Origin of the sequence: Kribbella catacumbae DSM 19601, assembly GCF_000372465.1 — a bacterium.
GTDB lineage: Bacteria > Actinomycetota > Actinomycetes > Propionibacteriales > Kribbellaceae > Kribbella > Kribbella catacumbae.
Map to the genome: position 1 here is coordinate 54,867 of NZ_AQUZ01000024.1, position 56,034 is coordinate 110,900.

At 68.4% G+C, this 56,034-nt stretch carries 55 protein-coding genes (2 of these 55 running past the window's edge); 40 read left to right on the plus strand and 15 right to left on the minus strand.

The features are described 5' to 3' along the window. Positions 1 to 11 carry the 3' portion of a 50S ribosomal protein L28 gene (gene rpmB / locus A3ES_RS0123885; protein ID WP_026163145.1) on the plus strand. The gene continues 211 nt to the left of window position 1, outside the view, so the window shows 11 of its 222 coding nt (coding positions 212-222); its start codon lies beyond the left edge, outside the window; its stop codon occupies positions 9 to 11. 68 nt (positions 12 to 79) lie between these two features. On the opposite strand, the gene A3ES_RS0123890 is transcribed toward rpmB, so the two are convergent. Both A3ES_RS0123890 and A3ES_RS0123895 read right to left on the minus strand, forming a co-directional pair. Beyond that, the gene (locus A3ES_RS0123890; RefSeq protein WP_020389368.1) at positions 80 to 562 is read right to left on the minus strand and encodes a P-loop nucleotide/nucleoside kinase family protein; all 483 of its coding nucleotides are present in this window, start codon (positions 560 to 562) and stop codon (positions 80 to 82) included. Positions 563 to 577: 15 nt separating this feature from the next. Further along, complete coding sequence (locus A3ES_RS0123895) at positions 578 to 1,681, minus strand: nitroreductase/quinone reductase family protein (protein ID WP_020389369.1); 1,104 nt, start codon at positions 1,679 to 1,681, stop codon at positions 578 to 580. A gap of 69 nt (positions 1,682 to 1,750) precedes the next feature. Here A3ES_RS0123895 and A3ES_RS0123900 point away from each other — a divergent pair, with 69 nt between their 5' ends. Next, positions 1,751 to 2,206, plus strand: coding sequence for a MarR family winged helix-turn-helix transcriptional regulator (locus tag A3ES_RS0123900; protein WP_202806572.1), 456 nt, complete (start codon positions 1,751 to 1,753; stop codon positions 2,204 to 2,206). An 87-nt stretch (positions 2,207 to 2,293) separates the two neighbouring features. Here the strand turns inward: A3ES_RS0123900 and A3ES_RS0123905 are convergent, their stop codons facing one another. Next, a complete protein-coding gene (locus A3ES_RS0123905) occupies positions 2,294 to 3,277 on the minus strand; it encodes an SAM-dependent methyltransferase (RefSeq protein WP_237745037.1) in 984 nt (327 codons plus the stop codon). A gap of 61 nt (positions 3,278 to 3,338) precedes the next feature. Beyond that, positions 3,339 to 3,725, minus strand: a complete 387-nt coding sequence (locus tag A3ES_RS0123910) for a VOC family protein (protein ID WP_020389372.1) — start codon at positions 3,723 to 3,725, stop codon at positions 3,339 to 3,341. A 92-nt stretch (positions 3,726 to 3,817) separates the two neighbouring features. Between A3ES_RS0123910 and A3ES_RS0123915 the strand changes: the two genes are divergently transcribed. From A3ES_RS0123915 to mutM, 8 genes are all read left to right on the plus strand, one after another. Next, on the plus strand, positions 3,818 to 5,467 hold the full coding sequence (locus tag A3ES_RS0123915; protein ID WP_237745038.1) for a DAK2 domain-containing protein: 1,650 nt from the start codon (positions 3,818 to 3,820) through the stop codon (positions 5,465 to 5,467). Next, complete coding sequence (recG, locus tag A3ES_RS0123920) at positions 5,464 to 7,707, plus strand: ATP-dependent DNA helicase RecG (protein WP_020389374.1); 2,244 nt, start codon at positions 5,464 to 5,466, stop codon at positions 7,705 to 7,707. Before A3ES_RS0123915 ends, recG begins: the two co-directional genes overlap by 4 nt. Beyond that, positions 7,704 to 8,267: a 16S rRNA (guanine(966)-N(2))-methyltransferase RsmD gene (gene rsmD / locus A3ES_RS0123925; protein WP_020389375.1), complete on the plus strand. Its 564-nt coding sequence runs from the start codon at positions 7,704 to 7,706 to the stop codon at positions 8,265 to 8,267. The genes recG and rsmD overlap by 4 nt, the downstream gene beginning before the upstream one ends. Then, complete coding sequence (gene coaD / locus A3ES_RS0123930) at positions 8,260 to 8,730, plus strand: pantetheine-phosphate adenylyltransferase (protein ID WP_026163147.1); 471 nt, start codon at positions 8,260 to 8,262, stop codon at positions 8,728 to 8,730. Before rsmD ends, coaD begins: the two co-directional genes overlap by 8 nt. A gap of 129 nt (positions 8,731 to 8,859) precedes the next feature. After that, positions 8,860 to 9,372, plus strand: a complete 513-nt coding sequence (locus A3ES_RS0123935) for a YceD family protein (RefSeq protein WP_020389377.1) — start codon at positions 8,860 to 8,862, stop codon at positions 9,370 to 9,372. Between the two features lie 76 nt (positions 9,373 to 9,448). Further along, positions 9,449 to 9,640 (plus strand): 50S ribosomal protein L32, encoded by a 192-nt coding sequence (rpmF, locus tag A3ES_RS0123940; RefSeq protein WP_020389378.1) that lies wholly within the window; start codon positions 9,449 to 9,451, stop codon positions 9,638 to 9,640. A gap of 14 nt (positions 9,641 to 9,654) precedes the next feature. After that, positions 9,655 to 10,386, plus strand: coding sequence for a ribonuclease III (gene rnc / locus A3ES_RS48190; protein WP_020389379.1), 732 nt, complete (start codon positions 9,655 to 9,657; stop codon positions 10,384 to 10,386). 1 nt (position 10,387) lies between these two features. Continuing rightward, on the plus strand, positions 10,388 to 11,242 hold the full coding sequence (gene mutM, locus A3ES_RS0123950; RefSeq protein ID WP_020389380.1) for a bifunctional DNA-formamidopyrimidine glycosylase/DNA-(apurinic or apyrimidinic site) lyase: 855 nt from the start codon (positions 10,388 to 10,390) through the stop codon (positions 11,240 to 11,242). 149 nt (positions 11,243 to 11,391) lie between these two features. On the opposite strand, the gene A3ES_RS55555 is transcribed toward mutM, so the two are convergent. Then, complete coding sequence (locus A3ES_RS55555; protein WP_202806573.1) at positions 11,392 to 11,601, minus strand: hypothetical protein; 210 nt, start codon at positions 11,599 to 11,601, stop codon at positions 11,392 to 11,394. Positions 11,602 to 11,819: 218 nt separating this feature from the next. Here A3ES_RS55555 and smc point away from each other — a divergent pair, with 218 nt between their 5' ends. Continuing rightward, complete coding sequence (smc, locus tag A3ES_RS0123960) at positions 11,820 to 15,368, plus strand: chromosome segregation protein SMC (RefSeq protein ID WP_157630713.1); 3,549 nt, start codon at positions 11,820 to 11,822, stop codon at positions 15,366 to 15,368. Positions 15,369 to 15,634: 266 nt separating this feature from the next. Here the strand turns inward: smc and A3ES_RS54225 are convergent, their stop codons facing one another. Then, on the minus strand, positions 15,635 to 15,868 hold the full coding sequence (locus A3ES_RS54225) for a hypothetical protein (protein ID WP_157630714.1): 234 nt from the start codon (positions 15,866 to 15,868) through the stop codon (positions 15,635 to 15,637). A gap of 647 nt (positions 15,869 to 16,515) precedes the next feature. Between A3ES_RS54225 and A3ES_RS0123965 the strand changes: the two genes are divergently transcribed. The 6 genes from A3ES_RS0123965 (at position 16,516) to A3ES_RS0123990 (ending at position 20,887) form a co-directional block, all read left to right on the plus strand. Beyond that, entirely contained in the window at positions 16,516 to 16,701 is a 186-nt protein-coding gene (locus tag A3ES_RS0123965) for a hypothetical protein (protein WP_020389383.1), read from the plus strand. A gap of 345 nt (positions 16,702 to 17,046) precedes the next feature. Continuing rightward, positions 17,047 to 17,550 (plus strand): hypothetical protein, encoded by a 504-nt coding sequence (locus A3ES_RS48195; RefSeq protein WP_020389384.1) that lies wholly within the window; start codon positions 17,047 to 17,049, stop codon positions 17,548 to 17,550. A gap of 114 nt (positions 17,551 to 17,664) precedes the next feature. Next, the gene (locus tag A3ES_RS0123975; protein ID WP_020389385.1) at positions 17,665 to 18,198 is read left to right on the plus strand and encodes a sigma-70 family RNA polymerase sigma factor; all 534 of its coding nucleotides are present in this window, start codon (positions 17,665 to 17,667) and stop codon (positions 18,196 to 18,198) included. Beyond that, on the plus strand, positions 18,195 to 18,875 hold the full coding sequence (locus tag A3ES_RS0123980) for a zf-HC2 domain-containing protein (protein ID WP_020389386.1): 681 nt from the start codon (positions 18,195 to 18,197) through the stop codon (positions 18,873 to 18,875). Before A3ES_RS0123975 ends, A3ES_RS0123980 begins: the two co-directional genes overlap by 4 nt. 198 nt (positions 18,876 to 19,073) lie before the next feature. Further along, positions 19,074 to 20,177 carry a threonine aldolase family protein gene (locus tag A3ES_RS0123985; RefSeq protein ID WP_020389387.1) on the plus strand — a complete coding sequence of 368 codons (1,104 nt, stop codon included), beginning with the start codon at positions 19,074 to 19,076 and terminating at the stop codon, positions 20,175 to 20,177. Between the two features lie 167 nt (positions 20,178 to 20,344). Beyond that, positions 20,345 to 20,887 carry a dihydrofolate reductase family protein gene (locus tag A3ES_RS0123990; protein ID WP_020389388.1) on the plus strand — a complete coding sequence of 181 codons (543 nt, stop codon included), beginning with the start codon at positions 20,345 to 20,347 and terminating at the stop codon, positions 20,885 to 20,887. Here A3ES_RS0123990 and A3ES_RS0123995 read toward each other — a convergent pair. Both A3ES_RS0123995 and A3ES_RS0124000 read right to left on the minus strand, forming a co-directional pair. After that, on the minus strand, positions 20,880 to 21,785 hold the full coding sequence (locus A3ES_RS0123995; protein ID WP_020389389.1) for a M56 family metallopeptidase: 906 nt from the start codon (positions 21,783 to 21,785) through the stop codon (positions 20,880 to 20,882). The genes A3ES_RS0123990 and A3ES_RS0123995 overlap by 8 nt on opposite strands. Beyond that, the gene (locus tag A3ES_RS0124000) at positions 21,782 to 22,168 is read right to left on the minus strand and encodes a BlaI/MecI/CopY family transcriptional regulator (protein ID WP_020389390.1); all 387 of its coding nucleotides are present in this window, start codon (positions 22,166 to 22,168) and stop codon (positions 21,782 to 21,784) included. Before A3ES_RS0124000 ends, A3ES_RS0123995 begins: the two co-directional genes overlap by 4 nt. Positions 22,169 to 22,248: 80 nt before the next feature. Between A3ES_RS0124000 and A3ES_RS0124005 the strand changes: the two genes are divergently transcribed. The 5 genes from A3ES_RS0124005 to ftsY all read left to right on the plus strand — a co-directional run bounded on the left by A3ES_RS0124005 (position 22,249) and on the right by ftsY (position 29,218). Further along, positions 22,249 to 23,664 carry a cytochrome ubiquinol oxidase subunit I gene (locus A3ES_RS0124005; RefSeq protein ID WP_020389391.1) on the plus strand — a complete coding sequence of 472 codons (1,416 nt, stop codon included), beginning with the start codon at positions 22,249 to 22,251 and terminating at the stop codon, positions 23,662 to 23,664. Positions 23,665 to 23,675: 11 nt separating this feature from the next. Further along, positions 23,676 to 24,722, plus strand: coding sequence for a cytochrome d ubiquinol oxidase subunit II (gene cydB, locus A3ES_RS0124010; protein WP_020389392.1), 1,047 nt, complete (start codon positions 23,676 to 23,678; stop codon positions 24,720 to 24,722). After that, positions 24,719 to 26,371: a thiol reductant ABC exporter subunit CydD gene (cydD, locus tag A3ES_RS0124015; protein ID WP_020389393.1), complete on the plus strand. Its 1,653-nt coding sequence runs from the start codon at positions 24,719 to 24,721 to the stop codon at positions 26,369 to 26,371. Before cydB ends, cydD begins: the two co-directional genes overlap by 4 nt. Positions 26,372 to 26,391: 20 nt before the next feature. Beyond that, entirely contained in the window at positions 26,392 to 27,987 is a 1,596-nt protein-coding gene (gene cydC / locus A3ES_RS0124020; protein WP_063745995.1) for a thiol reductant ABC exporter subunit CydC, read from the plus strand. Between the two features lie 67 nt (positions 27,988 to 28,054). Beyond that, complete coding sequence (ftsY, locus tag A3ES_RS0124025; protein WP_026163150.1) at positions 28,055 to 29,218, plus strand: signal recognition particle-docking protein FtsY; 1,164 nt, start codon at positions 28,055 to 28,057, stop codon at positions 29,216 to 29,218. Between the two features lie 4 nt (positions 29,219 to 29,222). Here ftsY and A3ES_RS0124030 read toward each other — a convergent pair whose 3' ends face one another. Continuing rightward, positions 29,223 to 29,972 carry a class I SAM-dependent methyltransferase gene (locus A3ES_RS0124030; protein WP_020389396.1) on the minus strand — a complete coding sequence of 250 codons (750 nt, stop codon included), beginning with the start codon at positions 29,970 to 29,972 and terminating at the stop codon, positions 29,223 to 29,225. Between the two features lie 50 nt (positions 29,973 to 30,022). On the opposite strand from A3ES_RS0124030, the gene A3ES_RS0124035 reads away from it, so the two are divergent. Beyond that, on the plus strand, positions 30,023 to 31,243 hold the full coding sequence (locus tag A3ES_RS0124035) for an RNA polymerase sigma factor (RefSeq protein ID WP_020389397.1): 1,221 nt from the start codon (positions 30,023 to 30,025) through the stop codon (positions 31,241 to 31,243). Here A3ES_RS0124035 and A3ES_RS0124040 read toward each other — a convergent pair. Together A3ES_RS0124040 and A3ES_RS0124045 are read right to left on the minus strand one after the other, a co-directional pair. Continuing rightward, a complete protein-coding gene (locus A3ES_RS0124040; protein WP_020389398.1) occupies positions 31,215 to 32,183 on the minus strand; it encodes an asparaginase in 969 nt (322 codons plus the stop codon). The genes A3ES_RS0124035 and A3ES_RS0124040 overlap by 29 nt on opposite strands. A gap of 42 nt (positions 32,184 to 32,225) precedes the next feature. After that, complete coding sequence (locus A3ES_RS0124045) at positions 32,226 to 32,804, minus strand: helix-turn-helix domain-containing protein (protein ID WP_020389399.1); 579 nt, start codon at positions 32,802 to 32,804, stop codon at positions 32,226 to 32,228. A gap of 105 nt (positions 32,805 to 32,909) precedes the next feature. On the opposite strand from A3ES_RS0124045, the gene A3ES_RS48200 reads away from it, so the two are divergent. After that, on the plus strand, positions 32,910 to 33,887 hold the full coding sequence (locus tag A3ES_RS48200; protein WP_237745039.1) for an NAD(P)/FAD-dependent oxidoreductase: 978 nt from the start codon (positions 32,910 to 32,912) through the stop codon (positions 33,885 to 33,887). Here A3ES_RS48200 and A3ES_RS0124055 read toward each other — a convergent pair. Continuing rightward, positions 33,865 to 34,455 carry a CGNR zinc finger domain-containing protein gene (locus A3ES_RS0124055; RefSeq protein WP_020389401.1) on the minus strand — a complete coding sequence of 197 codons (591 nt, stop codon included), beginning with the start codon at positions 34,453 to 34,455 and terminating at the stop codon, positions 33,865 to 33,867. The two genes, A3ES_RS48200 and A3ES_RS0124055, sit on opposite strands and share 23 nt — an antisense overlap. Before the next feature lie 25 nt (positions 34,456 to 34,480). Here A3ES_RS0124055 and A3ES_RS48205 point away from each other — a divergent pair, with 25 nt between their 5' ends. The 3 genes from A3ES_RS48205 to A3ES_RS0124070 are packed head-to-tail and all read left to right on the plus strand — an operon-like array spanning position 34,481 to position 37,419. Beyond that, positions 34,481 to 35,662, plus strand: coding sequence for an MFS transporter (locus A3ES_RS48205; protein WP_157630716.1), 1,182 nt, complete (start codon positions 34,481 to 34,483; stop codon positions 35,660 to 35,662). 51 nt (positions 35,663 to 35,713) lie between these two features. Further along, positions 35,714 to 36,172 carry a sigma factor-like helix-turn-helix DNA-binding protein gene (locus tag A3ES_RS0124065; protein WP_020389403.1) on the plus strand — a complete coding sequence of 153 codons (459 nt, stop codon included), beginning with the start codon at positions 35,714 to 35,716 and terminating at the stop codon, positions 36,170 to 36,172. Then, the gene (locus A3ES_RS0124070; protein ID WP_020389404.1) at positions 36,169 to 37,419 is read left to right on the plus strand and encodes a hypothetical protein; all 1,251 of its coding nucleotides are present in this window, start codon (positions 36,169 to 36,171) and stop codon (positions 37,417 to 37,419) included. The genes A3ES_RS0124065 and A3ES_RS0124070 overlap by 4 nt, the downstream gene beginning before the upstream one ends. Here A3ES_RS0124070 and A3ES_RS0124075 read toward each other — a convergent pair whose 3' ends face one another. Further along, a complete protein-coding gene (locus tag A3ES_RS0124075; RefSeq protein ID WP_020389405.1) occupies positions 37,420 to 38,016 on the minus strand; it encodes a TetR/AcrR family transcriptional regulator in 597 nt (198 codons plus the stop codon). Between the two features lie 252 nt (positions 38,017 to 38,268). Here A3ES_RS0124075 and A3ES_RS48210 point away from each other — a divergent pair, with 252 nt between their 5' ends. From A3ES_RS48210 to A3ES_RS0124100, 5 genes are all read left to right on the plus strand, one after another. Beyond that, positions 38,269 to 39,612: an ammonium transporter gene (locus tag A3ES_RS48210; RefSeq protein ID WP_020389406.1), complete on the plus strand. Its 1,344-nt coding sequence runs from the start codon at positions 38,269 to 38,271 to the stop codon at positions 39,610 to 39,612. Beyond that, complete coding sequence (locus A3ES_RS0124085) at positions 39,609 to 39,947, plus strand: P-II family nitrogen regulator (RefSeq protein WP_020389407.1); 339 nt, start codon at positions 39,609 to 39,611, stop codon at positions 39,945 to 39,947. Before A3ES_RS48210 ends, A3ES_RS0124085 begins: the two co-directional genes overlap by 4 nt. Beyond that, positions 39,948 to 42,215 (plus strand): [protein-PII] uridylyltransferase, encoded by a 2,268-nt coding sequence (locus tag A3ES_RS0124090; protein ID WP_020389408.1) that lies wholly within the window; start codon positions 39,948 to 39,950, stop codon positions 42,213 to 42,215. A 10-nt stretch (positions 42,216 to 42,225) separates the two neighbouring features. Next, positions 42,226 to 43,266 (plus strand): DUF2332 domain-containing protein, encoded by a 1,041-nt coding sequence (locus tag A3ES_RS0124095; protein ID WP_026163151.1) that lies wholly within the window; start codon positions 42,226 to 42,228, stop codon positions 43,264 to 43,266. A gap of 94 nt (positions 43,267 to 43,360) precedes the next feature. Next, a complete protein-coding gene (locus tag A3ES_RS0124100) occupies positions 43,361 to 43,873 on the plus strand; it encodes a hypothetical protein (protein WP_020389410.1) in 513 nt (170 codons plus the stop codon). Between the two features lie 4 nt (positions 43,874 to 43,877). Here the strand turns inward: A3ES_RS0124100 and A3ES_RS0124105 are convergent, their stop codons facing one another. Next, complete coding sequence (locus A3ES_RS0124105; RefSeq protein WP_020389411.1) at positions 43,878 to 44,600, minus strand: arginase family protein; 723 nt, start codon at positions 44,598 to 44,600, stop codon at positions 43,878 to 43,880. A 579-nt stretch (positions 44,601 to 45,179) separates the two neighbouring features. On the opposite strand from A3ES_RS0124105, the gene ffh reads away from it, so the two are divergent. From ffh to A3ES_RS0124125, 4 genes are all read left to right on the plus strand, one after another. After that, the gene (gene ffh / locus A3ES_RS0124110) at positions 45,180 to 46,739 is read left to right on the plus strand and encodes a signal recognition particle protein (RefSeq protein ID WP_020389412.1); all 1,560 of its coding nucleotides are present in this window, start codon (positions 45,180 to 45,182) and stop codon (positions 46,737 to 46,739) included. A gap of 198 nt (positions 46,740 to 46,937) precedes the next feature. Further along, positions 46,938 to 48,290 carry a lytic transglycosylase domain-containing protein gene (locus A3ES_RS54230; protein WP_020389413.1) on the plus strand — a complete coding sequence of 451 codons (1,353 nt, stop codon included), beginning with the start codon at positions 46,938 to 46,940 and terminating at the stop codon, positions 48,288 to 48,290. A gap of 268 nt (positions 48,291 to 48,558) precedes the next feature. Next, a complete protein-coding gene (locus tag A3ES_RS0124120; RefSeq protein WP_020389414.1) occupies positions 48,559 to 49,698 on the plus strand; it encodes a lytic transglycosylase domain-containing protein in 1,140 nt (379 codons plus the stop codon). 25 nt (positions 49,699 to 49,723) lie between these two features. Beyond that, on the plus strand, positions 49,724 to 50,815 hold the full coding sequence (locus A3ES_RS0124125; RefSeq protein ID WP_020389415.1) for an amidohydrolase family protein: 1,092 nt from the start codon (positions 49,724 to 49,726) through the stop codon (positions 50,813 to 50,815). Positions 50,816 to 50,886: 71 nt separating this feature from the next. On the opposite strand, the gene A3ES_RS0124130 is transcribed toward A3ES_RS0124125, so the two are convergent. Next, on the minus strand, positions 50,887 to 51,840 hold the full coding sequence (locus tag A3ES_RS0124130) for a hypothetical protein (protein ID WP_157630717.1): 954 nt from the start codon (positions 51,838 to 51,840) through the stop codon (positions 50,887 to 50,889). 284 nt (positions 51,841 to 52,124) lie between these two features. Here A3ES_RS0124130 and A3ES_RS0124135 point away from each other — a divergent pair, with 284 nt between their 5' ends. The 4 genes from A3ES_RS0124135 to A3ES_RS0124150 form a co-directional block, all read left to right on the plus strand. Continuing rightward, complete coding sequence (locus tag A3ES_RS0124135; protein WP_026163154.1) at positions 52,125 to 53,507, plus strand: N-acetylmuramoyl-L-alanine amidase; 1,383 nt, start codon at positions 52,125 to 52,127, stop codon at positions 53,505 to 53,507. Between the two features lie 177 nt (positions 53,508 to 53,684). Further along, positions 53,685 to 54,917, plus strand: a complete 1,233-nt coding sequence (locus tag A3ES_RS0124140; protein WP_020389417.1) for a sensor histidine kinase — start codon at positions 53,685 to 53,687, stop codon at positions 54,915 to 54,917. Then, on the plus strand, positions 54,908 to 55,546 hold the full coding sequence (locus A3ES_RS0124145; RefSeq protein WP_026163155.1) for a response regulator: 639 nt from the start codon (positions 54,908 to 54,910) through the stop codon (positions 55,544 to 55,546). The genes A3ES_RS0124140 and A3ES_RS0124145 overlap by 10 nt, the downstream gene beginning before the upstream one ends. Before the next feature lie 146 nt (positions 55,547 to 55,692). Then, positions 55,693 to 56,034, plus strand: partial view of a S1 family peptidase gene (locus tag A3ES_RS0124150; RefSeq protein WP_020389419.1) — the 5' end (the start) only. The gene runs 822 nt beyond the window's last position; the window shows 342 of its 1,164 coding nt (coding positions 1-342); its start codon is at positions 55,693 to 55,695; its stop codon lies beyond the right edge, outside the window.

Here is a 56,034-nt window from a genome sequence, read left to right on the forward strand (position 1 = left end):
TCGTCGGCTAGAACTTCCGGCCTCCAGTAGGCCGGCCTCCGTGTAGGGCCCCAGAGGCGCCCGGGTTCACCCCGGGCGCCTACTGCTGTCTGCACAACATGCTGTGCTGGTCGTACTGCTCCAGCTCATCCCCGGTGGGACGCTGGAAGAGGGTGTCGTACGACGTGAGTTCGGTGTGGGTGATCTGGAAGGTGTCGGGCGGGGCGGCTTGGTTGCGGGCGTCGAGTCGGGCCCAGAGCACGTCGATTGGTGGGTCGAGCACGATCAGCTCAGTCTGGGCGCCCAGGGCCTGGGCGCTTTTGCGGAACAACTCCCGCTCCTCGGGGCTCCAGCAGCCGTAGTCGAGGATCACGTTCACGCCTAGCGTCAGGGCGCGAGCGGCTACTGACCAGAGAAGTTTGGACTCGAGTACCCACCGCTTGCCCTCGTGTTCGCCGGCGCCGAAGAGTGGCGCCATCCACTCGTCCGGGGTCAACCGGAGTGCTGCTCGCTCCACCTCCAACTGTCTGGCCAAGGTGGTCTTTCCTGAGCCGGGCAAACCGATGAGCAGGGTCATGGTCATGCCAGAACCCTAGGCTCAGGGCAGAGGTGAGAGGACGGCCACCGGGATGAGGCGGCCGGACTTTTCCTCGTACTTGGTGAAGAACGGGGCGCGGGCGAGTACTACGTCTTGCCACAGCCGGTCGCGGTTGGCGGCGTCGGATACGCGGGGTTCGGCCTCGTGCTGGGTGTTGCCGATTTGGATTTGTACCCGGGTGGCAGCGCGGAGGTTGCGGAACCACTGGGGGTCGCTCTTGGTTCCGCCGGCGGAACCCGTGACGAGGTAGCCGTCGCCGGTTTCGAAGTAGGCGACTGGGATGGTGTGCGGCTTGCCGGTCTTGCGGCCGGGCGTGGTGATCAGCAGCACGGGGAGGCCCTTGGCTGTTCCGCCGATCCGACCTCCTGAGCGGCGATACAGCCAGACTGCGAGCCGGTTGGCGTTGCGGAGCAGTCTCCGCAGTACCGGACCGCGAACTGCTGTGCCGCGGACGCGGGCGATGTAGCGGCGGTAGCGGCGGCGGCCGAGCAGTCGCCACATCAGCTTGATCGGGAGCGGCAGCTCGCCGGTGAACCACGCCGCCTCTTCCGGGGTCGCGACGTCCTCGAGGCTGCCGGTGGCGATCAGCTTCTCTTCGTCCGTGAACTTCTCGAACGTCACTTCGCCGAACCGCCGCCACTCGTCGACTTCGATGTGGGCGCGGAGCAGCGGGACGACGTTGGCCTCCTCGTCGTCGAGGTGCTCGACCAGCGCCTGGGTGAACTCGTCCAGAGCCGTCGCCAGCTCCTCGCCGTTCACGGGTGCCACGCGCCAGGCCGCGAGGGTGGTGCGCACCTTCGACGACCTCTCGGCCACCGCCTCGTGCTGCTTCTCCATCCGGTCGATCAGCTCGGCCTGCGGCGCGGCGCGTTCGAGCAGCCGGGGCCAGATGTTCTCGTCCTCACCGGTGTGGTGGTTGTGCAACCCGTTCAGGAGGAAGTCGAGATGCGCGGCGATCACCTCGGCACGCGCGGTGGCGGCCGGCGGAGTACGCCGTACCAGGCCGGCGATCTGCGGGAAGCCTTGCCGGAAGATCCGGTGGATGACCGCCATCTCCTCGGTGCGGGGTGCGGTCCTCGGGTTTCCAGCGGTGGTGCTCTTCATGGCGCGCCTCCTGTCGATGGGCGCTCGGTTTTTATCAGGTAACCCTGATAATCAGGTATACTTGATGAAGTGGTGAACCCGCAAGAGCTTCCTGAGCAAGCGCAGAACACCGTCTCGATGCTCGGCCAGGCCTACAGCCTGCTCGGGTTCCAGATCGTCGACGGGGTGGTCGGTGCGGGCTATCCGCAGAAGCCGTCCCACTCCGCCGTGTTCGCGCAGATCAGCCCGCGCGGGAGTCGCCTCAGCACGCTGGCTCGCGGGGCGAACATGTCACCGCAGGCGATGGGGGAGCTGGTCGACGAGCTGGAAGAGCTGGGCTACATCGAGAGGCAGCCGGATCCGACCGACCGGCGCGCGAAGCTGATCATGCTGACCCCTCGCGGTCACGAGTGCATCGCCGCCGGCATCGCGACCATCCAGGGGATCGAGACCAGGATCGACCAGATCCTCGGCCTCGACGGTCATGCCGAACTCCGCCGGCTGCTGACCGAGTTGCTGGGGAGTGTGCCGACCGACAGGACATAGTCGCCCGATCGGCCCGTCACCGACCCCACTCAGGCGGGGGGAGACCGCCGGGCGAGGACTATGTCCTGTCGGTCGGGACGGCGGGGGCTATCTGGCGCGGGCGATGACGGTTAGTTCGTTGCGGTTGTGGTGGAGTTGGCGGGCCGCCAGTACGTCGTACTCCTTGCGGAGGACGTCCATGCCGCGGCGGGCCGTGTCGAGAGGGTTGCGGCCGCCGCCCTTGAGAGTGACGACTGCGAGGGCGCCGCGTTTGAGGTGCGGGATGGCGTCGAGCATCACGCGGGCGCTCAGGATCTGGTCCATCCGCATGTCGTTCACCACCACGTCGAAGCGGATGTGGTTGCGCCGGAAGAACTCGCCGGCCGTCGTACCGACATGGTGAACGCCGCGATCGCCGGCCACCCGCTGATCCAGCTCGCCGGGATCCACCGACCAGACCTCCTGGCCGTGCTGGCGCAGGATGCGGGTCCAGCCACCAGGGCTGGCGCCGAGATCCAGCGCCTTGCCGCCATCCGGCAGTCGCAGGTCGAAGGTCTGGATCGCCTCCTCCAGCTTGAACTCTGACCGCGACACCCGCTCGTCCGACCGCGCCAGCCGCATCCGCCCGCCCGGCCAGTCCGACAGGCTGTGCTCGAGCCGGTTGAGACCGATCACCACGCTCTTCTTCGAGGCGAAGCAGGAGACCACGAGTTCCTGCCCGGCCCGGCTGACCTCGATCCCGCGAGCACCCAGCGACTCTTCCAGCAGGTGGTAGTACGACCCGCCGCTGCTGGCTCCGTCCGTCCAGGTCTGTACTGCGAGCGCCTGCGGATGGCGGGGCAGTTCGGCCAGGATCATCTCCGTCAGCTCATGCCCCGGCGGCACCTCGGCGACGGGGAAGCTCGCGAGCTCGGCGGTCAGATGCCGGATGAAGACGATTCGCCCGTCGCCGCACGCCGCGGCCAGCTCCTCCATCGACGGATCGTTCTCGACGATCCGCCCGAGGTCCCCGCTGACCCGCTCGACCTTCACCCGCGGCCCGAACTCGTCCCGGAGCTCACGCACCGCCAGGTCATAACTGTCGGTAGCCACCGAGAAGAGCAAAGCAAGCACAAGTCATAGTAAGTGCCCGCGCCTCCCCACCGACGCGTCGTCAGCTCGGGTCAGGGGTTCGGAGGATGTGGGTGACGTTCGCCGGACTGCTGATCCAGTGGGCCCGCATTCCTGCCGGGAACGGCTCGAGCTCGTCCTGAGGATGGATGCCGTGCTCGGCCAGGTGAGCGGTGGCCGCTTCGACATCGTCGGTGAAGAGCTCCAGCCACAGGTCGGATCGGGCCAGGTTGTCCACCCGGTCGAACCAGATCTTGACCGGACCGAACTGCATCGAGGCGACCTCCGACACGTAGCCGTCGACGGTACCGCCGGACTCCTCGGTGATCTCGAAGCCGAGCACGTCGCGATAGAAGGCGACAGTGGCGTCGTACTGGGCCTTGGGCAGCTTCATGGCGATGTTCCGGCCGGCGCGGATGGTGGGGTTCATAGTTCTCCTTCGTGGTGTTTATAGCAACCAATTGGTTGCTATAAACTAGCGCATCATCTCGGATCGGTCCAGAAGCGGTTAGCCTTCCGGGCGTGGATGTGCGTGGAGAGGTGCTGACGACGGCGGTACTGCGAGCTTGGGCCCGTACTGCGCTGTCCGAGCTCGGGCGTGCCCGGGCGGAGATCGATGAGCTCAACGTGTACCCGGTCCCCGACGGCGACACTGGCACCAACCTCTACCTGACTTGGGAGGCGGCCTGCGACGCGCTGCCGGAGGGGGAGCTCACCTTCGCCGAGGCGGTCCAGGCGTTCGGCCGGGGAGCCCTCCTGGGCGCTCGCGGCAACTCCGGCGTCATCACCTCCCAGCTGGTCCGCGCCTGCGGCCTCCGCCTCGCCGAGAACCTCCCGCCTCACCAGGAGCCGTCGGACGGAGTACTGGCTGATGCGCGGATGAGTGAGGCCGTCGCCTTTGCCGACGCGTTGGTCTTTGCGGCTGATGCTGCCTACAGCGCTGTGGCGCAGCCGGTTGAGGGGACCATGCTCACCGTCGCCCGGCAGGCCGGCAATGCGGCTCTAGAGGCGGCTAACCAGGGCAAAAGCCTGGCTGAGGTGTGTCTGGCGGCCGTGGCGGCTGCACGGGTCGCCCTGACCAAGACAACCGAGCAACTGGAGGTACTGCGCCGCGCCGGCGTCGTGGACGCGGGCGGTGCCGGGCTGGTCGTCATCCTGGGTGCCATGGAGTCGGTCCTGTCCGGGCGAGGGCCGGCCAGTACTACGGGCGTACCGGCGCGGGTGCCGCCGCAGGGAGTCCCGAGCCAGGCAGGGACCGATCTCGACCCAGACGGACCGGCGTACGAGGTGATGTATCTGCTGGAGGCGCCCGATGAGCAGATCGGCGACTTCCGGAAGGCGCTCGCGGGGCTTGGCGACTCGGTCGTGGTGGTCGGCGGTGACGAGCTGTGGAACGTCCACGTGCACACCGACGACGTCGGCGCGACGATCGAGCTGGGCATCGGGATCGGGAAGCCGTACCGGATCCGGGTCACCCACTTCGCCGACATGGCTCACCGCGAGCCGGTACCGAACCGTGCCGTGATCGCTGTCGCAGCCGGCGACGGGCTGGCCGCGCTGTTCGCTGAGGCGGGCGCAGTGGTCGTCCAGGGCGGGCCGGGACGCCGGTGCTCGACCGGGGAGCTGCTGAGGGCGATGGAGCGGTCCGGTGCGCCGGAGATCGTGCTACTGCCGAACGACCGCGACTCCATCGGGGTTGCGGAGGCAGCGGCCGCGGCGGCGCGACAGGACGGCGTACGGGTGGCTGTGATCCCGACCCGGGCGCAGGTGCAGGGGCTCGCGGCGATCGCCGTACATGACCCTGAGCGGAGCTTCGACGATGCCGTGGTGCAGCTGTCGGCCGCGGCCGGGCAGACTCGGCACGGTGCGGTGACGATCGCCGTGAAGGACGCCTGGACGATGGCCGGGACCTGCCGGATCGGCGACGCGCTGGGCGTGGTGGACGGCGACTTCACCCTCATCACCGACGACCTGGAGACCGCCGCGACGGGTGTCGTGGACCGCCTGCTGGGCGGTGGTGGCGAGCTGATGACGGTGGTCACCGGGCGCGAGGCCGACCCCGCGCTGGTCGACGCGCTGGTGCGGTATGTGCGCCGGATTCGCCGGGATGTCGATGTCGTGGTGTACGACGGTGGACAGGAAAGGTACCCGTTGCTGATCGGGGTGGAATGAAGACCGACATCGACCGTAAGCTCCGCGACTTCATCGGGGCGAAGACGGCCAAGAGCTTCTCCGAGGTGCTCGGGATCGAGACCGTCGGCGAACTGCTGCGGCACTACCCGCGGCGGTACCTGAAGAAGGGCGAGCTGACGCCGTTCGACGAGCTGGAGATCGGCGACCAGGCCACGGTCAGCGGGCGGGTCAAGAAGGTCACCGTGCGCTCGCTGGACTCCAAGCAGGAGATCCGGCCGGACGACGTACAGAAGTTCCGCCGGCACAAGACGATCACCAAGGTGGTCGTCACCGACGGCCGCAACGACCTCGAGCTCGCCTTCTTCAACCAGCCCTGGCTGGTGAACAAGCTGACCCCAGGGACGGCCGCGCTGTTCTGGGGCGAGGTGACGAGGTTCCGCGACATCATGCAGCTCAAGGGCCCGGGCACCGAGATCCTCGACGAGGAGGACCTCAGCGAGGAGGAGATCGAGCGCCGCGCCAAGCCGTTCCGGCCGCTCTACCCGGCCAGCGCGAAGCTGCCGACGGCGACGATCGAGCGCAGTATCAAGATCGTCCTGGACAACCTCGAGGATGTCGACGACCCGATCCCCGAGCTGATCCTGCGCAAGGAGCGGCTGATCGGGCTGCGCGAGGCGTTGCAGAAGGTGCATCTGCCGGAGACCGAGAAGGACTGGGAGGTCGCGCAGAAGCGGTTCCGGTTCGAGGAAGCGCTGGTGATGCAGACGATCCTGGCCCAGCGCCGGGCCGTCACCGACGCGCTCAAGGCGGTACCGCGGGAGCGCACCGCGGGCGGTCTGCTGGACGAGTTCGACGCGCGGCTGCCGTTCAAGCTGACCGCGGGACAAGCCGAGGTCGGCGACGAGATCTTCGCCGATCTCGCCCGGCCGCACCCGATGCACCGGCTGCTGCAGGGTGAGGTCGGCTCCGGCAAGACCGTCGTAGCGCTCCGGGCGATGCTCTCGGTGGTCGACGCCGGCGGCCAGGCGGCACTGCTCGCACCGACCGAGGTGCTCGCCACTCAACACCACAAGACGTTGACGAAGATGCTCGGCGAATTGGCCGAGCAGGGCATGCTCGGCGGCGCGGAGCAGGCCACGCGGGTGGGGCTGCTGACCGGGTCGCTGAACGCGGCAGCCCGGCGTACGGCGATGCTGGACGCGGCCAGTGGCGCTGCGGGGATCGTCGTCGGCACGCACGCACTCCTTGAGGACAAGGTGCAGTTCGCCGGTCTCGGCCTGGTCGTGGTCGACGAGCAGCACCGGTTCGGTGTCGAGCAGCGGGCCGCGCTGAGCCAGAAGTCGGGGGACGCGACGCCGCACACGCTGGTGATGACGGCGACGCCGATCCCGCGGACCGTGGCGATGACCGTGTTCGGCGACCTCGCGGTGTCGACACTGACCGAACTGCCCGCAGGCCGCTCCCCGATCATGAGCTCGGTGGTGCCCGCGCTGGAGAAGCCGAACTGGCTCGACCGTGCCTGGGTACGCGTTCGCGAGGAGGTCGGCAAAGGCCACCAGGCGTACGTCGTCTGCCCGCGGATCGGTGACGAGGTGAAGAACGCCGCGGACGAGGAGGGCGACTTCGCCGCCGGAGCCGACGACGAGGACGAGACCAAGGGCAAGCCGAGGCCGGCCATCTCGGTGCTCCAGGTCGCCGAGGTGCTCGAATCGACGCTCGGCGATCTGCGCGTCGAGATCCTGCACGGGCGCTTGCCGGCCGACGAGAAGGACTCGGTGATGTCCCGGTTCGCGGCCGGCGAGATCGACGTGCTGATCGCGACCACCGTGATCGAGGTCGGTGTCGACGTGCCGAATGCGTCGACGATGGTGGTGATGGACGCCGACCGGTTCGGCATCTCCCAGCTGCACCAGCTGCGTGGCCGGGTCGGCCGTGGCCGGGTGCCTGGGCTCTGCCTGCTGGTCACGTACGCCTGGGGCGGATCGAAATCCATGGGGCGGTTGGAGGCGGTCGCGGCGACGACGGACGGGTTCGAGCTGTCCCGGATCGACCTGGAGACAAGGCGCGAAGGCGACGTACTCGGGGTCGCGCAGTCCGGCCGCCGGAGCAGTCTCAAGCTGCTCAGCGTGTTGCGTGACGAGGAGATCATCCTGACCGCGCGGCACGTCGCGAACTCGCTCATCTCGGTCGACGCGGAACTGGCCGAGTACCCCGTACTGCGGTCCTTCGTGCGCAGCGCGCTGGAGTCCGAGGCGACCGACTATCTGGAGAAGACGTGACGCGCATCGTCGGGGGAGTGGCGGGTGGCCGGCGGATCGCCGTACCGGCCGGCAGTGGGACCAGGCCGACCGCCGATCGGGTCCGGGAGGCACTTTTCTCTTCCCTGGAAGCCGAATTCGGCAGTTTCGACGGCCTGCAGGTGCTCGACCTGTACTCCGGTTCGGGTGCGGTCGGGCTGGAAGCCCTGTCGCGCGGGGCGAAGCGGGTCGTGCTGGTCGAGGCGGATCGCCGGGCCGCCGACGTGATCGCCGCGAACATCAAGGCGGTGGGGCTGCCGGGCGCGACGCTGCTCACCAGGCCGGTCGAGAAGGTTGCCCAGGGCGACAATTCGGGCGGGCCCATCGATCTGGTCTTCGCCGACCCGCCGTACCAGCTGGAAACCGTCGAACTGCAGGGGGTGCTGACCTCGCTGGCTTCGGGTGGGTGGCTCGCCGAGGATGCGGTGGTGGTCGTCGAGCGGGCCAAGCGGGAGCCGTGGGAGTGGCCCGAGGGGTTCGCCGCGTTGCGGGATCGCAAGTACGGCGAGGCCCGGCTTTGGTACGGTCACCGCCATGAGTAGGGCTGTGTTTCCCGGCACCTTCGATCCACCCACCAACGGGCATCTGGACGTGATCGCCAGGGCGTCCGCCGCCTTCGACGAGGTGATCGTCGCGACCGGGGTGAACAAGTCCAAGCAGCGGCTGTTCAGCGTCGAGGACCGAATCGCGATGCTGACCGAGATCGTGGCGCCGTACGGCAACGTCCGGGTCGGCACCTTCGACGGGCTGCTGGTCGACTACTGCCGGGCCGAGGACGCCCAGGTGATCGTCAAAGGGCTGCGCTCGGGCGGTGACTACGACTACGAGCTGCAGATGGCCCAGATGAACCGGAAGCTGTCCGGCGTCGACACCGTCTTCCTGCCGACCGCGCCGGAGAACGCTTACATCTCCTCCAGCCTGGTCAAGGAGATCGCGAAACTCGGAGGCCCGGTGGAAGATTTCCTGCCCCCCGCAGTCCATGCCCGGCTGCTCGCCGCGCTGTGAGCCTGCCCCGAATTGGGCGAGACGGTGGGAACTTGGTAATGTTGTCCACTGGTCTTGTTGAGACCGAGATTCAGCCTGCCCACGCCTGAAAGGTATGTCCTGAGCGCCTTGGACCCGCGGTCCCCACTCGTGATCGATACGCACGAGCTGTCACGCCGCGCCGGGTCCCAGCGCGAAGTCTCCTTCACGGCCAACGCACCGGCAGATCTCGGAATCGACGTGATCGGCGTCCCCGAAGGCGACCCGATCCAGTTCGATCTGCGACTGGAAGCGGTAGTCGAGGGGGTGCTCGTGACCGGATCGGCCAGTGGCCGGCTGGTCGGGGAGTGCGCGCGGTGCCTGGTCGATATCGAGGACGAGTTCCTCGCTGACGTCCAGGAGCTGTACGTCTACCCGGAGAGCGACGCCGAGCCGGACGAGGCCAGCCGGATGGAGGGCGATCTGATCGACCTCGAGCCGGCGTTGAGGGACCAGGTGGTGCTCGCACTGCCGTTCCAGCCGTTGTGCAAGGACGACTGTCCGGGTCTGTGCCCCGAGTGTGGGGTACGCCTGGCGGACGAGCCCGGCCATCAGCACGAGAACGGCGTCGACTCCCGCTGGTCCGCTCTGCAGGGCCTGCTCCCGCAGGATGAACGACCGTAGTACCTGAAGCAGTTCGTCAAGTCACCAGCCAGCCGGCCGGGTCGCAAGCCCCCGGCCGAACCGAGGAGTCATAACCGTGGCCGTTCCGAAGCGGAAGATGTCGCGCAGCAACACCCGGAGCCGCCGGGCTCAGTGGAAGGCCACTGCGCCTGCCCTGGTCACCTGCGTGAACCCCGCCTGCCGCGCGAAGCACCTGCAGCACACCGTTTGCCCCACCTGCGGCCAGTACGGCGCCAAGGGCGAGCGTCGCCAGGTCGTCGAGAGCTAAACGGCACCATCCCAGTGAACTCTGCCAACGAATCGGGGCTCTACGCCGAGCTGAACCAGCGGCTCGGCGTATCGCTGGCTGACAATTTACTGGAGCACGCCTTCACCCACCGTTCGTTCGCGTACGAGAACGGTGGGTTGCCGACCAATGAGCGACTGGAGTTCCTCGGGGACTCCGTGCTCGGCGTCATCGTCACGGAGTCGTTGTTCCGCAACCATCCGGACCTCTCCGAGGGCCGGCTCGCCAAGCTGCGCGCTGCTGTCGTCAACATGCGCGCGCTGGCGGGGGTCGCACGCGAGCTGAAGCTGGGTAAGTACCTTCGGCTCGGCCGCGGCGAGGAAGCCACTGGCGGCCGGGACAAGTCGTCGATCCTGGCCGACTGCGTCGAGGCACTGATCGGCGCCGTCTACCTGGACCGTGGCTTCGAGACCGCGGGCCGGGTCGTGCACACGCTGTTCGACGAGCTGATGGAGTCGTCGGCGCGGCTGGGTGCCGGCCTGGACTGGAAGACCAGCCTGCAAGAGCTGGTAGCGCAGCTGGGCGTCGGCGTACCGGAGTACGTGATCGCCGAGTCCGGTCCTGACCACGCCAAGACCTTCGAGGCGCGGGTGCGGATCGGTTCGGACACCTACGGTCACGGCATCGGCCGCAGCAAGAAGGAAGCCGAGCAGCAAGCCGCCGAGACCGCCTGGAAGGCGCTCAGGGCAGCCCACCCAGACAGCACAGACCCATCTCAGCAGCCCTGAGGTGCCTGAGCTTCCAGAGGTAGAGGTCGTCCGCCGCGGACTCGCGGATTTCACCACCGGGCGGACGATCGACGCCGTCGAGGTGCTGCACCCCCGGCCGGTACGCCGTCATCTGGCCGGGCCGGACGATTTCGTCGCCCTGCTCAAGGGGCAGACGTTCGCTGTCCCCGCCCGGCGCGGGAAGTACCTGTGGCTGCCGCTGGAGTCCGGGGACGCCGTCCTGGCGCACCTGGGCATGAGCGGGCAGTTCCGGGTTCAGCCGGTCGGCGCGCCGGACGAGAAGCACCTGCGGGTCCGGTTCAGGTTCGCCGACGACGGCGGAGAGGTCCGTTTTACGGACCAGCGGATGTTCGGTGGTCTGTCGTACTCCGAGGGTGGCGCTGAGTTACCTTCGGAGATTGCGCACATAGCCCGGGACCCGTTCGATCCTTTGTTCGACGAGACCCTTTTCGTGTCTGGTCTGCGTCGCCGTAAAACTGGTTTGAAGCGGGCGTTGCTCGACCAGACGCTGGTCAGCGGAGTCGGGAATATCTATGCCGACGAGGCTTTGTGGCGCGCCAAGCTGCATTACGCGAAGGCGACCGAGACGATGAAACCCTTGCAGGCAAGGGAAATCCTCGGTCATGCCCGGGCGGTGATGGGTGAGGCCCTGGACGTCGGCGGGACCAGCTTCGATGCCCTGTATGTCAACGTGAACGGGGAATCCGGCTATTTCGAGCGGGGCCTGGCGGTCTACGGCCAGGAAGGATCGCCGTGCCCGCGCGATGGCCGGCCGATCCGTCGCGAGCCGTTCATGAACCGTTCCTCGTTCCGCTGCCCGAAGTGCCAGCCGGCGCCACGACACGCCCGGTGGTGAGCGAGATATCGTTAATTCAAGTAGCTCAGGTTGACCCTTGGCGTAGGCGGTGTCACCCTGAAAGACGGCACACAATTCTGCGCTCCGCGGACCAGGGGCGCCAAACTGCCAGAACCCTTCCGGAGGACAGCACAATGGCCAAGGCTCTTTTAGGGCACCTTGGAGGCACTGACCCGCGCATGCTCGAGCAGGTACGTCTGCTCAACCGGCGTGTCGCCGATCTGGAGGCGCACGTCATGCGCCTGCAGGCAGAGAACGACCATCTCGTCGCAGCCGTACACGACGGACGCCTGCTCACGGTAGACGAGGCTCTGCGCGCCCCCGCTTCGGTCTGAACCACCGAAGCCGCACCACATCACCGACCGCACCACCCACGGCGGCGGCCCCCGTCCGGGCCTCCGCCGCGTTTCTTGCCGGTACTGCCTGTGTGCCTTGGGTACAGTGATCGGCGGAACTACTTCCCCCGGGTAGCGGCACTGTCACCGCGCGTGCGGTGGCCGATGGCAGTTATGACGGTTCCTTTCGGTATCGTCTGTCCTTTCACGGGTTGGGAGCTATCGCTTTGTACCTGAAGAGCATGACGCTCCGGGGTTTCAAGTCATTCGCGTCGGCCACGACGATGAACTTCGAACCAGGTATCACCTGCATCGTCGGCCCCAACGGTTCCGGCAAGTCCAATGTCGTCGACGGTCTCGCCTGGGTGATGGGTGAGCAGGGCGTCAAGTCGCTGCGTGGCGGCAAGATGGAAGACGTCATCTTCGCCGGTACGTCGGGCCGCGCCCCGCTGGGCCGCGCCGAGGTCGTCCTGACCATCGACAACACCGACGGCGCGCTCCCGATCGAGTACGCCGAGGTGACGATCTCGCGGACGATGTTCCGCAACGGCGGCTCCGACTACCAGATCAACGGCCAGAACTGCCGGCTGCTCGACGTCCAGGAGTTGCTCAGCGACTCCGGGATCGGCCGCGAGATGCACGTCATCGTCGGCCAGGGCCAGCTCGACTCGATCCTGCGCGCGACTCCCGAGGGCCGCCGTGGCTTCGTCGAGGAGGCGGCCGGCGTACTGAAGCACCGCAAGCGCAAGGAGAAGGCGCTGCGGAAGCTCGAGTCCACCGAGGGCAACGTGCACCGCCTCGGGGACCTGATCGCAGAGATCCGTCGCCAGCTGAAGCCGCTCGGACGCCAGGCAGAAGTTGCACGGCGCGCGGTGACGATCCAGGCCGAGGTCCGCGACGGCCGGTCCCGGCTGCTCGCCGACGACATCGTGCAGGCTCAGTCCTCGCTGGAGGCCGAGCTCAAGGACGAGGCGGCACTGACCGAGAAGCGCACCCAGATCGAGGCCGCGTTGCGGGAGGCGCGGGATCTCGAGGCCGAGCTGGAAGACGCGCTCCGGACCGACGCGCCGGCGCTGCAGGCCGCGCAGGACACCTGGTACGCGCTGTCCGGATTCGGCGAGAAGATCAAGGGCACCGCCCGGATCGCCGCGGACCGGATCCGTTCGCTCAGCGACGAGGCCGAGGAGTCCCGCAGCGGGCGCGACCCCGAGGAGCTCGAGCTGGAGGCTGCCCGGGTCCGCGAGAGCGAGGCGCAGATCGAGGCCGAGGTCGAGGCGCACTCCGAGCTGCTCGCGCAGGCGATCGAGCACCGGCAGCAGCTCGAGGCGGAGCACGCCGAGGAGGAGCGTCGGATCGCGTCGCTGATCCGGGCCGCCGCGGACCGTCGCGAGGGTATGGCCCGGCTGACCGGCCAGGTGAACGCGCTGAAGAGCCGTGCGGCCGCCGCCGAGTCCGAGATCGGCCGTCTGGCCAGCAACCAGCGCGAGGCCGAGGCGCGGGCTGCCAAGGCCCAACACGACTTCACCGCTCTAGAGACCCAGGTCGCCGGCCTCGACGCCGGCGAACGCGGCCTGGACGAGGAGTACGAGGCAGCCCAGAGCGTCCTGGACGAGCTGGAGGAGCGCCTCACCAAGCTCCGCGCCGAGGAGCGCGACGCCGAGCGGGAGCGGGCCGGCCTGACTGCCCGCAAGGACGCCCTGGAGATGGGCCTCAACCGCAAGGACGGCGCCGGCGCCCTGCTGGCCGCCTCCGAGCAGGTGAACGGCCTGATGGGCTCTATCGCCGCGCTGCTGAGCGTCCGACCCGGCTATGAGACGGCGATCGCCGCCGCGCTGGGCGAGGCCGCTGATGCCGTCGCCGTGACGCACACCCAGGCCGCACTGAACGCGGTCGGGCACCTCAAGGAGCACGACCTCGGCCGAGCCGGGATGCTCCTCGGAGACGCCCCGGCCGACGACTTCTCCAGCTGGCCACAGTTGCCGTACGGCGCGACGTACGCGGTCGAGGTGGTGGAGTGCCCCGAGACGCTGCGCCCGGCCCTTCGCCGGCTGCTCCGCAAGGTCGCCGTGGTCGACGACGTCCCCGCGGCGCGCTCGCTGATCCAGCACCTGCCCGAGGTCACCACGGCCACCCGGGCGGGCGACGTACTGGGTGCGCACTTCGCGTACGGCGGCTCTGACGCGGCGCCGAGCCTGATCGAGGTGCAGTCTGCCGTCGACGAGGCCGCCGAGAAGCTGACCGAGGCCACCGCCCGGAGTGAGCGGCTGCGGTTCGAGCTGGCCGCGATGGAGCGCGAGCGGGAGGGCCAGAAGCAGTCGGTCGAGATCGCGCTGGCCCGGTTGCACGAGTCGGATGCGTCGATGGCGGCCGTGGCCGAGCAGCTGGCCCAGTTCGGGTCGCTTGCGAAGGCGTCCCGCGGTGAGGCCCAGCGGATGGCCGAGGCGATCGCCGCGGCCGAGGAGGAGCGCGACCGGAACCTGTCCGGCCTCGCCGAACTCGAGCAGCGGCTCAGCGACGTCGAGCAGTACGGCGACGAAGAGGGTGACGACCCCGACCCGACCGAGCGTGACCGGCTCGCCGAGGCCGCCAAGGCAGGCCGAGCGGCCGAGATGGAAGCACGGCTCTCCCTGCGGACCACTGAAGAGCGTGCGCGGGCCCTGTCCGGCCGGGCTGACTCGCTGGAGCGTGCGGCGCGCCAGGAGCGGGAGGCCCGCGCTAGGGCTATCGCCCGGGCGACGCGTCGGGCACGGCAGTCCGAGGCCGCGCAGGCGGTGCACCTGGCGGCAGGACACGTCCTGGCCCGGCTGGAGCACTCACTGCAGCTCGCGGCCTCTGAGCGGTCGGCGATCCAGGCTCAGCGCGCCGAGCGCGAGCAGGCGCTGGCCCAGGCCCGCTCCACGACTCGCAACCTCAGCAGCGAGCTGGAGCAGCTCACTAACACCGTGCACCGCGACGCGCTGGCCAGGGCCGAGCAGAAGATGCGCTTGGAGGCCCTGTACGAGCGGGCGCTGGGCGAGCTGGGCACCGAGGTGGACGCGCTGGTCGCGGAGTACGGGCCGGATCAGCTGGTCCCGCCGCTGCCCAAGGACGGTGACGAGGACACGCTCGAACTCGAGGGCGAGCCGTTCGACCGGGCCAAGGTGCAGAAGCGGCTCAAGCAGGCCGAGCGGGCGCTGAACCAGCTGGGGCGGATCAACCCGCTCGCGCTGGAGGAGTTCGACGCGATGGAGGAGCGGCACCGCTTCCTCGCCGAGCAGCTCGAGGACCTGAAGAAGTCGCGGCGCGACCTGATGGACATCGTCAAGGAGGTCGACGACCGCGTCGAACAGGTCTTCACCGAGGCCTACCGCGACGTCGAGGTCGCCTTCGAACACGTCTTCAGCCGGCTGTTCCCCGGCGGTGAAGGCCGGCTCGTGCTGACCGATCCGTCCGACATGCTCAACACCGGCATCGACGTCGAGGCCCGCCCACCGGGCAAGAAGGTGAAGCGGCTGTCGCTGCTGTCCGGTGGCGAGCGCTCACTGGTCGCGGTCGCCTTCCTGGTCGCCCTCTTCAAGGCCCGCCCGTCGCCGTTCTACATCCTCGACGAGGTCGAGGCGGCGCTGGACGACACCAACCTGGGCCGCCTGCTGGAGATCTACGAGGAACTCCGCGAGAACAGCCAGCTCCTGGTCATCACCCACCAGAAGCGCACGATGGAGGTCGCCGACGCCCTGTACGGCGTCACCATGCGCGGCGACGGCGTCTCCGCCGTCATCAGCCAACGCATCCGCGAATCCGAACCCGCCTGACGTCTTGACTGGTTGAGGATCATCGCTCCCATGGAGTCCCGGCGGCGACGGCTGACTGCTGAGGAGTTGGTCGCCCGGCACCGGGGCTGCCGCGACTAGATGCTGCCCAGCTGATCCAGGAGGCCGACGACTTCTTCGGCACCGACGACCGACTCGCCGACGACCCGACCAGCGATGACGGCACCAGGTACTGATGCCGAGCACCCGGCCCGGTCGCCCGGCGAGCGGCGGTCCGGTCGCTAGCCCCTCGGCCAACCGATGGCCCGCTACAGGGCGCCGTCGGCACCAGAACCGGCCATCGGCAACCACAACCCGACGTACCCGGCGTGGCTGGGATGATTCCTGGCCCGCCCGCCCGCCCGCCCGCCCGCCCGCCCGTCCGCCGGTCCGGCGTACGCCGGACCGCCGCTGCGGCGTACGCCGGCAGTTGAGCTGCGGCCCTGGCAGTGGCTCGGCCCGCCGCGTCGGCGTACGCCGGGAGGGGCCGGACGCCCACGCATACCCGTCTCCGGCCAGCAAGCGCTTGCCTCGGCGTGTCGGGGCATCGGCATGAGGTCGTGCGTGCGCCGAGGTACATGCTCGCCTCCCGCGGCCCTGTCTGAGGTTCGTTGCCGAGGCCTGCCGGTAGGGGCCGGGCGGCCACCACTGTCAAACCTCGCGAGTAAGCGCTTGCCTCGGCGTGTCGAGGGTGTCAGGACGGGGTTTGGTAGTGGTGGCGGTCCGCAACCGGTCGTCCCCGGTCGGAGTCGAAGTCGCTCACACCGCGGTACGGCGGATCGGTTGCGTGGGCCCAGGTCTTGGGTGCCTGGGTTGGGTGTGGTTACCCGTGGTCCGGAGGGGTTCGCTTCTCGGCGTGGGGTTAGCCCCTTGCTCTGCCAGTAGGTGATGCCTTCCGGGCGGGGCGGAGTACACCGATTGGTCGCTGGACAACCCCACCAGCGAATCCCTTCACCCGGCGTGTCCCCGGTGGCCGCCCGCGGCCGTTCAGTCCACGCACCACTTTGAGCACCCGCAGGTCGTCGATCCGGCGACCGGGCGTCCGGGCGGTGCTCAAAGTGGCAGGTCGCGACGACTTTGGGCATGGGGCAGTTGTCGATCCGGTCGGCCGATGGCTGGGTGGTGCTCAAAGTGCTGGCGTGGTGGGCTAGTGGGCAGGTCAGGCTCGCGCGGTCTGTGGATCGTGAACTGGCTGCACAACTCAACGCCGCAGCAGATCGCGATGACGCACGCCGAGCTGGCCGAAGTCGTTGCTCAGGGCATGCTTCGCGCGGAGAGCGAGGCGACCTACCCGGTGGCGAGTTCCGCAAGGCGCTCGACCATGCGCGGTGGCTGAGTTGCGCGAGGCGCTCGGCCATGCGCGGCAGCCGGGCCGCTCGGGCAAAATCGGCGGGCCGGGCTGCTCGGGCGAGATCTTCTTCCGGTCGTGATCGTCATCGACGCGATCTGACCGTCCTGTGCGTCGAACGTGAAGTGCGACGGCCCGTTGAAGCCATCGCCACCGACCTGGGTGGCGACGGTGACCGGGTTGCCCGGCGTCGGCACCTGGGTCGCGGTGAAGGTGACCCGCTTGCCGATGAACTCGCTGTCGCTCCAGGGCAGCCAGGGCCTTCTCCTTGAACCGTTCCACCCATTTGGCCGTGTGGGTGGTGTCGAACGGCAAACCCAAAGGAGTAGAACCATGAAGCGCTTCGCCATCGTCGTCGGAACGGCCGTCGTCGGCCTTTCCGCCCTCACGGCCTGCGGTGGCGACGACCAGCCGGCCGCCCCGCAGAACACCACCAGCCAGTCGTCGGAGGCCAAGCTGGCCACCGCGGACGACGCCGACTTCGGCAAGATCGTTGTCGACGGCACCGGCCGGACCCTGTACGTGTTCGACAAGGACACCGCGAGCCCGTCGAAGTCGAACTGCGACGGCGACTGCGCGGCGAAGTGGCCGCCGCTGCTGGCCGGCTCCGGTACTCCGCAGGTCGACGGGGTGGACGCGGCCCTGGTCGGCACCGTGACGCGTACCGACGGCAGCAAGCAGGTCACGTTGGCCGGCTTGCCGGTCTACCAGTTCGCCCAGGACTCCAAGGCCGGCGAAGCCAAGGGCCAGGCGGTCGGCGGGGTCTGGTGGGTCGTCGGTCCGGACGGCAAGAAGATCACCAAGCAGGCCTCGTCGGACTCCGGCTACGGGTACTGACCGATCGAGGCTGGCCCGATGTCATCCACCGTCTTGCCGCGCCCCGCATGGTGCCCTGCGGTCCGATCCCCTATCGTACGATCGACCGCGACGGACAAGGCCGGGAGGACTGCGGTGGGTGACACGGACCGCCGTCCGGACACGGCCGAGGCGCTGATCCGCTCGCTGTACGCCGAACACGGCCGCAGCTTGCTCGCCTATGCGACCCGGTTGACGGGTGATCGGGCAGCCGCGGAGGACGTCGTACAGGAGACTCTGGTCCGGGCGTGGAAGCATGCCGACGATCTGGTCGAGGGCAAGGGATCGGTACGCGGTTGGTTGCTGACGGTCGCGCGCAACATCGTCACCGACCGGGCCCGGGCGCGTGCTGTCCGGCCCGCCGAGGTGGCAGAGGTGGCCGACCGTCCTCCGGTGGAGGGTGATCACTCCGAGTCGGTGGTGAACACGATGGTGGTGCTCGACGCGCTCGACCAGGTGTCGCCGGAGCATCGCGAGGTTCTGGTGCAGTTGTACTACCGCGGCCGGACCGTGACGGAGGCCGCGAAGGAGCTGGGCGTCCCGCCCGGTACGGTGAAATCGAGATCGTATTACGCCCTCCGAGCGCTCCGCGCGGTGATGGCCGGACCGGAAGCGGAGGTGGCCCGATGAGCGAGCACGATCACACTCAGCTGGGCGCCTACGTGCTCGGTTCGCTGGCGCCGGACGAGGTCCGCGCGCTGGATGAGCATCTGGCCGGTTGCGCCGAAGCGCGCGAGGAGCTGGCCGAGCTCGAGGAGATGAAGGAGTTCCTCGGCGAGGTACCGCCGGAGGCGTTCCTGGACGGGCCGCCGGAGGATGGCGACCTACTGCTGCAGCGCACACTGCGAGAGGTCCGGGCTGCTACTCCCGCCGACGCCCCCAAGCGTCGCCGTCCGTGGTTGCTGGTCGCCGCTGCCGCCGTGGTGGTCGCCGGGGCGCTAGGTGGCGGCGTAGTGATCGGTCGCCAGTCGGTCGACGAAGTAGCCAGTACTCCGCCCGCCGGCTCCAAGCACGTGACCGCGACGGATGCCACCTCCAAGGTGACGATGGCGACCACAGTGGAGCCGCGGGCCGGGTGGAGCTGGATCAACGTCAACGTCACCAACCTCAAGCCCGGTGCCGAGTGCGAGATGGTCGTCACCGACAAGGCGGGCAAGACCTACGTCGCCGGCAGCTGGGTGATCTCGCCGAAGGCCGCACGCGAAGGCAGCCGCTTCGGCGGTGGAGTGCTGGTGCCGGTCGACCAGGTGAAGTCGGTGGAGATCAGAACCGTGCAGGGTGAGCACGTCGTGACCACGCCGGTCTGAAACCGGTTGCCTCGCCGAGGAGGATGGTTCGGGCGTGCCTCCTTGTCTCGTGCGTGCTGCGCGGCACTCGGCACGGCACCTCGGCGCACTGGAGCAAAGGCCACGATGGAATAACATCGAGGCCTTCACTCCAGCACGCCGAGCTACCGCACCGAGCACCTGCTCGCGACTGCACGAGACAAGGAGGCACGCCCTAGCGTGAACTACGCGATTACCGAGGCATCCGCAGACCTCCGTTCTCGGCGCAAGGCTGCGGCCGCGGACTGCACTCGCTGGCTGTCCGGTCGGAGAGCGCCGGCGGCGGACGTGCTGCGAGCGCTCGCTGATGCGGTGACGGAGGACGAGCGCGATGGCTACGGCAGTGGCGGCGAGGTCGAGCTGATCGAGCAGGAGGTTGCTGAGCTGCTCGGCAAGCCGGCTGCGGTCTTCCTGCCCAGTGGGATCCTCGCCCAGCAGAGCGTGCTTCGCGTCTTCGCGGATCGCGCCGGGACGCAACGCGTCGCAGTACATGGGTTGTCTCATCTGTTGGTGCACGAGCTGAATGCTCTGGAAGAGGTACACCACCTGCGGATCGAGCGGATGACGTCGGAGCCGCGTCAGCCTCGGCCGGATGAGCTTGCTGCCATCCCGGGGAAGCTGGCTGCTGTGACGGTGGAGTTGCCGCTGCGCGACGGTGGGTTCGTACTGCCGAGCTGGGACGAGCTGGTGGTGTTTGCTGCGGCTTGTGAAGCCCGTGGCGTCCCGCTGCACCTGGATGGCGCTCGCCTGTGGGAGAGCACGCCGTACTTGGAACACAGCCTGGCGGAGATCGCTGCGCTCGCGTCTACGGTCTACGTGTCGTTCTACAAGGGCCTCGGTGGGCTCAGTGGAGCTGCACTGGCCGGGCCCGAGGACGTGATCGCTGAGGTACGCCGGTGGCAGCGCAGACTCGGCGGCAACCTCTACACACTCTTCCCGTACGCCGTGTCCGCGCGCGAGGGGCTGCGTACCGTACTGCCGCTGATGGGCGAGCTCCACCAACGTGCTGTCGAGTTGGCCGGCGCCTTGCAGAGCACGGGATTCCGGGTCTTTCCCGAGCCGCCGCACACGAACTCGTTTCGGGTCTACGCGCCGCGGCCGGCAGAGGAGATCGAGCTGGCCGCAGTACGCCGGATGGAGGCGACGCGGGAGTCGATCTCGTACACGTGGCAAGCGGCCGACGTACCGGGCTGGTCGTGGGTCGAGCTGGTCGTGACGCCCGGGACGTTGCAGTGGCGGGTCGACGAAGTAGCCAAGGCTTTTGGGGAACTTCTCGACGGGTGAGTTCGTCGCACTGGCTGTGGGGTTCTTTGTACGGCAACAACTCGGGGAGAAGTAACTAGTGCTGACGTTCGTCATCACCATGGTCGTCCTGCTGGTCCTGTCAGGACTCGTTCTACTCGCAGTAGCAAGAGGTGAAGGAAAAGGAATCGGCCACTAGATTGGCCTAGATGAGACGACTCATCTTCCAGGAATTCGTGACCCTCGACGGGTATGCCGCCGGGCCGGACGACTCGCTCGACTTCTTCGCCACCATCACCGATCAGGATGACCGCGACAATCTCGAGCTGCTCGAGCACGTCGACACCATGCTTCTCGGCGCGACGACGTACCGGTTGTTCGCCGATTACTGGCCGACGGCAACGGATTCGTTCGCGCCGCACCTGAACGCGCTGCGCAAAGTGGTCGTCTCGTCGACCCTGACCAGCGCGCCCTGGGGCGACTGGGAGCCGGGCGAGATCATCACCGACGCGGTGGCCGATGTCGCGGCGCTCAAGGCCGAGGACGCCAAGGACATCATCCTGTGGGGGAGCATCTCGCTCTTCCACTCGCTGCTGACGGCCGGGCTGGTCGACGAGGTGCAGCTGCGGGTCTGCCCGGCTGTCATCGGTGCGGGCAAGAGCGTGTTCCCCAGCGGCCAGTTCTCGCTGGAGCTGATCGAAGCCCGCCCGATGGCCACCAACGGCGCCCTGCTCCGGTACAGGACTAGCTGACCGCGTTGACGACGGCCTTCACGATCGGGGCGGCGACAGTGAACGTGGGCACGACCAGGAGGAGTACGGCGGCGGTGTAGGCGGCTGCTGCGAGCAGGGTCGAGTTGGGCTCAGGGTCGGCCAAGCGCTGGACTCTGAGCACAGTGGAGGACTTGGCGGCGGCAAGGCCGGCCTCTGGCGCCGGTGAACCCGCCAGGGCGACGAGCGCGCGGGCAAGCGGCAGAGGTCCGTTGCGGCGCCGGGCGTCGTCGTCGGCCAGCAGCTCTACCAGTGTGCGCGCCTGGTCCAGTGCCACGTCGCTGCGCACGAAGCGGGGGAAGGCCTTGTGCAGTGCTGTGAAGGCCTCCAGCACCAGGTCATGCCGCGCGCGCAAGTGGGCCTGCTCGTGAGCCAGTACTGCGCGCAGCTCCCCGTCGTCGAGCCTGTCGAGCGCCCCAACCGACACAACCACCCGGGAACCGCGCAGGGCGGGCAGGCAGTACGCCAGCGGCGTCTCTTCCGCCAGCACCCGCAGCCCCGGGATCAGCCCGTCCGGTGTCGCCAGTACGTCGACCAGGTCGCGGTGACGCTTCCGGCGGGCCCTAGTTCCGACAGCAACGCGCCCAGCAGCCCAGAGCAGCCGCACACCGACCAGAGCAGTCAGTGCAAGTACTGCGGCCGCTGCCAGGTCCCGAGCCGAGGACGGGTCGAACCGCGGCTCACCAGGTTGCCCGGCCGTCGAGTACGACAGCGAGATCCCCGCCCCAAAGGCAGCCAGTACTGCGGCCAGCGCGATCGCCTGCCACAGGGCGACCGCAGCCCGGGGAATCCGGTACGGCCAGGCGGCGCGAGCCATGAGCGCCGGAGCCGGCCCGGCGAGTACCAGGGCCAGAGCAGCCAGCAGGATGGGGGTGATCACCCCTCCCGCTCCTCCAGCCGGGCCAGCGCATCCCGCAGCAGCGCGGCTTCCTCGTCGCTGACCTGCCCGACGAACCGGACAAGTGCCTCCCGGCGATCGCCGGACCGGTCGAGCGCGTCACGCATCAAGTCCGCGGCCAGTTCCTCGCGCGGGGCGGCGGCCTTGTAGCGCCAGGCCTTGCCGTCTCGCTCGCGCTCGGTCAGCTGCTTCTTCGCCAGCCGGTCCAGCACGGTCATCACGGTGGTGTAGGCGAGCTCCCGGGTCCCGGAGAGCCGTGCGTGCACCTCGCGCACGGTCAGCGCGCCGTCGGCTGCCCAGAGCTGTTCCATCACCAGCCGCTCGAGGTCTCCTAGCCGGCGGGGCGCCTTCTCGTCGGTGGTCACGTGACCAGTATAACTACGCGTTGTAGTAGATCTACGGTAGCGTCTACTACGTAACGTCGTAGATCGCCCGGGAGGGCACGATGGACACGCTGGACCTGGCTCGGTGGCAGTTCGCGATCACCACCGTCTACCACTTCTTCTTCGTCCCGGTGACGCTGTCGCTGGTCGCCGTCACGGCCGGCCTGCAGACCGCGTGGTACCGGACCGGCAAGGACAAATACCTGCGGCTGACCAAGTTCTACGGCAAGTTGTTCCTGATCAACATCGCGATGGGCGTGGTCACCGGACTGGTCCAGGAGTTCCAGTTCGGGATGAACTGGAGCGACTACTCGCGCTTCGTCGGCGACGTCTTCGGTGCCCCGCTCGCGCTGGAGGGGCTGCTCGCGTTCTTCCTCGAGTCGACCTTCATCGGGCTGTGGATCTTCGGCTGGGACCGGCTGCCGAAGAAGGTGCACCTGGCCTGCATCTGGATGGTGGTGCTCGGCACCCAACTGTCGGCGTACTTCATCCTGGCGGCCAACTCCTGGATGCAGAACCCGGTCGGCTTCCGCTACAACGCCGAGCGCGGCCGCGCCGAGCTGACCGACATCTGGTCGGTGCTGACCAACAAGGTCGTCCTGGTCACCTATCCGCACACGATCTTCGCGGCCTTCATGGTCGGCGGCGCGTTCGTCGCGGCGGTGGCGATCTGGCACCTGGTCCGCCGGCCCGGCGTCGACACCGGTGCCTTCCGGACGGCGTTGCGCCTCGGCGCGGTGATGGTGATCGTGGCCGGCGCGGGGGTCGCGCTGAGCGGCGACCAGCAGGGCAAGGTGATGACCGAAGTACAGCCGATGAAGATGGCCGCGGCCGAGGCTCTGTACGAATCGGAGAAGCCGGCGTCGTTCTCGATCTTCACCGTCGGCACGCTCGACGGGTCGCGCGAGCTTTACTCGGTCAAGGTTCCTTACCTGCTGTCCTTCCTCGCCACCGGCAGTTTCGACAGTGAGGTGCAGGGGATCAACAACCTGCAGCAGGCGTACGAGAAGATCTACGGCCCTGGCTCGTACAAGCCGAACGTCCCGCTCACCTACTGGACCTTCCGGCTGATGATCGGGGTCGGGATGTCGGCCGCCGCGCTCGCCGTTTTGTTGCTCTGGGCAACAAGAAAAGGACGAGCGCCGCATCGGATGCTGGTCTGGCTGGCGGTGCCGCTACCGCTGCTGCCGTTGCTGGCGAACGTCTTCGGCTGGGTCTTCACCGAGACGGGCCGGCAGCCGTGGCTGGTGTTCGGCCTGCTGCCGACCGCGTCCGGCGTCTCGCCCGGCACCACGATGACCGAGTTACTGATCTCGCTGATCGGTTTCACGCTTCTGTACGGCTTACTGGCGGTGGTCGAGGTCAAGCTGATGCTCAAGTCGATCCGGGCCGGGCTCGCGGGTGCCTCGCCGTTGCCGGGGGATCCCCCCGACGATGCACCGGACGAAGCCGCCAAACCGCTCTCCTTCGCCTACTAGGGGTGGTCTGAATGGAACTCACGACAATCTGGTTCGTCGTCATCGCGGGGTTGTGGATCGGGTACTTCGTGCTGGAGGGGTTCGACTTCGGGGTCGGCATCCTGCTGCGCGTGCTCGGCCGGGACGAGCCGGAGCGGCGCGCGGTGATCACCACGATCGGTCCGGTCTGGGACGGCAACGAGGTGTGGCTGATCGTCGCGGGCGCGATGACGTTCGCGGCCTTCCCGGAGTGGTACGCGACGCTCTTCAGCGGTTTCTATCTGCCGCTGTTCGCGATCCTGGTGTCGCTGATCCTGCGCGGGGTGGCGCTGGAGTACCGCGGCAAGCGCGACGACCTACCGTGGCGAAGCCGGATGGACACCCTGATCACGATCGGCTCGCTGGTCCCGGCCCTGCTGTGGGGCATCACCTTCGCCAACCTCGTCCGCGGCCTACCACTGGACGCCTCCCACGAGTTCGTAGGAAACCTGGGGACGCTGCTCAACCCCTTCGCCCTACTCGGCGGAGTCGCCTTCACAGCCCTCTTCGTAGCTCACGGCGCAATCTTCCTGACCCTGCGAACAACTGACGACCTACGCCACCGCGCCAACCGCCTCGCGTCGGTGACTGGCCTGGCTGCGGCCGCGCTGGTCGTCGGGTTCCTTGTGTGGGCACACGCGATACGCGGCAACGCCGCGTCGGTTGTACTCGCCGCGCTGGCAGCTGCAGCCCTACTGGCAGGCCTCGCAGCCAACAAGCCGAGCGGAGCGAAGGCCTCGGGGGCGGTCGGCTCCTCCCACTCCAGCACCGCCCGGGAGGGTTGGGCCTTTGCTGGGACCGCCTTGGCTATTGCGTTGGGTGTGGCTTCGCTCTTCGTGGCGATGTTTCCGGCGGTGTTGCCGTCGACGCTTGATCCCGCGTGGGGCCTGACGGTCACCAACGCAGCCTCCTCGGCGTACACGTTGAAGGTGTTGACGGTGATTGCGGCGATCTTCACGCCGTTGGTGATGCTCTACCAGGGGTGGACCTACTGGGTGTTCCGCAAGCGCGTCACCGTCGAGCCGGTCGCGGTCTCGTGAAGCCGCTTGATCCGCGGTTGCTGCGGAGGGCCAAGGCTGCCCGGGGCTTCCTGGTCGGCTCTGTGCTCATCGGCGTCGCCACCGGGCTCCTGATCATCGTGCAGGCTGTGCTGCTGGCCCACGGCATCACACAGGTCGTGTTGCACGGCGCCGCGGTCGGTCAGGTGGCGTGGTTGCTGGCAGCGGTGCTGTTGGCGCGCGCCGTGCTGGTCTGGGTGCAGGAGGTGGTGGCGCAGCGCGCGGCGGCTGCGGTGAAGTCGACATTGCGCAGGCAGGTGCTGGAGCACTCGCTGAAGCTCGGGCCGGCTTGGCTCAGTGGCGAGCGGAGCAGTGCACTGACAACCCTGCTCACCAAGGGCCTCGACGACCTAGACCCGTACTTCGCTCGCTACCTGCCGCAACTCGTGCTTGCGGCGACAGTCCCGGCCGGTGTGGTGGGCTGGATGGCCACTGGAGACCTGATCGCCGCCGGGACCGTGGCGGTGACACTGCCGCTGATCCCGGTCTTCATGGCGCTGGTCGGCTGGGCTACCCAGGCGCACAGCCGTCGGCGGCAGCATGCGCTCGCAGTACTGGCTCATCACTTCTCCGACGTGGTGGCCGGACTGCCGACGCTGAAGCTGTTCGGCCGGGCGAAGGGGCAAGTGACCGCAGTACGCGAGGTGACCGACCGGCACCGGGTGGCGTCGATGAAGAGTCTGCGGCTGGCGTTCCTGTCGTCGTTCGTACTGGAACTGCTCGCGAGCATCTCGGTGGCGCTCGTCGCGGTCGGTGTCGGGCTGCGGCTCATCGACGGCAAGCTCGGGCTGGAGACGGCGTTGCTGGTCCTGATCCTGGCGCCGGAGGCCTACCTGCCACTGCGGCAGGTCGGTGCGCACTTCCACGCGAGTGCGGACGGCGTTGCTGCCAGCGAAGAGGTCTTCCGAGTACTGGAGACGCCACTACCGCAGCGAGGCGAGCGGACCGACGTACCGGACCTGCGGGTGACGCCGCTGCATCTGCATGACGTGACTGTGCTGTACCCCGGTCGAGACGAGCCGGCGCTGGAGGGGTGCGACCTGGACCTCTGGCCGGGAGAGGTGGTCGCTCTCGCTGGCCCTAGTGGTGCTGGGAAGTCCACAGTGCTCGCCGCGGTGCTCGGCTTCGTCGTACCTGAGCGCGGGGTAGTGGTGGCTGGTGCGAGCGCTGCTGATGAGTTCGCTCCGGAGCGGTGGCGGGCGCAGTTCGCGTGGGTGCCGCAGCGGCCGGGGCTTCGGACGGGCACTATCGCCGACAACATCCGCCTCGGTCGACCTGCGGCCACTGACACCCAGGTACTGCGCGCGCTGGCCCAGGCAGGCGCGTCGGAGCTCGATCCAGCTCAGCAGGTTGGCGAAGGCGGCCAATTGCTCTCGGGAGGCCAGCGGCGGCGGGTAGCACTCGCCCGAGCGCTGGTGACGGAGGCACCCGTGCTCTTGCTCGACGAGCCAACCGCCGGGCTAGACGCAGAGGCAGAGGCAGCAGTAGTCGCCCACCTACGCGCCTCCGGCCGCACAGTCCTGCTGGTAGCCCATCGCCCAGCCCTCCTCGCGGCCGCGGACCGAGTCGTCACCGTCGGGTCGCCCAAGTCGCTCGACGCAGCATTGACTGGATCGGTGGTGGTGAGGTGAGCGGCTTGGTGGGGTTGGTGATGCCGGAGCGGATTGTTTGGCCGCGGCTTGTTTTGGCTGTGTTGGCGGGTGTGCTGGCTTCTGGGGCTGCTGTTGGGCTGCTTGCGACCTCTGCGTGGTTGATTACGACAGCGGCTGCGCAGCCTCCGGTGTTGACGTTGCTGGTGGCGATTGTGGCGGTGCGGGCGTTCGGGGTCGGGCGTGGGTTCTTCCGGTACGTCGAGCGGCTGGCCGCGCACGACGCGGCGTACCGGGTGTTGGGGGAGACGCGGTCGCGGATCACTGGGCGGTTGGAGGAGTTGGCGCCGGCCGGGCTGGGGTCCGTGCGGAGCGGGGACCTGCTGGCGCGTCTACTGCTCGACGTGGATGCAGTACTTGACCTGTGGCTGCGGGTGATTCTTCCCGTGTTGGTGGCGAGCGTGACAGCCCTCGCGACGGTCGCCTTGCTAGTGGTATTGCTGCCTGCGGCCGGAGCTGCGGTGGCGGTCGCAGTAGCACTCGCCTGCACGGTGGTGCCGTGGCTGACGGCCCACAGCGCCCGGTGTGCTGAGCGGGCGATCGCAGGCCACCGGGGAGAGGTCGCAGCGGGTGCGACGGAGACACTCCTGACTGCTGCCGACGTGGTGGCCTTCAACGCGACGGACGCAGTACTGGCTTCCTTCAGTGCAGCGGATGCGCGGCTGGCGGCTGCTGAGCGACGATCGGCATGGAGCGCAGGACTGGGCAACGCGTTGCTAGTGCTCTGCGTCGGCGGAGCCAGCGTGGCCGGACTAGTACTAGGCAGCAGCGCCGACATCTCCGGCCCTGTGTTCGCCGTGCTCGTCCTCACCCCGCTGGCACTCGCAGACGCGCTCGGTGGCATCCCAGCCACGGCCCAGGTCGCCATGCGGGTGAAGTCCTCGCTGACAAGAGTGCAGGACCTGCTAAGCGCACCAACCCCGGTAGCGGAGCCCGCCAAACCTCACAAGCTGCCGGTCGGCCGTGACCTCGTGATCAGCCACTTGAGCGCGGGCTACGACGGCCGTGACGTACTACGGGACGTCGGGCTAACTGTGGCAGCCGGGAGCCGAGTAGTGGTGACTGGGCCGAGTGGCTCAGGGAAGAGCACGCTGGCATCCGTGCTACTGCGTTTCCTGGAGCCGAGCGCCGGTGAAGTCGCATTGGGCGGTGTCAGCCTCACCGACCTCTCGGGTGACGACGTGCGCTCAGCGATCGGGCTGCTGACGCAGGAGAGCCACGTGTTCGACACGAGCATCCGGGAGAACCTGCTGCTCGCCAAACCCGGTACCAGCGACCTGCAGCTCTGGCGGGCCCTGTACCGCGCCCGGCTGGGAGACTTCGTGCTCAGCCTGCCGAACGGGCTCGGCACCATGGTGGGCGAGCACGGGGCGAGACTGTCCGGCGGTGAGCGGCAGCGGCTCGCGTTCGCCCGCTTGCTGCTCGCGGACCACGACGTACTGGTGCTGGACGAGCCCACCGAGCACCTGGACGAGGAGACCGGCCGGGCGCTCCTTGCAGACCTGTTCGCCGCGGCAGGCAGCCGCACCGTCGTACTGCTGACCCACCGTCCGGAACTGGCTCCTCACACAACGCAACCGGCCCTCGTCCTGCCGTGAGTGCTGCCGGACGCGGTCCGGGCGTCTGCGAAGATGGGTGATCGTGTCGACCCCTCAGCTTGTCACCATGCTCACCGACCAGGCCCTGATCGCGATCATCGCGGTGATTGCCGTCGTACTGGTCGCCGGTACGGCCGGTCTGGTTGTCTCCAGGCGCCGTAGGGCGGAGCTGCCCGCTACCCAACCGGCCCCGGAGCTGACCGAGCCCAAGGTCGGCGACGACGCCGAGGAGCCGCGGGACACGCCGACCCGGACGCTCGAGGACACCGAGCTGCCCGAGCCCGCCACCGGCACGGTGACGGTGGAGAAGCCCGAGTCCGCGCAGGGTCGACTGGTCCGGCTCCGGGCCCGGCTGGCGCGCTCCCAGGGCTCGCTGGGCAAGGGACTGCTCGCGCTGCTGTCGCGGGACAAGCTGGACGACGAGGCGTGGGAGGACATCGAGACCACGCTGATCACGGCCGACGTGGGCGTCGCGCCGACGCAGGAACTGGTCGAGAAGCTGCGCACTCGGGTCCGGATCGAAGGAGTCACCGGCGACCAGGCGCGGACCATCCTGCGAGAGGAACTGATCGCGCTGGTCGACCCCACGCTGGACCGCTCGCTGAAGGTCGAGCGCACGGACGGCCAGCCCGCAGTAGTCCTGGTCGTGGGCGTCAACGGCACCGGCAAGACCACCACGGTCGGCAAGCTGGCCCGGGTACTGGTCGCCGAGGACAAGCAGGTCCTGCTCGGCGCTGCCGACACGTTCCGGGCCGCGGCGGCCGACCAGTTGCAGACGTGGGGTGAGCGGGTCGGCGTGAAGACCGTCCGCGGGCCCGAGGGTGGCGACCCGGCCAGCATCGCGTTCGACGCGGTCAAGCAGGGCATCGCCGAGCAGGCCGACGTCGTCCTGGTCGACACGGCCGGCCGGCTGCACACCAAGACCGGCCTGATGGACGAGCTCGGCAAGGTCAAGCGGGTGATCGAGAAGACCGCTGAGGTGGACGAGGTACTGCTCGTCATCGACGCCACAACCGGCCAGAACGGCCTCACCCAGGCGCGCGTTTTCGCCGAGGTGATCAACGTGACCGGCCTGGTGCTGACCAAGCTGGACGGTACGGCGAAGGGCGGCATCGTGATCGCCGTCCAGCGCGAGCTCGGCGTGCCGGTGAAGCTGGTCGGCCTCGGCGAAGGCGCCGACGACCTGGCCCCCTTCGACGCCGAGCAGTTCGTCGACGCCCTGCTCGACTAGGAAACTAGACCCGCTTGGCCAGGTGGAGCTTGGTCGCGATCTCGAGCGTGACGGGGTCGGGCAGGACGTCTCGCAGCTTGTCGAGGAGCTCGTCGCGGTCCTCGTCCTCGAGCATCCGGTACGCCGACACGGTGCTCAGGTTGGCGAGGTAGTCGTCCATCGGCAGGGTGCGCTCCCATCGGTAGAGCTCCCACCGGAACTCCGCGAACTCAGGCCGCGCTGCCAGCTCCGGATCGGGCTGAAGCTGGTCGGACTCAGGCCAATCGCTCCATACCTGCAGCTCATACTCGTTCAGAACCTCGGCGACCCCTGCCCGTACTGCGGCGTCCGGCAGGCGCTCCATGTTCCAGAACAAGGCCAGCGAGCCGCCCGGGCGCAGGGCAGCCGCAGTACGGGTCCAGCGTGTCTCCGGGGCGGTCCAGTGGAACGCCTGGGCGCTGTAGACGAGGTCGACCGGCTCCTCCGGCTCGTACGACTCCAGTGAAGCTATGGCGATGTTCACCGCGAGTCCGGCCACGCGCTGCCGCAGTACGAGCGCCATGGCTGGGTCCGGCTCGAGCGCCGTGATCTGTACGCCGCTGGAGGCGACTGCGAAGGTCGCCTTGCCTGTTCCGGCGCCGACATCCAGAGCCGTTGTCGGCGACGAGTAGCTGAGCATGTCCTCGATCAGCGCGGGCGGATAGCCCGGCCGGACCCGGTCGTACTCCTCAGCAACCTCACCGAACACGAGCGCGCGTACTTTGTCCCCAGCCATGGCATGAGCTTATCCGGACGTGTCGGCCCACTATCTGAAAGGATCCGTCCGTGGCGAAGGTGGAGGGGACCAGGCTCGAGGATCTGCTGCGCGAGTTGACGCCACAGGTGCTCGGCGCGGTGGTACGGCGTACCGGAGACTTCACGGCGGCCGAGGATGCCGTGCAGGAGGCCCTGATCGCCGCGGCGAAGACGTGGCCGCGTGACGGGGTGCCGGACAACCCGCGGGGCTGGCTGATCCAGGCCGCGTTGCGCCGGTTCATCGACGAGGTCCGCCAGGAACAGGCGCGGCGGCGGCGTGAGGAGTTGGCGGCGCATCGCGAGGTGCCGGCCGAGGAGGTCGAGGAGCACGACGACACGCTGCGGTTGCTGTTCTTGTGCTGCCACCCGGCGCTCACCGCGGCCTCGGCGATCGCCTTGACGCTGCGGGCGGTCGGCGGGCTGACGACGGCCGAGATCGCCACGGCGTACTTGGTGCCTGAGGCAACGATGGCGCAGCGGATCAGCCGGGCCAAGCAGAAGCTCAAGGGACTGCCGTTCGAGTTGTCACAGGACGAGGAGCGCTTGGCGCAGGTGCTGCACGTGCTCTATCTGTTGTTCAATGAGGGCTATGCGAGCAGCACGGGCGCTGAGCTTCAGCGTGCCGACTTGTCCGCCGAGGCGATCCGGCTGACCCGGATGGTGCACCGGTTGCTGCCCGAGAACGGCCAGGTCACCGGGCTGCTGGCGTTGATGCTGCTCAACGACGCGCGGCGGCTGGCGCGGACCGGCTCAGCGGGTGAGTTGATTCCGCTGGCGGAGCAGGACCGGTCGTTGTGGAACAAGGAGTTCATCGACGAAGGGGTCGCGCTCGCGGTGGATGCCTTCAAGCGACCGCCGCTGGGGGAGTACCAGTTGCAGGCCGCGATCGCCGCGCTGCACGACGAGGCGGCCCGGCCGGAGGACACCGACTGGCCGCAGATCGTCGGGCTCTACGGACTGCTGGAGGGGCTGTCGGGCAATCCGATGGTGACGCTGAACCGTGCGATCGCCCAGGCGATGCTCGACGGGCCGCAGGCGGGGTTGGAGCTGCTGCGACCGCTGGACGAGAAGCTTGCGGGGCACTACCGGCTGGACGCGGTACGGGGGCATCTTTACGAGATGCTCGGAGAGTTCGAGACCGCCGCGAAGCATTTCAGCGCGGCGGCCCGGCGTACCACCAGCCTGCCGGAGCAGAACTATCTGACCACCAAGGCGGCCGAGGTCAGTGATGCTGAGCGAAGGCGGCGTTGATCTCGTCCCGCCCCTCACCTGTTGCCAAGAGCAACCTTAGGAGCACACGCGCCTTGTAGGGGTCGAGGAAGCCGCCGGCGATGAGTCCGCGAGCGAGAAGGTCGGACTCGGAGCCAGGCGAGCGGTAGGTGTTGCGGAGGACGGATCCGCTGCCGGTCCGCGAGGTCAGCACGACCGGGATGCGCTCGGCCAGCTCCCCTAGTACTGGCGCCAGCACCGCGGGCACGTGCCCCACGCCGTACCCGGCCACGATCAGCCCTTGATGAGTGTCGGCCAGCCCTGCCAGCAGTACTCCGTCGTCGTCGAGCGTGACGGTGTAGAGCGCGACCCGCGCCGCTTCGAGGTCAGAAGGCTCAGCCCGACCCGGTACGCCGTCCTGCCGGCTGGGGCGGGCCAGTATCCGGACCTGGCCCTCCACGAGTTGGCCGATCGGTCCGGCGTTCGGGGACGCGAATGTCGCAGTACTGGTGCTGTGCGTCTTGCGGACCCAGCGGGCTGCGTGGATCTGGTCGTTGAAGACGACGACTGCGCCGAGGTCGCGGGCGGCGGGGGAGCAGGCGACGCGGGCAGCGGCGAGCAGGTTCGCCGGGCCATCGGGGCCGGCCAGGGTCGGGTTGCGCATCGCGCCGGTGAGGACGAACGGCTGCGAGTGCGGCCAGACCTGGTCGACCAGGAAGGCCGTCTCCTCCAAGGTGTCCGTGCCCTGGGTGACGACGATGCCGGTCGCACCGTTGCTGATCGCCTTCGAAGCGGCGTCCACGACGTCGAGCATCTTGGCCAGCGTGAGATTCGCGCTCGGCATCGCCTCCACGTCCTGGATCTCCAGGGGCACCGGCAGGTCAGCCAGGCCCGGTACTGCGGCGGTCAGGTCGGCGCCGGTCAGCCGGGCTCCGCCGGTCACCGAGATAGTGCCGCCGAGGGTGAACAACGCAACGCTCACGGACAAAGTCCTCTCCTGGAGTGACGACCGCGGGGAAGAGTACTACTTCGAGCGGGCGCGGACGTGCATCCGCTCGCCCTGGGGGCCGAACAGGCAGAGCATCTCCGCGGGGCCCGGTCCGGGGTTGCCGAACCAGTGCGGGATGTGGGTGTCGAACTCCGCCACCTCGCTCTCGGCCAGGATGAAATCCTGGTCGCCGAGCACCAGCCGGATCCGGCCGGACAGCACGTAGACCCAGTCATAGCCCTCGTGCACCTTCTGCTGCACCTCGCCGCCCGGCCAGCCCGCCGGCACGATCTGCTTGAACGCCTGGACGCCGCCCGGCCGCCGGGTGAGCGGGATCATCGTCGAGCCACCGCGTTTGAACGGCTTGGCGTGCACGCGGGGGTCGCCGGTCGGTGGTGCGTCGACCAGTTCGTCGAGCTGGACCTGATGGGCGCGGGCCAGCGGCAGCAGCAGTTCCAGCGTCGGCCGGCGCTGGCCGGACTCGAGCCGCGACAGCGTGCTGACCGAGATGCCGGTCGCCTCCGAGAGCTGGGTGAGGGTGGTGTCGCGTTCCAGGCGGAGCGCTCGCAGGCGCGGGCCGACTGCTTCGATGACGTCGTCGAGATCAGGTTCCATCTTGCCATTCTGGCAAAGATATTTGTCATTTTCGAGAAGGCACCTCATGGTTTCAGAGAAGGCGCCAGCTGGTCGGACCAGGATCGACAACGAAGGAGTTCGATGATGAAGCGGTACGACGTGGTGGTGATCGGCGGGGGAGCTGCCGGGCTGAGTGGTGCGCTGGCGCTGGTCCGGGCGCGCAGGTCGGTGCTGGTGGTCGACAACGGCACGCCGCGCAACGCCCCGGCGGAGCACGTGCACAACTACCTGACCCGGGATGGCGTCCCGCCGTCCGAGCTCTACGCCATCGGGCGGGCCGAGGTCAGCGGGTACGGCGGGGACGTGGTGATCGACACCGTCACCAGGGTGCGGCCAGGCGGATCGGAGTACGGGTTCGTGGTGGAGCTGGCTGGGCGTGAGGCGGTGGAGGCTCGGCGGTTGCTGGTGACGACTGGGGTTGTCGACCAGTTGCCCGCAGTACCGGGGGTGGCTGAGCGGTTCGGGCGGGACGTGCTGCACTGCCCGTACTGCCACGGGTGGGAGGTGCGCGACCAGGCGATCGGCGTACTGGCTACTGGTGCGATGGCTGGGCATCAGACGCTGCTGTTCCGCCAGTGGAGCGATGACGTGACGCTGTTCCTCAATGACACGTTGGAGCCGACGGAGGAGGAGTGGGAGCAGTTCGCTGCTCGCGGGATCTCTGTGGTGCAAGGAAAGGTCGAGTCGGTGGAGGTGGCTGACGACAAGCTCACTGGCGTTCGCCTGGAGGGTGGCAGGGTCATCCCGCGACAGGCGCTGGTCGTCCAGACGCAGCTTGAGGCTCGCGCGGACTTCCTGACCGACCTGGGCCTCAAGGCGGTGGTCCGCGAGGCACGTGGAGTCGTAGTGGGCACGGCGATCGACTCAGATGCCACTGGAGCCACGGAGGTCCCGGGCGTCTGGGTGGCAGGCAACGTCACGGACCCGATGGTCCAGGTGATCACCTCAGCCGCCGCAGGTCTCGCGGCAGGCGCCGCCATCAACGCGGATCTGGTCGCTGACGACACCCGCCGGGCAGTAGAGACCTACCGTGCCGGCGTCACGGTGTCTGGAGCCGTCTAGCTCGATGGGCGGCCGCTTTGACGCGGCTCTGGCATTGAGGTGAGCAGAACCGCCGGGCGCTGTTGCGGGAGGCGTCGACGAACACCCGGTCGCAGGCCGGCGCGGAGCAGACGCCTAGCCGGCCTGCCAGGTCACTGCCGAGGGCCATGGCCAGCCCTGCCGCGCAGCCGGCGGCCCAGCCGTTCGCCAGGGTGTCGTCGGCGCCGTGGAAGTGAAGGTTCCAGCCCGGCGAGCCGGTTCGGTCGAGCTGCGGCCGTGCGTTGGTGTCGAGCAGTAAGGCGTTGACCTCCACCGCAGCTCGGTCCATGTCCCCGCTGTGCGCCGCCTCGAAGACGACTCGCATCCGGTTCGCCACCGCGGCCAGGTACTTCGCATCGCCGGTGCTCACCTCCGGCCTCGGGCGGCCGTCGTCGCCGAGCGCGTCCGCAGTCGCTATGGCGAGCTCGTCGCCCTTGGGGCCTTCGAAGGCCGAGCCGCCGGACTGTCCGGGGGTCAGCCGGTTGACCAGTGCCATGGCGGCGGTCAGCACGGTGAGGATGTGACTATCGAAGTTCACTTGACCGGTCACTCCGGACTTCGTAGGGTGCACTGTCGTGACCAACCATACCGAGTTAGCTAGTCACCGCAGGTTGCCTGCGGCCGTGTGGGTGCTGGTGGTTGCCCGGGGAGTGAATCGGCTGGGCGCTTTCACGCTGCCGTTTCTCGCGGTGGTGCTCACGGTCGAGCTGGGGGCGAGTGTCGCCGAGGCGGGGCTGGTGTTGACGGTGTTCGGCGCCGCGACGTTGCCGTCCCGGGTGTTCGGCGGGCTGCTTGCTGATCGGCTGGGGCGGCGGTTGACCATCGTGCTCGGGCTGGTCGGGTGTGCAGTGGGGCAGTTGTGGATCGCGGCTTCGGGGAGCTTGTGGTCCGCAGTACCGGCTGTGGTGGTGCTGGGGTTGACGTTCGAGATCTATGAGCCGCCCAGCCAGGCGATCATCGCGGACGTGACAGAGCCCGCCGACAGGCCGGCGGCGTACGGGTTGCTGGGTGCGGTGATGGCGGTGGCGGCGGTTGTCGCCGGGCTGTTTGCTGCGTGGCTCGGGCAGTGGGACCTGCGCTGGCTGTTCGTCGCTGACGCCATCACCTGCGTGGCCTGTGCTGTCCTGGTTGCCATCGCGCTGCCGGGTGGAGTTAAGGCGGCACCGGCTGCAGCAGCGGTCTGGAGGGATCGGCGGCTGCTGTGGGTGCTCGGGTCCGGCACTGTCTTTGCAGTACTCGCCATGGTGATCGTGTTCGGGCTTCCACTCACTCTGCTTGACCGTGGTGTGTCCGCGTCGGGCGTCGGCCTCATCCTGGCCGTCTCGGCGATCGCACAAGTCGCAGTACAGCCCGTACTGCGAACCCGTCGGCTGCAGGCGCTCGATGACTTCCAGGCCATGACACTGGGGTACGTGTTGCTAGGCGCCGGCCTGATCGCCAACGGCTTCTCCCAGAGCTTGCCGGCGTTCCTGGCCGCTGCTGTCGTCTGGAGCCTCGGGGATCTGGTGCTGATTGGCAGAGCGCTTTCGGTGGTCGCCGAGCTCGCTCCAGAGCATGCACGCGGTCGCTACCTCGCTACGTACGGGCTCAGCTGGGGAGTAGCCACCGCTGTCGCGCCACTGGTCGGTACGCAGGTCTACGCGGCGGTCGGCCCGCTAGGTCTCTGGGGTGGATGCGGTGTGCTCGCATTGGTCCTGGCTGTCTTCCAGCCAACACTGCGGCGACTCGTACGGTCAGGGGCATGCCCTTTTGGGTAGTTGAGAGGTTGAATGGCTCCACGCACGGCAAGGCATGTCTGGGAGGGGTGGATGCGCGACACTGTCGACCCAGAGTTCGCCGCGTACGTCGATGCGCGGCAGGGTAGGTGGCTCCGGACGGCGTACCTCGTGTACGGCGATCTGGAGCGGGCTGGGGAGCAACTCCTGCATGCCTTCACGCGGTTGTCGTTGCGGTGGGGCAAGGTCGACGACCCGGACGCCTACGTGCTCGGGATCCTCTACCAGGCGGCGTTGTCGCGCTGGTCGCGGGCCAAGGTCTTCGAGGGCGAGGAGGATCCGGTCAAGACCGCATTGGCCGCTCTCAGCCCGCAGCAGCGCGCAGTACTGGTGCTCTTGCACTTCGAGGAGCTCACGGAGTTCGAGACCGCCGACGCACTGGGGATGTCCCACTCGGCCGTGCACACGAACGGGATGACCGCCCTCAGCCGGTTTCGCCTGGAGCTCGGTACCAAGGACTGGCGCGACGTCACCAGGGGAGACTCGCGATGAGACGGCAGGAGGTCCCTGTCCTGCTGAACCAGGCGTCCGACCGGCTGCCCGAGCCCGACCTCGCCGACGCCGCCTGGGAGGGCGGCCTCGCGTACCGCCGCAGGCAGCGGCGCAGTGTCATCGCCGGGCTGATCGCCATGCTGCTGGGAGTGGTGATCGGTGTTCTCGTGATGACGCTCGGCGGTGGCAAGAACGCGTTCACGCCGCCCGACACCACGCCGAGCCTGCCCGGCTCGATTCCGCCGGCCGGTCAGATCTCGGGGATCAACTACTGGAACGCGCCGCCCGCGGGCAGTGAGCGCTTCCTCGATCGAGTCTCCACGCCGCTGGGCGACCTGCTGCGGATCCCGGACGACGCCGGGGATCTCAAGGACAACCCGATGGATCGCGTCGCCGCCGTGATCCTGAGCTCGCAAGAGGGCAACTACGTGCCGCTCTTCCTCAGCTCCGACTCGCACTGGGCGCAGGCCGCGACCGAGCTCCGGCCGATCGCGACCGGCCAGCCGCTCAGCTCCGGAGCGATCGCGCCGAACGGGAAGCTCGTCGCGTTCCCGCAGCCCGGTGGGGTGTTCGTGATCGACGTGAGTACGGCGGACGTCCGGTCGATCCGGTTGCCGTCGCAGGACCTCCGCAGCGTCTCCTGGCTGGAGAACAGCACCCGGTTGATCATCAGCGGGCCAGGTTCGGCGTACCGGATCGATGTCGATCTGGAGAGCGCTCAGCAGCCGGTCGTCGGTGCTGTTGCCGTGAGCAACGATGCTGAGGACGCGACAGCGCCGTACCGGCTGGACGGTACGGCGGGGCAGGTGGCGCTGCGCCAGTACGCCGGGGGCAACGGCTGGGTCGAGGTGAGCAACCCGCGGTTGCCGGTGAGCCGCTGGGTGGGACAAACGTTTGCTGGCAGCAACTTGGTTGCGAGGGTCTTCGTCGCGAACCCGCTGCCGCAGGTGCCGACCGTCGCGTCGCGAGCCCAGGTGGTCGCGGCGATCTCGGCGCTCGAGCCGCTGGAGGACCGGCTGCTGGTGCTGGGCGAGACCCCGGCGGCGACGCCGACTCCCGGCCGGACCTCACCGGACCGGATCCGCGAACCGGGCTGCTGTTCCCTGCTCGGCTGGTACGACAGCCAGACCGCCTTGTTCCAGGTCACCGACTGGCTGCTGGCCTGGAACCTGCAGTCGGGCCAGGTCCGCCGCGTCACCGAGCTCGAGGTCGACGGCGTCGCCATCGGGCCCGGCATCCGCGGCTGACTACGGCGTGACGCTCTTCATGGTCATCGCGACCAGACGATCGGCATCTTCGACAGCCGGCATCTCCTCACCCGTCAGGGCACGGAGGATCAGTACGCCGGCCAGCCACTGGACCATCAGCACCGGATCCGCGTCGGGCCGGATCGGCTCACCGCGCTTGCGGGCCCGCTCCAGCGCCGCCTCGGTCATGGCGATCCGGCGCTGCAGGAAGTTCCGGTAGAACACGGTGAACTGCTCGTCCCGATTGATCTCGGTCACGGCGAGCCTGATCAGCGCGACACCTTCCTTGGTGTTCACGAAGGCCAGGGCGTCGCGGTAGACTTGGCGCAGGTCACCCGCGATCGACCCGGTGTCGGCATCCGGGATCTCGATGTCGAACATCTCGGCCATCGCGTCGCCGGCCAGCAGTTCCTTGCTCGCCCACCGCCGGTAGATCGTTGCCTTGCCGACGCCGGCCGCCTCGGCCACGTCGTCGACGGTCATCCCGTCGAATCCGCGCTCCAGCAGCAGCTGGACGGCGTACCGGCGGATCCTCGGCTCTGCGTCCGGGTCCCGTGGCCTGCCGCGGCGCGGCTTCTCCCCGCTGTTGTGCCCCATCTCAGTTTCCCCAGCTCGGACGGTCGCAGTGGCGCGGCTGCGGCCCGTGTGGTCTAGCCAGAGTGTCACAACTGGGCGATGTCACGCCGATGTCACTTAACGAGGTGCTTTGTCACATGCCTGAAACATGAGGACCGATCGGTTGAAACGGCGCGCCGACACCGTTTGCGGAGTGGGCGTGCGTGGGTTCCCCGGCGTTGCGGAACTGTCCCGACTGAGGACGCACGGCCCACCCCCCGATCGATCGAAGGGATGACGTTGATGGAGATCAACGCCGGCGATACCGCCTGGGTCTTGGTCAGTGCCGCCCTGGTGTTCTTGATGACACCGGGCCTGGCTTTCTTCTACGGCGGCATGGTGCGCGTCAAGAGCGTGCTGAACATGATGATGATGAGCGCCATCACCATCGCGGTCGTCACCATCTTGTGGGTGGTGGTCGGCTACTCGCTGACGTTCGGTGGTGACACCGGGCATGTGATCGGCGACTTCTCGGTAGCCGGGCTGAAGGGCCTGATCGCTCCCGAGGCGGTCACCGGGACCATCCCGACGCTCGCCTTCGTCGCCTTCCAGCTGATGTTCGCGATCATCACCCCGGCGCTGATCTCGGGTGCGATCGCCGACCGGGCCACCTTCCGCGGCTGGATCGCCTTCGTCGCGGGCTGGACGTGCCTGGTGTACTTCCCGGTCGCGCACTCCGTCTGGTTCCTGGACGACGGAGCCGGCGGCTGGATCGGCGACAAGCTGAAGGCGATCGACTTCGCCGGTGGTACCGCGGTACACGTGAACGCCGGTGCGGCAGCACTAGCCCTGGCGTTCGTGCTCGGGCGCCGCGTGGGCTGGCGGAAGGACCCGATGCGGCCGCACAGCCTGCCGCTGGTCGTCCTCGGCGCCGGGCTGCTGTGGTTCGGCTGGTTCGGCTTCAACGCGGGTTCGGCGCTGAGCGCCGGCACCACCGCCGCGGTCGTCTTCGTGAACACCCAGGTTGCCACCGCCGCTGCCGTGGTCGGCTGGCTGATCGTGGAGCGGATCCGGCACGGCAAGGCCACCACGCTGGGTATGGCCTCCGGCGCGGTCGCCGGTCTGGTCGCGATCACCCCGGCCTGTGGTGCGCTCACCCCGGTCGGCTCGCTCATCCTCGGTGTCGTGGCCGGTGGAATCTGCGCCTTCGCGGTCTCGCTGAAGTACAAGCTCGGCTTCGACGACTCCCTCGACGTGGTCGGCGTGCACCTGGTCGGCGGTCTGGTCGGCTCGCTGGCGATCGGCTTCCTCGGCACCGCGGCGGCTCCGTCCGCTGTGGACGGGCTGTTCTACGGTGGCGGTGCGAGCCAGCTCGGCAAGCAGGCGCTGGCCAACCTGGTGGTTGCTGTCTACTCGTTCGTGGTCGCCTTCATCCTCGGCAAGGTGATCGACAAGACGATCGGCTTCCGCCTCAGCGAGGACGACGAGGTTGCCGGTGTCGACCAGGCCGAGCACGCGGAGACGGCGTACGACTTCCTGGCCGCGGGCTCGGGCCTGCGGGGTCACAGTGCGATCGCCCGTCCGGCGGCCGCCGCAGAGGTTGAGACCGACACCGAGAAGGAAGGTGCGAAGGTATGAAGGTGATCACCGCGGTGGTCAAGCCGCACAAGCTGGAAGACGTCCGGGCCGCGCTGGAGACGTTCGGGGTGACCGGCATGACGGTCACCGAGGCGAGCGGCTACGGCCGGCAGAAGGGCCACACCGAGGTCTACCGCGGCGCGGAGTACGAGGTGGACCTGGTCCCGAAGGTCCGGCTCGAGGTAGTCGTCGAGGACGGCGACAGCGCCGACGTGGTGGACGTGATCGTGAAGGCTGCGCAGACCGGCAAGATCGGTGACGGCAAGGTCTGGGTCACCCCGGTCGAGACGATCGTGCGAGTCCGTACTGGCGAGCTGGACGGAGACGCCCTCTAGATGGTGGATCGAGCAGCACAGCGGCGCGCTCGTGCCGAAGAGGCCGACGCGCTGCTGTATCTGCTCCTCTCGAAAGCCTGCGACGCCCTCGGTGTTCCCACCGAGGGCGTCGCGCTGGTCGCCGTCGGCGGCTACGGCCGGGAGGAGCTCTCGCCGTACAGCGATCTCGACGTGATGCTCCTGCACACCGAGGGGTACCCGCAGATCGACGAATTGGCCGCCCAGATCTGGTACCCGCTGTGGGACTCGCGGACCAAGCTCGACCACAGCGTCCGCACGGTTGCTGAGGCGTCGGCAGCTGCGGCGGACGACGTACGGGTTGCCTTGGGGCTACTGGACGCTCGGCATGTGGCAGGCGACTCACACCTCACACTGCAGTTGCGGTCGGTGCTGATGGCCGACTGGCGCCGTACTGCGAAGACACGGCTGCCCGCGCTGGCCGAGGCGTGCCGGGACCGGGCCAACACGGTCGGGGAGCTCGCGCACTTGGCAGAGCCGGACCTCAAGGAGGCGTACGGCGGACTGCGGGATGCTGTTGTACTGCGGGCCTTGGTGGCCTCGTGGTTGATCGACGTACCGCACCCGGTGGTCGAGCGGGCGCGGTTGGACCTGCTGAACATCAGGGATGAGCTGCACTCCGTCGCCGGCCGTGCAACCGACCGAGTGATCGCAGACGTGGCCGCAGAGGTCGCTGCCGGACTTGGCCTGCCGGACCGCGATGCCTTGCTGCGACACATCTATTCGACCGGCAGGACGTTGGCGCACGTGTGTGACGTGTCGTGGCGGCGGATCGAGAGCCTGACGGCCCGGCCGCCTCGCTCGCGACGCCGTAACCGCACTGGTGGGCCACTGCTGCTGGCACTGGACGAGGGCGTTGGGCAGCACGAGGGTGAAGTAGTCCTGATGCCGGATGCCCGTCCGGAGCGGGATGCTTCGCTGGGGCTGCGTGCGGCGGCTGTAGCCGCGGACAGGGATCTGGTGTTGTCTCCGGCCGTCTGTGCTCGGCTGGCGAACTCTGCTGCTCTGCTGCCGGAGCCCTGGCCTGCTGAGGCTCGACGGTTGCTCTGCGCGCTGCTCGGAGCTGGCTCGGGTCTCCTGGAAGTCTGGGAGGCGCTGGACCAGGCCGGGTACATCGCGCGGATCCTCCCGGAGTGGGACCTGGTCCGCTTCCGCCCGCCGCAGTCGGCAGTGCATCGCTACACGGTCGACCGGCATCTGCTGGAGACCTGTGTCGAGGCGTCGACGATGGTCCGCGACGTACGGCGTCCAGACCTGTTGCTGGTTGCCGCTTTGATCCATGACCTCGGCAAGGGTGTTGAGGGCGACCACAGTGTCACCGGGGCTGGCATAGCGACTGGCATTGCTCGCCGGTTGGGTTTTGCCGAGCCCGACGTCGACACGATCGCGCTGCTCGTCCGGCAGCACCTGGTGCTGGCGCAGATTGCCACCAGGCGCGACCTGGATGACCCGATGACCGTTGACCTCGTCGCGGGCATCGTGCGCGATACCGAGACGCTGGACCTGCTGGAAGCTCTCACGTACGCCGATGCGCGCGCTGCAGGCCCTGCGGCTGCTTCGCCGTGGCGCATCCGCCTGGTGGGTGAGCTCGCCCGGCGCGTCCGTGGCGAGTTGTCCGGGGGAGGGGCCGGGCTGTGGACCGAGGCTCCGCCGATCCCGGTGCCGGAGTTGCACCAGGTGGTCGGTGTCGGGCGGCTTGGCGTGACGGTGTCGGAGCACCGGGGTGATGTACGCGTCAATGTGGCCGTGCCTGACCAGGTCGGAACGCTGTCGACGGTGGCCGGAGTACTGGCGGTGGAGCGGCTCGCAGTACGGGCTGCTGTTGTTACCTCGGTTGATGGGCTGGGGATCTCGCAGTGGTCGGTTGCTGGCTCGCCTCCGGACCCGGTGAGGTTGCGGGATCGGCTAGCGGTCGCATTGCGCGACGACAGTGATCTCGTACGCCGGTTGGCCGCGCGGGACCAGTCGGCTTCGCGGGGGAAGAGTGCTGCCAGCCGGGTCGACTTGTTGCCTGGGGCATCCGAGACGGCCACGGTGCTTCAGGTGCGGGCCCATGACCGGCCGGGACTGCTCTATGACGTCGCTGCCGCGATTGCCGCGACAGGGGCGGATGTGAGGTCGGCACACGTGAGCACGCTCGGTGCGGAGTGTGTGGACGTCTTCTACCTGACTGACCGCAACGGGTCGCCTCTGGAAGAGGAAGACGCGCGGACGACCGCCAAGTCAATACTGGATCGCCTGACCTTCTAGTGTCGTTCGGGTGGATCTAGTACAGACATTCCAGCGGCAGGCAGGGGCTTGCGAAGACCTGGGCTCACCTATGTACGCCGACCTGTTGCGGCGGCTTGTGGACGACTACGAGCTGGGTGGTGCGTCCACAACCGTGTTGGCCGGCTTCGAGTCGTACCCGGCCGATGCGCTGATCGGGCTGCGGCTACTGGGATCCGTACACCGGCTGGTGTTGTCAGGGCGCGCGCCTGAGCTGGCGGCGTTCTACCCGAGCGTCGGTGGCGAGTGGGACGCAGTACTCGGCTGGGAGGCGTTCGAGCAGGTACTGGCCGCGCGTGGACCCGAGCTGCGGAGCCTGCTGACCCAGGCACCTCAGACGAATGAGGTCGGCCGCTCTATCGCCCTGTACGGCGGGCTGCTGCGGCTTGCCGAGTCTGTGCCGCTGCCGGTGCGTCTGTTCGAGATCGGTGCGAGTGGTGGGCTCAACCTGCGTGCTGACCAGTACCGCTACAACCTGGCCGACGGGACCGGCTACGGACCCGCTGACAGCCCGGTGGTGCTGGAAGGGGCTTGGTCTGGTCGCGAGCTCACACCGGCCGCCTTGCGGATCGCCGAGCGGGTCGGCAGCGACATCGCTCCCGTGAACCCTCTGAGCGAGGAGGGGGCGCTCACGCTGACGTCGTACGTGTGGCCGGACATGACAGCGCGGCTGAAGCGTCTCCGCGGAGCACTGGAGGTCGTGCGGAAGGTGCCGGCCGACGTACGGCGTGAGGACGCGCTGTCCTTCCTGCGCAACGTGGAACTGGCCGAGGGGCATGTGACTGTCGTCTGGCACTCGGTGATGTGGCAGTACCTCTCACCGGAGGAGCAGGCAGCCGGGGATGAGCTGATCGCCGCTCTGGGGGCCGGGGCGACTCCGACGGCTCCACTGGCGCGCCTGTGTCTGGAGCCGATGCGCCGTACGCCGGAGGCCGAGCCGGAGTTCCTCATCGCGCTGCAGGTCTGGCCTGGGGGAGTGAGGCGCATCCTCGGCCGCGCGGACCCGCACGGGCTGCCGGCGTACTGGGAATGAGACCGGACTTCCCTTCTGACTTAGGTAACCCTTAGTCTGGGCTTCGAAGTTAGGCAACCCTAACTTCAGCCATCTAGAGAGGATCTCCGCCCAGATGACAAAGCTTCGCCGGATCGTCCTGACCGTCGCCGCCGCTACCGCGCTGGCCGTCGGCCTGGTCACCCCTGCCTCTGCCGCACCGGGCAGCGCGAGCAACCTCGGCAAGACCCTGAATGCTTCCAACGCGACCGGCCTGGCTGCCGCCGGCGAGACGATCACCGTGACCGGCAGCGGCTACGACCCGGCCAAGGGGTACTACGTGGCGCTGTGCGCCGTGCCCTCCGACTACAGCTACGGCACCAAGCCCAGCCCGTGCGCCGGGGGAGACGGCCAGGGTGGTACGACGGTCGGCCCGTCGGCCTGGGTGACCAACAGTCCGCTCGGCGGCAGCGCGGCGTACCCGATCGCCGCCAACGGCACCTTCACCGCGCAGATCCGCATCGCTGAGGTGAACTCCGGCCTTGACTGCAGCAACCCGGACATCACCTGCGCGATCGTCAGCCGCCGCGACCACTTCGCCGCCAGCGACCGTACTGGCGACGTCTACATCCCGGTCTCGTTCAGCTGATCGTCTAGGCCTCGGGCACCCTCGTCGGGGTGTCCGAGGTCAGTACTGCGACCAGCGTGTCCGTGAGTTCGGCGGCATAGCGGCCGTCGGGGTCGAGGTCCGGGTCGAAGATGCCGATGTTGAAGCCGACGCACCCGGGTGAGGCGAGAAGCGGCTTCAGGAGTTCGCGAAGGTGCTCGTGCTGCAGGCCGCCCGGGTCCGGGCTGTCCACGGCCGGCATCACCTCGGCATCGAGGATGTCCACGTCGAGGTGCACCCAGAACCCATCCAGTTCGTCCCGCTCCAGATGCTTCAGTACTCCGGCCGCCGCGGCCTCAGGACCGTCGATGACAGCGAGCGCCGACCAGTCGGGGATGCCGGCCTCGCGAAGGGTGTCGAGGTAGGCCTCGTCCTCGCGATAACCGAGCATCACGGCATCGGTATCGCGAACGTAGGGCTTGAGGCCTCCCAGATCGGTGAGGTCGTCCTGCCCGCGACCAGTCACCAGCGCCAACGCCTCACCACCGGCAGCACCGACGTACTCGTCGTTGTCGACAGTGCGCATGTCCGAGTGCCCGTCGAGATACACCACCCCGTACCGCCCACGCCGCCTCAGCGCGAGCGCCGGCCCGAGCAGATTGCTGCACTCCCCACCCAGCAACACCACGAACTGGCCGTCATCAAGCAACTTGCCAACCCGATCGGCCAACTGAACGGTGTACGCCGCCATCGCCTCGGCGTTGAACACCCCATCCCCAGGCTCCCAATCCCCCCGGTCATACCGAGGCGGCGTCACGCACCCCGCATCACCGGCCCCGATGCGCCCCACAAACCCTTGATCCCTTAGGGCCCCAGCCAACTTGTAACACCCCGGCACGGTCCCCGGCGCCGGCGGCCGCAACCCCAAATTGGACGGCCCATCCACCACAACCCTGCTCTTCCCCACAACCCAACCCCTAACCGTTAACCCCAAAAATCCCGGTTAGCCGATCCTAGCCCCACCCCGGCCCAGACGAACCGCGCGAGATGCACAAAGGCGTGGGGAGGGAGGGGCCCCGGACCGCCGCCACTCACAAACGTCGCCCGACCAGCCCTGGCCAGGCGTGCATGAGCGTGCTGTGGGCTTCGCAGAGCAGGTTTGTGAGTGGCGGCGGTCCGGGCCGCAATTCGCGCTACCCCCGGCGGAGGCGGTGTCGAGGTCCGCCTCGGCCGCGAGTCTCGCTGTCCGCAGGAAGCCGGGACGGGTGCGGGGGAACGGGGGCCGGTAGACTCGTCGGGTTGCCGGGTTCCTGGCTCTGCTCCATCGAAAGAAACGGACTGTTCTCTCGTGTTCGACACGCTTTCTGATCGCCTGTCCGCTGCCTTCAAGAATCTGCGCGGTAAGGGCAAGCTGACCGACGCCGACATCGACGCGACCGCCCGGGAGATCCGGATCGCGTTGCTGGAGGCCGATGTCGCGTTGCCGGTGGTGAAGGACTTCATCGCCGCGGTCAAGGAACGCGCGAGTGGTGCCGACGTGCGCGGCGGGCTGAACCCGGCGCAGCAGGTGATCAAGATCGTGAACGAGGAACTCGTCACGATCCTCGGTGGCGAGACGCGTGAGCTGCGGATGGCCAAGCGGCCGCCGACGGTGATCATGCTCGCGGGTCTGCAGGGTGCCGGTAAGACGACGTTGGCCGGCAAGCTCGCGAAGTGGCTGAAGGAGAGCAAGCACCAGACCCCGATGCTGGTCGCCGCCGACCTGCAGCGGCCGAACGCGGTCACCCAGCTCCAGGTGGTCGGCGAGCGAGCCGGGGTACCGGTCTTCGCGCCGGAGCCCGGCAACGGTGTCGGCGACCCCGTCGACGTCGCCCGGCAGGCGATGGACGAGGCGCGGACCAAGCAGTACAGCGTGGTCATCGTCGACACGGCCGGCCGGCTGGGCGTCGACGAGGAGCTGATGAAACAGGCCGCGGACATCCGCGACGCGGTCACCCCGGACGAGATCCTGTTCGTCGTCGACGCGATGATCGGCCAGGACGCGGTGAACACCGCGCAGGCCTTCCTGGACGGCGTCGGCTTCGACGGCGTGGTGCTGTCCAAGCTCGACGGTGACGCCCGTGGTGGTGCCGCGCTGTCGATCGCCAAGGTCACCGGCCGGCAGGTGATGTTCGCCTCGAACGGCGAGAAGCTCGAGGACTTCGACGTCTTCCACCCCGACCGGATGGCTTCGCGCATCCTCGGCATGGGCGACGTGATGAGCCTGATCGAGAAGGCGGAGCAGTCGTTCGACGCCGAGGATGCGGCCAAGACCGCCGCCAAGCTGCAAAAGAAGGGTGGCAAGGAGTTCACCCTGGACGACTTCCTCGCCCAGATGCAGTCGGTCCGCAAGATGGGCCCGCTGACCAAGATCTTCGGCATGCTGCCCGGCGCGGCCCAGTTCAAGGACCAGCTGGAGAACTTCGACGAGCGCGAGATCGACCGGATCGAGGCGGTCATCCACTCGATGACGCCGGCCGAGCGCACCGATCCGAACATCATCAACGGCTCCCGCCGGCTCCGGATCGCGAACGGTTCGGGGACCGAGGTGGCCACCGTCAGCGGGCTCGTGGAGCGCTTCTTCGAGGCGCGCAAGATGATGTCCGCGATGGCTTCGGGCAAGGGGATGCCGGGGATGCCCGGGATGCCTGGAATGCCGGGCATGGGTGGCGGGAAGAAGGCCAAGCAGCAGGCGAAGAAGAGCAAGCCCAAGCGCGGCTCGGGCAACCCGGCCAAGCGGGCGAACCAGGGCACGAGCGAGCCGGCCGCACCTTCGCCGGGTCAACTTCCGGCCGCCTTCGGTGGTGGGGGCGCCGGTGGGGACTTCGAGCTGCCGGAGGACCTGAAGAAGATGCTCGGCGACAAGTGACTCAGCGGCCGCAAAGCGCTGGATCAACGCTCTGTAGTCGGTAGCACTCAATAACACGGAGCTGGTGCAGGGCGCAAGTCCTCCATCGGGCAAGAACAACGGCCCGCTGGGAGACGTTGCCCGAACCTGGCCGGCGGTTAAGATCGTCACAACGCCCGAAGCATGCAGGTACCGCGAAACGTTGTGGGGACGGTTCGGATGAGGCAGCAGTTCAGGAACCTGGACACGTGGCGAGGCAAGCTGACCGCCGTCTGGGTCTGCGTTGCGCCGCCGACGGCCATGGTTGTCGTGTTCGTGGCCGGTGGGGTCACCTCGAACACATTCATCGTCGATGCCCATGCCCTGAGCCAGCCGCGCCAGGACTCGGTCTTCGACGACCTGGCCGACGACCTCCCGTCCGGCCCCGGCGTCGACGGTAGCGTCGCCACCGAGCAGAAGTCCCAGATCGCGGTACCGGTCACCGGAGCTCTCGACAGCACCCAGCAGCCCGGGACCGGGATCATCGGCGACGCCTCGGGCATCGCGGGCACCGTACTGGCGGCGTACCAGAAGGCAGCGAACGACCTGGCCCTGGCGCAGCCCAACTGTGGGATCACCTGGCCGCTGCTGGCCGGGATCGGCAAGGTCGAGTCCGCTCACGCGAGCGGCGGCCGGGTCGACCAGGCCGGCCTGACCCGCGGCAAGATCCTCGGTCCGGTGCTCGACGGCGGTCCGGGGATGGCGGCGATCTCCGACACCGACCAGGGTGTGTACGACGGCGACACCAAGTGGGATCGGGCGGTCGGCCCGATGCAGTTCATCCCGGGTACCTGGAAGTCCTTCGGCGCCGACGGCAACGGTGACGGCGTCAAGGACCCGCACAACATCTTCGACGCGGCCCGTGCGGCCGGCGACTACCTCTGCTCCGGCGGCGCGAACCTCAAGGACCCGCAGGGCCTCGTCCAGGCCGTACTGCGGTACAACCACTCGATGGACTACGTGTCCACCGTGCTGCGCTGGATGCAGACGTACAGCAAGACGACCGTGACCATTCCGGACTCGACCGACCCGATCAGCCCGCCGTCCGACGACACCGGGAACGTCCAGGACGACCCGACGACGCCGCCTGCGACGACGCCGACCACGCCTGTGCCGACGACGCCTGTGCCGACCACGCCTGTGCCGACCACGCCTGTGCCCACCACGCCGACGCCGCCGAAGACGCCGCTGACCACGCCGCCGACGAGTCCGCCGACGAGCCGGCCGACGACGGTGCCGACGAAGCCGACACCGACACCTACACCGACGCCGACCCCCACGCCGACTCCGACGCCGACCCCTACACCGACGCCGACCCCCACACCGACGCCAACCCCGACGCCGACCTCGACGCCGACCCCGACGCCCACCCCGACCCCGACGCCGTGCCTCCCGAACGAGACGCCGCCGCCGACCGACCCGCCGGTGCCGAACCCGACCTGCACGGTGCCGCCCACGCCGACCCCCGCCCCGGAGAACACGACGCCGACCCCGGCGAGCACTCCGGTGGCCTCGGAATCCACCCCGGCCTGAGGCCTGACAGGCCCGAAATCGGGCCCTGAACGTTAAGATTTTCCATCTCCGGCCGGTTCGGCGGAGTAGCGCGGAAGCGCTCGCTGAGCGTAGTACGGGACCGTTCGGCGCAGTTTCGGGACCGTTGGGCTATCGGCTCAGGTAACTTTCCGTCGCTCATCGGTAACTTTATGGCGCATCGGTCGTTGGGGGAACTATGCGCCTAACCCGTAGTGGAAACCGTCGGGTCAAAATAATCATCGCTTCGCTGTGCACGGCCCCCCTCCTGGTGGGAGCCATCGTCACAGTCGCCTCGGGTGGAGCCGGTGCCTCCGGCCAGCTCGCGGCGGACAGTCCGGTCGCCCCTTCGCCTGGAGCCGGACTGAACAGCGGTGAATTCGACGAACTGACCATGATCGTCCCGCAGCGTCCTGGAGTGGACGGCCGGATCGGATCTGACAAACCCGCCCGGGCCGACGTGCCCGTGCAGGGTGCGACCGACGGCCGGTCCGTAGTCCGGCCGGGACGACCCGGTGCCGTCAACGGCATCCCTCGTGGGGTCTTCCCCGCCTATCGCCGTGCCACCGCGAATCTCGCCGTGGTCCGCCCCAACTGTGGGCTCACCTGGCCGCTGCTGGCCGGGATCGGCAAGGTCGAGTCCGATCACGCCGCCGGTGGCAAGGTCGACGTGGCCGGCACCACCCGGGGCAAGCTCCTCGGCCCGGTGCTGAACGGCCGGAGCGGCACCAGCCGGATCAAGGACTCCGACAAGGGCCGGTACGACGCCGACCTGGTCTGGGACCGCGCGGTCGGCCCGATGCAGATCATCCCGGGCGTCTGGAACGAGTTCGGCGCCGACGGCAACGGTGACGGCTACCGCAACCCGAACAACGTGTACGACGCGGTCACCACGGTCGCTGTCTACCTGTGTTCCGAGGGTGACGACCTGAAGCGCCCGCGCGACCTGGTCGCCTCCCTGCTGCGGTACCAGCACTCCAAGGACTTCGTCGCGACCGTACTGCGCTGGATGCGCGTCTACAGCAAGAGCGCCGTCCTGGTGCCGAACGCGACCGGCAAGCTGGCCACGCCGAAGTCGACCGGCAACGTCGAGACCAAGGTCGACCCGCGCGACGTACCGGACGTGCCGGACGACCCGGCCACGGTGGCGCCGACCGCGAAGCCGACCGTCCCGGGCACGACCACCAAGCCGTCGATCCCGGACCCGATCGACGTGCCGACCACCCGGCCGACACGTCCGACCCACACGCCGACCGGCAAGCCGACCCAGACGCCGACACCCACGCCGACGCCGACCCCCACGCCGACGCCGACCGTGACCCCGACCCCGAGCGAGACCCCGTCCGGCTCGCCCTGCGCCGCCGAGACAAACCCCACTCCCTGCACCCAGGGCAGCGGCTCGCACGGCTGATGCAGTTCCGGTTACGGTCGGCGGTATGACCGAAACCGGTGTACTACGGCTCGCCGGCACGGTTCTGCCGGCCGGTGAGCAGCAGGAGCTCTACCTCAGTGGCGGGCTGGTCGTCGACCGGCCCGCCAGAGCTGACGTCACCACCGTCAGCACGGGCGGCTGGATCGTGCCCGGCCTGGTGGACGCGCACTGCCACATCGGCCTGGATCAGCACGGCGCTGTCGACCGGGATGTCCAGGAGCAGCAGGCGATCGCTGACCGCGACGCCGGAGCGCTGCTGGTCCGCGACGCCGGCTCTGCCGCCGACACTCGCTGGATCGACCAGCGGGACGACCTGCCGAAGATCATCCGGGCGGGCAGGCACATCGCGCGCTCCAAGCGCTACATCCGCAACTACGGCTGGGAGATCGAGCCGGACGAACTGGTCGCGTACGTCGAACAGGAGGCCCGCCGCGGCGACGGCTGGGTCAAGCTGGTGGGGGACTGGATCGATCGCGACGCCGGCGACCTGACGCCCTGCTGGCCACTAGAGGCACTGACCGCCGCCATCACTAGGGCCCACGAACTCGGCGCCCGGGTCACCGCGCACGTCTTCGGCGAACATGCCCTGCCCGACCTACTGGCCGCCGGCATCGACTGCATCGAGCACGGCACCGGCCTGCTGCCGGACATGCTCGACCAGATGGCCGCACACGGCGTCGCAGTCGTCCCGACCATCATCCAGCTCGAGAACTTCCCCCAGTACGCCGACCAGGCGGCCGCCAAGTTCCCCGTGTACGCCGACCACATGCGCGACCTCTACACCGGCCGGCTCGACACGCTGCGCTCCGCCTTCGAGGCCGGAGTACCGGTGTATGCGGGGACGGATGCGGGCGGTGTGCTCGGGCACGGCCTGGTCGCCGAGGAGATCCAGGCGCTCACCAGCATCGGCATGACCGGCGAACAGGCCCTGGCCGCCGGCTCCTGGGCCGCCCGCGACTGGCTAGGCGCCCCCGCCGACCTCGCCCCGGGCAACCCAGCCGATCTGGTCGTCTACGCAGAGGACCCACGGGCCAATCCGGCCGTCCTCACCCATCCCGAGTTCATCGTCCTCCGCGGCCGTGTCTACAAGCCCTGATCCGGCACTCCTGCACGGCGTGAAGGACTGTTGCCGCGCCGTGGCAATAATCCTTCACGCGGTGCAAGGACTTAGCGGACTGGGCAGAGTCGATTGCATCGCTTGCCGGCTAGGTCGGGAACCGCGCGGCGCAGTACCGCCAGCACCTGTACGGCTGCTTCACACGCGCGGGCGTCGACGTCGTTCCAGCCGTAGCGGAGTGTCGCTTCGGCGCGAAGGGTGGCGCGGTTGTCGCGGGCAAGGTCCCTCCATCGTCGGTCTGGCCGTAGATGGAATCGTCCGTCCAGTTCGACGATCAGGCCGAAACCCTCGTAGGCGACATCTGTGAACTCGCCGTCGACGCCGCGTTGCCGCGTGCCGGCCGGAAGTCCGTCGCGGCGCTCGACGTTGCGCAAGTAGCGGAGTTCCAGCAGCGAGTGCGATCCTGCCGCAGAATCGTCCAGGACCGGGCGCAGCGCCCGCCGGTTGCGCAGTCCCACTCGTTCCGCGAGCGCGGCGGCGATCGCGGCCGCACTGATCCGGCCGCTTTGGCAAGCCTCGGCGATGATTGCTCCGGCGTCGTCGACCGATGCCGAGATGTCGACGATGTCCAGGACGGAATGGACACCCGCGCTGCGCGGTGGGATCACCTTGTCCAACCGGGCGTTCCAGTGTTTGGTACGGCGAATGACGAGGCCGGGTTGAGCCGCGACCACCCGGTACGACGGGATGGTCAGATAGACGGGTCGCCGTTCATCGATCCGGATGAGACCGAGTTGCTCGGCTGCCGTGTAGTGGCTCCAACTCGCCTCGGGGCCGGCGTAGAGCAGAGCCGCGAGAATGCGCGCGTCGTACCCGATCGGACCGGTATGGGTCGCGTAGACGCCCGGATGGACGGTCTGCCAGTTGCGGCGGCGAAGTCGACGGCGGATCTCGGTCTGGGACCAGCCCGCGGCTAGTAACTGGGGACGCGAGACGATCCGGTCCTGGTCGTGGATCAGAACGTCGAGGCCCTCGGCATCGAGTTCGTCCTGCCACCAGGTCATCTGACCAGCTTGATCGAAATCGGCGGCGCGCGTCGGCAGGCCTGTGGACAAAGTTGAACCTGGCCGCGGTGCGGGGCGACAAGCCTTGACCCTGCGAACTGGCAGGATTCGCGGCGAATCAACTGAGTAGTTGAACAAATTCGGGGTGTTACGGGAAATAATCACGTAACTACTGGTCGGGGCGGAAGTTTTTGCCCTACCGTGAGTCGCACCCGCCGACGCCCCTCGGTGGGACGGACGTCGCGGGAGGCGCGGCGGACGTCGCAAGGGAAGGAACAACCCCGATGGGTAAGACCGCCCGAGTGCCCAGACTGACCGCGCTGCTCGCCGCAGCCGCCGCCGGAGCGATCGCCTTGAGCGGCGCTCTCCCCGGCAACGCCGCGCCAGCGCCCGAAACGACCAACCCGGCCGTGCCAGGTGACCTGGCCAAGGCCTTCGAGACCGCCGCCGCCAAGTACGACGTACCGCATGAGGTGCTCGTCAGCCTCGGCTACGCCGAATCCCATCTCGACGGCCATGACGGCCAGCCCAGCCAGAGCAACGGCTACGGCCTGATGCACCTGGTCAGCAACCCGCACAACCCGACGATGTCCGAGGCAGCCAAGCTGACCGGCCTGCCGGTCGAGAAGCTCGCCAAGGACTCGACCGCCAACATCGCCGGCGCCGCCGCCGTCCTCGACTCGTACGCAGACGAGGCCGGACTGAGCGGTCAGGCTCGCAAGGACCTGGCCAAGTGGTACCCGGTGATCGCGAAGTACTCGCACTCCGCCGATGCCCCGACCGGCCGGCTCTACACCGACGAGGTCTACCGGATCATCGGTGCGGGCGTCGGTACCGCAGGCGTCCGCACGGAACCCAAGCGGGTCACTCCTGACCGTGGCGCCTACGCCAAGGTGGCTCCGCTCGGCACCCGCACGCCGGCCTCCATCCAAGCGGTCGACTACCCGGGCGCGATCTGGAACGCGGCCAGCACCAGCAACTACCGAGTCGGCCGGACCGCCGCGATCAGCACCATCGTCATCCACGTGACGCAGGGCTCGTACGCCGGCACGATCAGCTGGTTCAAGAACCCGTCGTCCCAGGTCAGCGCGCACTATGTACTCCGGTCCAGCGACGGCCAGGTGACTCAGATGGTGGCCGAGAAGGACACCGCCTGGCACGTCCGCAGCGCCAACCCGTACACGATCGGCCTCGAGCACGAGGGCTTCGTGGACAACCCGTCCTGGTTCACCGACGCGATGTACCGCTCGTCGGCCGCGGTGACCAAGAACATCGCCGAGCGGCGAGGCATCCCGAAGGACCGGGCCCACATCAAGGGCCATAACGAGATGCCGAACAACGACCACACCGATCCGGGTCCGCACTGGAACTGGACCTACTACATGTCGCTCGTCAACGGCGGCACGAACCCGCCGACGTACAACTTCACCACGTACGGCAGCGGCGTCCGCGTTCGCTCGGCACCGAAGCTGACCGCCTCGATCATCACCGAACTCCCCGGCCCGACCCAGGTCTTCGTCACCTGCCAGGTGCAGGGCGACATGGTCACCGCCGAGGGCACCAGCAACAACTGGTGGGCCAAGCTCCGCGACCAGGGCGGCTACATGACCAACATCTACATCCAGGACCCGAACCCGAAGCTCCCCGGCGTCCCAGTCTGTCCCTAGCACCAGCGGGTCCGGGGCCGCAGTCCTCGGACCCGCTTCGTCTTACCAGCGCTCGAGACCTCCACTAGCTCGATACGATCTAGTGGAGGCCCGGGTGAAGAGTAGAGCCTGCTGTACCGACCAGCGCCGCCCTGTTGCTTCAGGATCGATGCTGACGACAACGGAGAGGTTCCTGCGATGCTCACGAAGATCCTGCGCCGAGGGTGGCCGGCCTGTAAGTACCTGATCGTGCGGTTCTTCATGGGGGTCTCGCTGCTGGCGGTGATGCCCATCATCTTGCTGTTCGGCTGGGCGAGCCCCAACATCACCTCGACCCTGGTGCGGCTGGCCAACCGGGAGCAGCAGGAGGCGTCGAAGTACCTCGGCCTGCCGGAGCAGCCGGCGCTGCCGTCGGCGGCTCCGCGGCGGGCGGGCAACGTCGTCGCGCTGTTCCGGGACAAGGCCTTCCGTCGCAGCGTCCAGGTCCTGCTGATGCCGATCGTGATGATCCCCGAGCTCTTCGTGGCGGTGCTCGCCCTGGCGGCGGTGCCCTCAGCGCTCGCCAGCATGGTGCTGTGGCCGCTCGATCCCGGCAACTTCAACCTGGTCGCCGTTCCGATCGACAGCTGGTGGAAGTCGCTGCTCTTCGGTCCGCTCCAGATCCTGCTCGGCCTCGGCCTCCTCGGCTGGGCTGCTCCTGCAGTGGCTGGAACTCATGCACGAGCCGTACGTCGCCAGCTTGCTCCGAGCGCGGCCGAGCTGGAGACCGCCCGCCTGGCCGAGCGAGTGGAAGAGCTGACTCGGACAAGGGCCGGCGCGGTCGACTCCCACGGCGCCGAGCTGCGCCGGATCGAGCGGGACCTCCACGACGGTACCCAGGCCCAGCTGGTCTCCCTGGCGATGCGGATCGGCATTGCCAAGCAGGCGATGGCCGAGGACCCGGAGAAGGCGGCCAAGATCCTCGACGACGCCAGGGACGGTGCAGAGCAGGCAATGACCGAGCTGCGCGGCGTACTGCGAACCATGTACCCGCCGATCCTCGCTGACCGTGGACTGGCCGGTGCTGTCTCCGCCCTGTGCGCCCGCAGCCCGATCCCGGTAGAGCTCCGAGTCGGCGAGCTTGGCGCAGTGCCGGCCTCGGTGGAGGCTGCTGCGTACTTCGTAGTCGCCGAATCCCTCACCAACATCACCAAGCACTCGGCGGCCGGCCACGTCGACGTACGGCTGGAGCGGCGAGGTCCGGAGCTCTACCTGGCCATCACGGACGACGGCATCGGTGGCGCCCGGGTCAACGAACATGCGGACTCGCTGGGCCGGGGGAGCGGCCTGCATGGCATGGTGCACCGGGTGGAAGCGATCGACGGTCAGATGGAACTGCAGAGCCCGATCGGTGGGCCGACGACGGTCGAGGTGATCCTTCCGTGCGAGTAGTGATCCTCGAGGACAACCCGATCCTCGCCGAGGGACTCGGCCTGCTCCTGGGCAACTCCGGGTTCGAGGTGGCCGCCGTCGCTGGTGACGCGGCCGAGTTCGCCAAGGCGGTGGCGGAGCACAACCCGGACATCGCAGTGGTCGACGTGCGGCTGCCACCCACCTACACCGACGAGGGGCTACGCGCCGCGATCGAGGCCCGCCGGGTGCGGCCGGGCTTCCCGGTGCTGGTCTTCTCGCAGTACGTCGAGGAGGTGTACGCCGCCGAGCTTCTTGCGGCCGGGAGCGAGGGGGTCGGCTACCTGCTCAAGGATCGCGTCTCCCGGGTGGACGAGTTCATGGAGGCCGTACGCCGGGTGGCGGCCGGCGGCACCGTCCTGGACCCCGAGGTCGTCAGCCAGTTGATGGTGAAGCGCAGCGACCCACTGGATCGCCTGACGCCCAGGGAACGCGAGGTGCTCGCCCTGATGGCCGAGGGCCTGGGCAACCTGTCGATCGCTCAGAAACTGGTGATCAGCGAGGGCGCCGTCCACAAGCACGTCGGCAACGTGTTCCTCAAGCTCGACCTGCCGCCGACCGATTCCGGCCACCGCCGTGTGCTCGCCGTGCTGGCTCACCTCGGTCTCTGACCGTTTCCGGACGCCGCTGGGCGGGGATAGCGGTTACCCGCTGACAACGTCGGCCACCAGCCCTTGACGACCTGTGCTCAGCACGCCACTCTCAGTCCAGAGAGCGCTCTCACCGCACCGAACCGCCCCTAGGTGAGGAGAGTCCAATGAAGCTGATAGCTGCCGCCGTGCTCGTCGCGAGCGCGGTAGCCGTCCCGACCCAGGCCGTGGCCGCAGCGCCCGACCACCAAGCAGCGCCCGTCCAGCAAGCAGGGCCCGACCAGCAACTCGCAGTACCGCAGCAGGCGACCGCCATGCAGACGGACCTTGGCCTGACCGAGCAGCAGGTCAAGGAACGCCTCAAGGCCGAGTCTGCTGCTTCCAAGCTCGTCCCGATCGCCCAGCGCGCTGCCGGAGCTGCCTTCGGCGGTGTCTGGTACGACGCCGCCCGGGAACGGCTGGTCGTCGGTGTGACCAACCCGGCCGCTGCGGCCGCAGTACGGGCTACT

What these genes read in the sequence shown, in the direction of transcription:
- A3ES_RS0123890 (WP_020389368.1), bottom strand. Translation starts at nt 562, where the DNA reads ATGACCATGACCCTGCTCATCGGTTTGCCCGGCTCAGGAAAGACCACC.
- A3ES_RS0123895 (WP_020389369.1), bottom strand. Translation starts at nt 1,681, where the DNA reads ATGAAGAGCACCACCGCTGGAAACCCGAGGACCGCACCCCGCACCGAG.
- A3ES_RS0123910 (WP_020389372.1), bottom strand. Translation starts at nt 3,725, where the DNA reads ATGAACCCCACCATCCGCGCCGGCCGGAACATCGCCATGAAGCTGCCC.
- recG (WP_020389374.1), top strand. Translation starts at nt 5,464, where the DNA reads ATGAAGACCGACATCGACCGTAAGCTCCGCGACTTCATCGGGGCGAAG.
- coaD (WP_026163147.1), top strand. Translation starts at nt 8,260, where the DNA reads ATGAGTAGGGCTGTGTTTCCCGGCACCTTCGATCCACCCACCAACGGG.
- smc (WP_157630713.1), top strand. Translation starts at nt 11,820, where the DNA reads ATGACGCTCCGGGGTTTCAAGTCATTCGCGTCGGCCACGACGATGAAC.
- A3ES_RS54225 (WP_157630714.1), bottom strand. Translation starts at nt 15,868, where the DNA reads ATGCGTGGGCGTCCGGCCCCTCCCGGCGTACGCCGACGCGGCGGGCCG.
- A3ES_RS48195 (WP_020389384.1), top strand. Translation starts at nt 17,047, where the DNA reads ATGAAGCGCTTCGCCATCGTCGTCGGAACGGCCGTCGTCGGCCTTTCC.
- A3ES_RS0123980 (WP_020389386.1), top strand. Translation starts at nt 18,195, where the DNA reads ATGAGCGAGCACGATCACACTCAGCTGGGCGCCTACGTGCTCGGTTCG.
- A3ES_RS0123990 (WP_020389388.1), top strand. Translation starts at nt 20,345, where the DNA reads ATGAGACGACTCATCTTCCAGGAATTCGTGACCCTCGACGGGTATGCC.
- A3ES_RS0124005 (WP_020389391.1), top strand. Translation starts at nt 22,249, where the DNA reads ATGGACACGCTGGACCTGGCTCGGTGGCAGTTCGCGATCACCACCGTC.
- cydB (WP_020389392.1), top strand. Translation starts at nt 23,676, where the DNA reads ATGGAACTCACGACAATCTGGTTCGTCGTCATCGCGGGGTTGTGGATC.
- cydC (WP_063745995.1), top strand. Translation starts at nt 26,392, where the DNA reads ATGCCGGAGCGGATTGTTTGGCCGCGGCTTGTTTTGGCTGTGTTGGCG.
- ftsY (WP_026163150.1), top strand. Translation starts at nt 28,055, where the DNA reads ATGCTCACCGACCAGGCCCTGATCGCGATCATCGCGGTGATTGCCGTC.
- A3ES_RS0124030 (WP_020389396.1), bottom strand. Translation starts at nt 29,972, where the DNA reads ATGGCTGGGGACAAAGTACGCGCGCTCGTGTTCGGTGAGGTTGCTGAG.
- A3ES_RS0124045 (WP_020389399.1), bottom strand. Translation starts at nt 32,804, where the DNA reads ATGGAACCTGATCTCGACGACGTCATCGAAGCAGTCGGCCCGCGCCTG.
- A3ES_RS48200 (WP_237745039.1), top strand. Translation starts at nt 32,910, where the DNA reads ATGAAGCGGTACGACGTGGTGGTGATCGGCGGGGGAGCTGCCGGGCTG.
- A3ES_RS0124065 (WP_020389403.1), top strand. Translation starts at nt 35,714, where the DNA reads ATGCGCGACACTGTCGACCCAGAGTTCGCCGCGTACGTCGATGCGCGG.
- A3ES_RS0124070 (WP_020389404.1), top strand. Translation starts at nt 36,169, where the DNA reads ATGAGACGGCAGGAGGTCCCTGTCCTGCTGAACCAGGCGTCCGACCGG.
- A3ES_RS0124075 (WP_020389405.1), bottom strand. Translation starts at nt 38,016, where the DNA reads ATGGGGCACAACAGCGGGGAGAAGCCGCGCCGCGGCAGGCCACGGGAC.
- A3ES_RS48210 (WP_020389406.1), top strand. Translation starts at nt 38,269, where the DNA reads ATGACGTTGATGGAGATCAACGCCGGCGATACCGCCTGGGTCTTGGTC.
- A3ES_RS0124085 (WP_020389407.1), top strand. Translation starts at nt 39,609, where the DNA reads ATGAAGGTGATCACCGCGGTGGTCAAGCCGCACAAGCTGGAAGACGTC.
- A3ES_RS0124090 (WP_020389408.1), top strand. Translation starts at nt 39,948, where the DNA reads ATGGTGGATCGAGCAGCACAGCGGCGCGCTCGTGCCGAAGAGGCCGAC.
- A3ES_RS0124100 (WP_020389410.1), top strand. Translation starts at nt 43,361, where the DNA reads ATGACAAAGCTTCGCCGGATCGTCCTGACCGTCGCCGCCGCTACCGCG.
- A3ES_RS54230 (WP_020389413.1), top strand. Translation starts at nt 46,938, where the DNA reads ATGAGGCAGCAGTTCAGGAACCTGGACACGTGGCGAGGCAAGCTGACC.
- A3ES_RS0124125 (WP_020389415.1), top strand. Translation starts at nt 49,724, where the DNA reads ATGACCGAAACCGGTGTACTACGGCTCGCCGGCACGGTTCTGCCGGCC.
- A3ES_RS0124130 (WP_157630717.1), bottom strand. Translation starts at nt 51,840, where the DNA reads ATGACCTGGTGGCAGGACGAACTCGATGCCGAGGGCCTCGACGTTCTG.
- A3ES_RS0124135 (WP_026163154.1), top strand. Translation starts at nt 52,125, where the DNA reads ATGGGTAAGACCGCCCGAGTGCCCAGACTGACCGCGCTGCTCGCCGCA.
- A3ES_RS0124140 (WP_020389417.1), top strand. Translation starts at nt 53,685, where the DNA reads ATGCTCACGAAGATCCTGCGCCGAGGGTGGCCGGCCTGTAAGTACCTG.